Origin of the sequence: Streptomyces parvus (genome assembly GCF_032121415.1) — a bacterium.
Taxonomy (GTDB): Bacteria; Actinomycetota; Actinomycetes; order Streptomycetales; family Streptomycetaceae; genus Streptomyces; species Streptomyces globisporus_A.
Map to the genome: position 1 here is coordinate 4,547,740 of NZ_CP135079.1, position 56,750 is coordinate 4,604,489.

A 56,750-nucleotide genomic window follows, 5' to 3' on the forward strand; every position below is an offset into this window, starting at 1 on the left:
CGGTCCACCCGCACCGTGAACTCGCCCTCCGACACCCGCGCCCGCAGCGGCTCGCCGGGCGCCCCGGCCTCGTCGGGGGAGCGCACCACATGGCCGTCGGGCCGCTGGAGCACGGCGTACCCCCGCTCCAGGGTCGCGGCCGGCGACAGCGAGACGACCCGGGCGAGTGTGTGCGCCAGCTCGGAGTCGGCCCGGTCCAGCAGATGGCCCAGCACCCGGCGGCCGCGCCCGAGGAGCGCGTCCACCTCGGCCTCGCGCTCGTCCACCAGCCGCTGGGGCCGCTCCATCGCGGGGCGGCCCAGCGCGTGCGCGAGCCCCCGCTCCTCGCGGTCCAGCAGCCCCCGTACGGTGCGCAGCGCCCGGTCCCGCAACTGCTGTACGCGCTCCAGCTCCTCGCCCACGTCGGGGACGACCTTCTTGGCCGCGTCCGTGGGCGTGGAGGCGCGGAGATCGGCGACCAGGTCCAGCAGCGGGGAGTCCGGCTCATGGCCGATCGCGGAGACCACCGGCGTACGGCAGGCGGCCACGGCCCGGACCAACTGCTCGTCGGAGAACGGCAGCAGATCCTCGACGCTGCCGCCGCCCCGGGCCACCACGATCACATCGACCTCGTCCAGCGCGTCCAGTTCCTCGACCGCCTGCACCACCTGGGCGACCGCGTTCACCCCCTGCACGGCGGTGTTGCGGACCTCGAAGCGCACGGCGGGCCAGCGGCGGCGGGCGTTCTCCAGGACGTCCCGCTCGGCGGCGGAGGCCCGCCCGCAGACGAGCCCGATGAGCTGGGGGAGGAAGGGGAGCGTCTTCTTCCGGTCCAGCGCGAAGAGCCCTTCGGCCGCGAGCGACTTCTTCAGCTGCTCCAGCCGCACGAGCAGCTCCCCGATGCCGACCGGCCGTATGTCGGTGGCCCGCAGCGACAGCTGCCCCCGGGGCGCGTACCACTCGGGCTTGGCGAGGACGACGACCCGCGCGCCCTCCGTCACCACATCGGCGATCCGGTCGAAGACCTGCCGGAAACAGGTGACGCTCACCGAGATGTCGTGCGACGGATCGCGCAACGTCAGGAAGACGACCCCGGCCCCCGGCCGCCGCGACAGCTGGGTGATCTGCCCCTCCACCCAGATGGCGCCGAGCCGGTCGATCCACCCCCCGATGAGCCGGGACACCTCGCCGACGGGCAGCGGCGCTTCCGCGGACGTGTTGAGAGCCATACGGGCGAGCGTATCGGCACCCGCCGACAGGACACCGGCCCGGCGCGGAGACCAGGCCCGCGGGGGCCCGGCCCGGACGGCGCGTCGGGTCTCAGCGCTCAGCGGGGCCGGGCCCGCCGGGCCCCTCGGCCCCGCTCCGGCGCCCCGTCCCCTGCACCGCCAGCACCACGAGCCCCACCCCGAGCCAGCAGAGGCCCACCACCTGGGCGGAGGTCGTCGCCTCCACGATGACCGCGACCAGCACCCCCGCGCCGACCACCGGGACGAGGACGTGCCGCCACCACACAGGCGGCCCCGCCATCCGGCGTACGACGAACCAGCCGACCACCGACGCGTGCAGCAGCACGAACGCCGTCAGCGCGCCGATGTCGACCACCGAGACCAGATGGTCCAGGCCGTCGTCGCGCCGGGCCGCCCACACGGCGGCCACCAGCGTCACGATGCCCGCACCGAGGATCGCCGGCCGCGGCACGCCCGACTTCGGGTCGACCTTCGCGAGGAGGTGCGGCAGCCGCCGCTCCCGGGCCATCGCGAAGACGAGCCGGCCGGCGGCGGCCTGCCCCGCCAGTGCGGCGAACGCGGCCCCGACGGCCTTGCTGACCGCCACCAGATCGTGCAGCCAGGTCCCCACCGACGCGTCCACCGCGTCGTAGAACGCCGACCCCTGCGCAGCCGGGTCCGCCGCCAGCTCCGCCGAGCTCACCGGCTCCAGCAGCGCCGCCAGGTACGACTGGGCCACGAACAGGACACCGGCGAGCACCAGACAGAACAGCACCGCCCGCGCCACCTTCTGCGAGCCGCCCGTCACCTCCTCGGCGAACGAGGCGATGGCGTCGAAGCCCAGATACGACAGCACGGCGATCGACACGGCTCCCAGCACCGCCGCCATGGAGAACCCGGTGTCCCCGGTCAGCGGCGTCAACCAGCCGCGCTGCGCCCCGTCCCGTACGAGGACGACCACGGCCGAGACCACGAAGACCAGCAGCACCACGATCTCCATGGCCAGCACCGCGAAGCCGACGCGGGCGGCGGCGCGTACGCCCCACAGGTTGAGCAGGGTGGTCACGAGGACCGCGATCGCGGTCCACACCCACCGCGAGACCTCCGGAACCAGGGCGTTCATCGCGATCCCGGAGAAGAGGTAGGCGACGGCGGGGATCAGCAGGTAGTCGAGCATCGCCATCCACCCGGCGATGAACCCCGGCCCTTCCCCGAGCCCCTTGCGGGCATACGTGAAGACCGAACCGGCGAAGGGGGCGACCCGCACCATCTGGGCGTAACTGAAGGCGGTGAAGCCCATGACCACGGTGGCCACGATGTAGACGAGGGCGACCGCGCCGTCGGATTTCGCGTCCAGAGTGCCGAACACGCCGACGGGGGCCATCGGGGCGATGAAGAGGAGCCCGTAGACGACCAGGTCCCGGAACCCCAGAGTCCGCCGCAGCCGGCCGTCCTCCGCACGGCTGCCGGAACCACCCGCCGCACCGCTCCCCGCCCCACTCCCCGTACCACTTCCCGTACCGCTCTCCGCTCCGCTCCCCGACACCGAGGTCACCGCCCCTCCATCACCAGCAGCCATTTCTCGCACACGTACCGCGACCAGTGTCCCGATCGGGCCGTCCTCGCGCCTGTTCGCCACGGCCTTACGATGGGACGCATGACTGCAACGCCTGCCCGCCGTGTCCTGCTCGCCGCTCCCCGTGGCTACTGCGCGGGCGTGGACCGCGCCGTGATCGCCGTCGAGAAGGCCCTGGAGCAGTACGGGGCCCCGATCTACGTCCGCCACGAGATCGTGCACAACAAGTACGTCGTGCAGACCCTGGAGAAGAAGGGCGCGATCTTCGTGGACGTCACCGCGGAGGTGCCCGAGGGCTCCATCGTGATGTTCTCCGCGCACGGAGTCGCGCCCACCGTTCACGCGGAGGCCGCCGAGCGCAAGCTCGCCACCATCGACGCGACCTGCCCGCTGGTCACCAAGGTCCACAAGGAAGCCGTCCGGTACGCCAAGGAGGACTACGACATCCTCCTGATCGGCCACGAGGGCCACGAGGAGGTCATCGGCACCTCCGGCGAGGCCCCCGAGCACATCCAGCTGGTCGACGGCCCCGAGGACGTGGCGAACGTCGAGGTCCGCGACGAGTCGAAGGTCGTCTGGCTCTCCCAGACCACCCTGTCCGTCGACGAGACGATGGAGACGGTCGACGCCCTCAAGTCGAAGTTCCCGAACCTCCTCTCGCCGCCCAGCGACGACATCTGCTACGCCACGCAGAACCGCCAGATCGCGGTGAAGAAGCTCGCCGAGGACGCCGAGCTGGTCATCGTGGTCGGCTCCAAGAACTCCTCGAACTCCATCCGGATGGTCGAGGTCGCCCTGGACGCGGGAGCCCCCGCCGCCCATCTGGTCGACTTCGCGAGCGAGATCGACGAGGCGTGGCTGGAGGGCGTGACCACGGTCGGTCTGACCTCCGGGGCCTCGGTCCCCGACGTTCTCGTCGACGGCGTTCTGGAATGGCTGGCGGAGCGGGGTTACGCGGACGTGGAGACGGTGAAGACGGCCGACGAGTCGATCACCTTCTCCCTGCCCAAGGAGCTCCGCCGCGACCTGCGCGCCGAGGCCGCCGCCCTTTCCGCCGAGTAGCCGCGCAACGGGCCCGGCCTGCCCGTACCGTGGATTCCATGGAGATCTTCGGCGTGGACATCGGCGGATCCGGGATCAAGGGCGCTCCCGTGGACCTGGACCGCGGAGACCTGGCGCGCGAGCGCCACAAAGTGCTGACACCGCACCCGGCCACGCCCCAGGGCGTGGCCGACGGCGTGGCGGAGGTGGTCGGCCATTTCGACTGGTCGGGCCCGGTCGGCATCACCTTCCCCGGGGTCGTCACGGACGGCATCACCCGCACCGCGGCCAATGTCGACAAGGGCTGGATCGACACGGACGCCCGCACCCTGCTGGGCGAGCGGATCGGCCGGCCGGTCACCATCCTGAACGACGCGGACGCGGCCGGGGTGGCGGAGATGACCTTCGGCGCGGGCAAGGGCCGTAGGGGCACGGTCATCCTGCTGACGTTCGGTACGGGCATCGGCAGCGCGGTCTTCACCGACGGCAAGCTCGTCCCCAACACCGAGCTGGGCCACCTGGAACTGCACGGCCACGAGGCGGAGAAGCACGCCTCCACGAAGGCCAAGGAGGACGAGGACCTGAGCTGGCAGCACTGGGCGCACCGGGTCCAGAAGTATCTGCTGCACGTGGAGATGCTGTTCTCGCCGGAGCTGTTCATCATCGGCGGCGGCGTGAGCCGCAAGGCGGAGAAGTTCCTGCCCCTGATCGAGAAGGTCCGCGCCGAGCTGGTCCCGGCGCAGCTGCAGAACAACGCGGGCATCGTGGGGGCGGCCATGGCGGCGGCGGGCTCGGGGCCGGTCAAGGACTGAGCAGACCCGAAGAGCGGGGCCGCGAGGGCGGAGCAGGGCGGCAGGAGCAGGCCAGGCAGGGGGGCGGGCCCGAGAAGGCGGGCCCCCGGACCTCAGGGCCGCTGAGGGCGGCGCGCCGCGGCTGCTGTGCCGGCCCCGGCCCGTACGGGCTTCGCGTCCGAGGGCGAGGCGGAGGCGGCGGCCGCGGCCCGGGGCGTGCGCTCACCGGCGGGTCCGCGCCCCTGGGCCAGCACGTACCGCCGCCGGGCCCGCATCAGACGCACCTTGCGTACGGTGGTGATGAGGCCCGCGACGAGCGTTCCGCCGTACAGCCAGCCGGCGTGCACGGCGAGGGCGGTGACGAGGCCCATGACCTGCCCGCCGAAGCCCTCGGACCCCCCGGAGATCGGGAAGACCCCGACGGCGAAGGCGATCGGCACGCTGATCGGCGCGGTGACGAGGTCGGCGGGCCGGACCCAGAGGGCGGTGAGCGCGCTGACGGGCAGGAAGAGCAGCCCGTAGACGAGTTCCGAGCCGTCGAACAGCAGCCGGTCGACGCAGGCGAGCACGAACATGGTGAGCGAGGCGAACAGCCCGGCCCCGATCCCGGTGAGCCGGGGGTTGGGGAACCGCCGCAACGCGAGGACCACGGGCGGCACGCTCCGCACCCGTACCCGGTACACGGCGGAACCGCCCGGCGCGGGCGGGGCGGGCGCGGCCTGCGGGGGCTGCCGGCGCTGCGGGGGACGTGTCCTGTGCTGCTCCACCTCCACAACGTAGGTGGCGGGGGGCGGGGAATCAGGCGTTGGACACGCGCTTTGGCCGACCTTGGGGTTGCGTTCGATGCCGCACGGCCGAAAGCCGTCACTGTTCGGGCCCGTGGGGCAGGCCCGTAGACTGGAGAATCGGTCCACTCCGGCCCCGGGCCGACCCCGCCCGGAACGCCGAGCCGGACCGGACGCCTTGCTCCCTCCCCGCCTCACTCCAGGAAGTCGCCAACGTGTCGCTCACGATCGGAATCGTCGGTCTGCCGAATGTCGGCAAGTCGACCCTGTTCAACGCCCTGACCAAGAACGACGTGCTGGCGGCCAACTACCCGTTCGCCACGATCGAGCCGAACGTCGGCGTGGTCGGCGTCCCGGACCCGCGCCTGAACAAGCTCGCGGAGATCTTCAGCTCCCAGCGGCTCCTCCCGGCGACGGTGGACTTCGTCGACATCGCCGGCATCGTCCGAGGCGCTTCGGAGGGCGAGGGCCTGGGGAACAAGTTCCTGGCGAACATCCGCGAGTCCGACGCGATCTGCCAGGTCATCCGGGCCTTCAAGGACGAGAACGTCGTCCACGTCGACGGCAAGGTCTCGCCGAAGGACGACATCGAGACGATCAACACCGAGCTGATCCTCGCCGACCTCCAGTCCGTCGAGAAGGCCGTCCCGCGCCTGACGAAGGAGTCCCGCCTCCAGAAGGAGAAGGTCGCGGTCCTCGCCGCGGTCGAGGAGGCGAAGCAGATCCTGGAGACGGGCCAGACCCTGTTCGCCGCGGGCATCACGGCGGGCACGGAGAAGGGCAGGCTCCTCCACGAGCTGCACCTCCTCACCACCAAGCCGTTCCTGTACGTCTTCAACGTCGACGAGGACGAGCTGGTCGACGAGGACTTCAAGAACGAGCAGCGCGCCCTGGTCGCCCCCGCCGAGGCGATCTTCCTGAACGCCAAGATCGAGTCCGAGCTGATCGAGCTGGACGACGACGAGGCCCTCGAACTGCTCCAGTCCATGGGCCAGGAAGAGCCCGGCCTCGCCACCCTCGGCCGCGTCGGCTTCGAGACCCTCGGCCTCCAGACCTACCTCACGGCAGGCCCGAAGGAAGCCCGCGCCTGGACCATCAGGAAGGGCGCCACGGCCCCGGAGGCGGCCGGTGTCATCCACACCGACTTCCAGAAGGGCTTCATCAAGGCGGAGATCATCTCCTTCGACGACCTGGTGGAGACCGGCTCGGTGGCCGAGGCCCGCGCGCAGGGCAAGGCCCGCATGGAGGGCAAGGACTACGTCATGCAGGACGGGGACGTGGTGGAGTTCCGCTTCAACGTGTAGCGGCTGACGTGTCACCACGTCGCTGATCTGGCAAACATGCAGTTCAGGAGGGCTCGACTCTTCGGAGTCGGGCCCTTTGCTTTTTCCGGTGCTGGGATGGTGCCGAGTTGCCTGACCCCTCGTCACCTGCCGTCATCCCTTGTCATGCGTACCGTGCTGGGTTTGCGCTGGGGCGCGGATGCGCCGCCGGTGCCGGGTTCCACTCTGATGAGCCCTCCCGAGACTACGAGCCGATCGTCGCGGGGAGCGCAGTCTGCCGTGCCCGGGTTCGTTCTTGCCGGCTTCCACTGACTTGCGGAGTGGCCGGTCCGGCAACATGGCGTCGATTCGTTCGCCGAGGCCCAGGTCAGGGAGTTCGTACAGGGTCTCCCTCCAGGGTTGCTCGCCGATCGGAAAGCTGATCAACCAGTCCAGGTCGTGCTCCCGGCTCTGATCGAGGCACCCTCGACGCGCTCCAGCATTTTGATGCCATTTCTTACTCTCAATTGACATCGTTGTTGGAGCGTCGAGCTGTGAAGGAGACAACTGATGGCCAGGATTGTGATCGATCTGGACGAGGAGATCGTCGAGCAGGCGATGTGGGTGTATGGGGCGAGGGCGAAGGCCGCCGCAGTGCGGGCGGCCATGGAGGAGGGGGTGAGGCTGCGGCTGCGCCGGGAGCTGTTCGATGCCATTGACGATGGTGAGTTTGATGACGTGTTCGCGGAGATCCGGTCGCAGACGGGGCCGCGGAATCCGGACGGCTCGCTCAAGCGCGAGGACGGGGCTTCGGCGGCGTGAATGGGCGCTACCTCATCGACAAGTCCGCGCTGGCCCGCCGGGGCAAACCGGCAGTGCGGGCGCGGCTGGATGCACTGGACCGCGATGGACTCCTGGCTGTGTGCGCCCCGACCGAGTATGAGGTTCTGTACTCGGCGCGTGGACAGCCCGAGGCGCTGCGCCTGCGTACCCTGCTCCGTGGTTTCGACTACTTGCCCTGCAACGACGAGGAGTTCGAGCAGGCGCTCGCGATCCAGGCGCTGGCGCTGAACGCTGGCTTTCACCGGGCGCTGTCGTCGGCCGACGTCCTCATCGCGGCAACCGCAGAACGGCATGGGGCCACGGTCCTGCACTACGACGGCGACTTCGACATGATCGCCTCGGTGAGCGGGGTGCAAGCCGAGTGGGGAGTCCGGCACCGCCGACTGACCTCGGCGTCGGCGTGTGGGCCGAAGCGGGCCAGGGCGAAACAGTAGGCGCCGCCGGAGAAGCAGACCTCGCTGGCCAGGAGCAAGTCGCCGATGCGTTCGCGGAACGCTGCGCGTCGGCCTATGCCGATCAGCCAGGCGGCGGTGAAGCGTGAACGCCACTCGAAGCCGAGAAGGGCCTCCAGTTCGGCATCGCTGATCGTGGCTGCGTCGTCGATGAGGTGACGGGCAGAGCGTTCGGCACGGGGCCACCCGGGACGCAGGACGCGACCGCTTTTCAGTTCGCGGTAGCGCGGGCGGTCAGAGCCCTTCCTTGTCACGTAGCGCTCGATTACGTAGCCGTAGCCCGATTTCTTCGGGGTGCTGGAACGGCATGGGTCACCCCTCCGGGCGCACGTCGGCACGGTCGATCCAGGTGGGGGCGACGAAGATGTTGTCGCCAGCGGGGGCTTCGAAGGCTTCCAGGAGGGACCAGGTGCGGGACTCTTCGACCAGGTGCTCCCAGGGCGCGGTCCATTCGAGTTCCCAGTACAGGCCAGTGCCGGAGACGCTGTATGTGCGGCCGGCGTCCACTCGCCAGAACTGGGAGTAGAGGATCACCTGGGCGTGGTCGGCCAGGTCGTTGGTGCTGGGCGACCCACGTCGGCACGGTCGTGTGCTGGGGGTCGGACTCTCTTGACCGACCCCTTCCTCATGCCGACCGCAACGCACAGGAACGCGTGGGGCGAACGGCCGGGGGCGCGGATGGCACTGAACGATTACCGTGCCCTCCGTACGGCGGGCTCTGCCAGCGCCCGCTGACCGGCTGCCGTTCGAGGAGTTGTCCGCCTTGCCACAGATCACCGTCGACTACTCCGGCACGCTCGATGCGGCCTTCGACCGTCAGGCCTTCGCGCTCGCCCTGCACCCGGTGGTCGTCGCCACCGTCGACGCTCGGCCGGAAGACTGCAGGACACGTTTCCGGCGGGTTGTGGACTTCGTCGCCGGAGCCGAGACCGAAGGCCACGCCGTTCTGCACGTCGAGATCGGACTGCGCCACGGTCGCACCGACGCGGACAAGGCCCGCCTCTCGGCCGCCGTACTCGCTCTGGTCGCCGCCCAGGTCAAGCCGGTCGACGGCGTCACCCTGCATGCCTCCGCCGAGATCCCCACCCTGGACGGGTCCTACCGGCGGCGCTGACCCGCTCCCGCCTTCGCCTCCGGTACGGGCCCGGCCTCGGCGCTCCGCAGCGCGCCCCGTCCGCTGCCCGGTCTCCAACGGGTCGGGACCCCGTTCGCAGATCGGGCGCATCGGGCGGTTCCGGACGAGGCCCGTAGGGGTACTACCTCAGTAGGTCCCCTTGGGGAGGCTGATTCGATGCCGTGGTACGCATGGTTGCTCGCCGCCGCGGCGCTCGGCGCTGCGGAGTTCTTCACCCTGACGCTGGTCTTCGGGCTGCTGGCCGGGGCGGCCCTGGTCGCTGCCCTCGTGGCCGGTGTGGGCGTCGGCCTGTTCGGTCAGCTCGTGGCGCTCGGACTGGCGGCGGCGGCCGGTCTCGCCCTCGTCCGCCCCGTCGCGATGCGGCACATGGCGCAGGCGCCCCTGACCCATGAGGGCAGCGACGCGCTGATCGGCAAGCGCGCGGAGGTCGTGCAGGAGGTCACCGCGACCCATGGCCTGATCAAGCTCGCCGGTGAGGAGTGGACCGCCCGCGCCCTCGACGAAAGCCATGTGATCCCGGTGGGAGCGCTGGTGGACGTCATGGAGATCGAGGGCGCCACCGCCGTCGTCTATCCCCGCGAGCTCCTTCCGTGACCGGCCGAACGCGTAGCGCCGCCCCCTGGCGCCGCGCCCGTAGCGAGCAGCGATGGAGGAAGAAGCATGGATCCGGTGGTCATACCGATTCTCGTGGCGGCGCTCGTCGTGGTCTTCCTCGTGGCGGCCACCGTGCGGATCGTTCCGCAGGCGCGCCGCTACAACATCGAGCGGTTCGGCCGGTACCGCAGAACCCTCCAGCCCGGTCTGAACTTCGTCCTGCCGGTGGCGGACCGGGTCAACACCAAGCTCGACGTGCGTGAGCAGGTGTATTCGTCCGACCCCAAACCGGTGATCACCGAGGACAACCTCGTGGTCAACATCGACACCGTGCTCTACTACCAGATCACCGACCCGCGGGCCGCGGCCTACGAGGTCGCCGACTATCTGCACGCCATCGACCAGCTCACCGTGACCACCCTGCGGAACGTCATCGGCTCCATGGACCTGGAGGCGACGCTCACCTCGCGCGAGGAGATCAACGCCCGGCTCCGGGCCGTCCTCGACGACGCGACCGGGAAGTGGGGCATCCGGGTCAACCGGGTCGAGATCAAGGCCATCGATCCGCCGAACACCATCAAAGAGGCGATGGAGAAGCAGATGCGGGCCGAGCGTGACAAGCGCGCCGCCATCCTGCACGCCGAAGGTGAGCGGCAGGCCAAGATCCTCACCGCGGAGGGCACGAAGCAGAAGGACATCCTGGAGGCCCAGGGCACGCAGCAGGCCATGATCCTGCGGGCCGACGGCGAGTCGAAGGCCGTGGAGCTCGTCTTCCAGGCCGTCCACCGCAACAACGCCGACGCGAAGGTCCTGGCGTACAAGTACCTGGAGACGCTCCCCGATCTGGCGCAGAGCGACAACAACACCTTCTGGGTGATCCCGGGCGAGCTGACCGAGGCGATCCGCACCGTCACCACCGCGTTCGGCGACCAGTCGGCCGGGGCGGGGCTGTCGGCGTCCGCGGAGCGCGAGAGCGCGGCCGCCGATGTCGCCGACAGCGACAAGGACGGCGTCGGGGGGCCGGAGATCGAGCCGAACTCGACCCTCGCGCTGGACGCCGTCGCCGCCGCCGACGAGGCCGCGAAACAGGCCGCCGCCGCGGTGAGCGACGCGAAGGCCGAGGCGGAGGCCGCGGGCGAGACCCGGCCGGGGCGGGGGCAGGCCACCGGCGGCGGAAAGGCTGAGCCGTGAGCCGTGAGCCGTGAGCCGTGAGCCATGAGCCGTGAGCCGTGAGCCGATGAGCGGCTGGCGGTCGAGCGGCCGGGGCGGCTGAGTTGCTCAGCCGCTCGGCGTAAACGTCTTGGTACGGCCGCGCCCGTACGGCAGACTTGCCGCGCAACTCTTGTACGGCACAGGCGACTCGGGGGAATACGACGGTGAATCGCCGCCTGTCCATGGTGCTGGCCGCCTACGGGGTGTGGAGCCAGGCGACCGTCCTGTTCTTCCTCGACCCGATGAAGCGGCAGGTCTCCGAACTCGTGGAGCCCGAGGCGACCGTGGGTGAGGTCCAACTGCTGGGCCTCTCCCTCGAAGGCTTCGCGGTGCGCGACCTGCACCAGGTGCAGGGCTGGCTGCCGCAGGTCGTCTTCCTGCTGCTGAGCGGTCTGCTCACCTACGGCGTGCTCCGCAGAAGCGTCGGCATCAGGCCGAGGCTCAGGACCGTCCTCGCCCTGGGCGGCGCCGCGCTGCTCGCCGCGGGGGCGGCGACGCTGATCGGCCCCGCCCTGGACCCGGACGCCTCCACCGCGATGCCCGCCTACCGCGCCTGGGTGGTGCGGGCCCAGACGGGTGAAGTGCCGGGCGCGGCAGCCCAGTTCGCGCTGCTCACGCTGTGGCTGCCGGTCGTCCTCTGGATCCTGGTGTGGCGGTACCGGGACTGGCAGCCCGTGCGGACCCACCTCAGGACCGCGGAGGGCACCGAGAGCGACGAGGGCAGTGAGGGCTACGAGGACCGCGAGGGGCGTGAGAAGTCCGGTCCGTCGCGGTTCTCCGCCCGTGCCCGGCGCCAACTCCTCAGCGCCGGGCTGATCCCGGCCGTGCTGCTGGCCGTGGCGGGGGGCCCGGTCCTTCGTCACGTCCGGGTCAGGCACCTCTACCAGGGAGTCCCGGGGTCTCCGGACGCCTCGGTCACCTTCGATCCGGACCTGTGGGAGGACTACCGGCCGCCGGCCGCGGTCGAGGAGTGGAGCGGGGTCCTCTACCCGGCGCTGCGCCTGCGCCCGCTCAGGACCGAGCTGCTCGGGGGCTGGATCGCGACCCTGGTGGTCTGCGCCGTCTTCCTCCTGGTGCTGGCCGTGGCGCTCCGCTCCCTGGCGCGGCGTGCGGCGGAGGTGGGGCGGTGGCGCCCGGCTGCCCTCGCCGACCTGGCCGTGAAGGGCTGGTACGCCACGGTCCTGGCGGCCGTCGTCGCCGCGGTCGTGGACGGCCGGCTGATGCGATGGTTCGCCCCGCGCGGCGAAAGCGGGGCGAACGTCGAACACCTGGGGGTGGCCCTCGGCGACGCCGTCCGGTTCGGGGCGGCCTGGGGGTGGGCCACGGGGCTCGCGCTCCTGGCCGTGGTTCTGCTGATGACGCGGCGTGCGGCGGTCTCCGCGGCCCCCCGCGCCGACGAGTACGAGGACCAGCCGGTCCCTGAGCGCGAGGAGCGGTCGACCCATGGCGACTAACCGGCGGGGGACCCGCAGGACGGGCGCGCTCACCCGGGCGAGCGTACGGCGGGGGAGCGGGGCGCGCCCGCCGCGCCCCGAGGAGGAGGCCGAGGGGGCGACGGGCCGGCTGCGGTTCGTGCAGAGCCCGACCACCTGGCTGCTGGGCATCCTGCTGGCCGTGGTGACCGTGACGTTCCAGGACGTCCTGACCGCGTCGGTGAAGACGATCCTGCCGCTGGACCGGGTGCCGGACCGGCTCTCACCGCAGAACGCCATCGACGTGGTCGAGGTCAAGGACGTCAAGGACATCGGGTACTACGTGGTGCGCGAGGAGGAAGGGGCCGGGAGCGCCGCGGACCGGAAGATCCTCGAAGAGATCTCGTCGGGCGGCCCCTGGCGGGAGGGCCGGAAGGCCGTCGACGCCGGGAACGCGGAGTGGATGATCACCGTGCAGGGCAGGGCCGCCCAGCAGGTCCGTATCACCGACATCGTGCCCGTACTGGAGGGAGGAAGGTGTGCGAAGCCGCTCGGCGGCAGCCTGGCGCACTTCCCCTCCCAGGGGGTCATGGACGTCATCCCGCTGGAGCTGGAGGTGGACGCCCCGCGCCCGCGCCTCAAGATCTCCGGCAAGGACGCCAAGGACGCCAAGCCGTTCTTCACGGGACCCGAGGCCAAGCACATCACGTTGAACCAGAACGAGACCGAGGCGTTCATCGTCCAGGCGACGGCCTCGACGGGCTACTGCCGCTGGCGGTACCGGGTGCACTACGAAGTCGGCGGCAGCACCGCGGAGATGACGATCAGCGGCCCCGGGGGCGAGCCGTTCGAGCTGACCGCCCGCCTGACCGACGCCTCCGGCTACCGGAGGGTCTACTTCCCGTCCTTCGACTGCCGGTCCTCTGGCCCGCCTCCGCCGCGCAGGTGGTACGAGCAGACCGGTGCGGAGTACGCCCGCGACCGGCGCAGCGGCAAGGTGCCGCCCTGCCCCGAGAGCTGAGGCGGCCCGCTGCCGGGACCAGGCGGGGGCGGCCCCTTGCCCGCAAGAGGCGGGGCGGCCCCCTACCGGCCCTCCGCCGCCACCCGCAGCTCCGCCACCCCCGCCGGCTTCTCCGGGTCCTGCGAGCGGACCGTGACCCGGACCTTCCTGGCCGTGTCGCCCGCCAGGAAGGGACGCCAGAAGCGGCCGTCGAGGGAGGTCTCCAGCGTGTGGGAAGCGGGCGGTACGTCGCTCCAGCGCGGGGTCACCGCCGTGATCCGCAGCGGGCGCGGGCCCAGGTCCACCGTCAGGGAGCCCGTCGCGCCGTCGGGGGACCAGGACGTCGCCGGGCTCCCGTCCACCGCCGCCTCCGCGTACAGGCCCGGGGCCTGGGAGGTCGCCGTCACCGGGCGGCAGCGCGCAGCGTCGGCCGTCGGGACCAGGTCCGGGCGGCGGGTGGGCAGGGTCAGCGTGGCGGCGAGGCGGCGCGGCCCCTGCGCCGTGTGGACCGTGAACGGCGAGCCCGAGTTCAGCCGGACGGTGGTCGTCCGGGGCCCGATCTCGACCTCGTACGCCGCGTCCCGGAACCGCAGGCCCTTCAACGTGACGCCCTCGCGCAGCTGGGGCGGCAGCGTCGGGTCCAGCCGTACGCCGTCCTCGCGGAGCCGGAGTCCCGTCAGGCCGTGCGTGAACACTTGGAGGAAGCCGCCCTTGCCGGTCAGGAAGTCGTCGGCGGGGAAGCCGGACAGCGGGTCCTCCGAGCCCGCCTTGTCACCGCGCGCCTCGGAGAAGAGGTCGTACGGGCCGCGCAGATACGGCCGGACCGAGCGCTGGAGATACGTGTACGCCGAGCAGCCCGGCTCCCCGATCGCCGCCGCGTCGATCGCGTGCACCGAGTCGGTCATCGCCGGGCCGTCCGGGTCGGTACGGGCCGCGTAGTAGTCCAGGGTGGCCGCCGCCGCGCCCGGCTCCATCGGCCACTCCAGGGGGTAGGTCAGCAGGACCGTGTCCGCCTGCTTGATCGTGGAGCCGTTGTAGCCCGCGTACTGGAGGAAGACCTTCTTCTCCGCGTCGTACGGGATACGGAGACGGCCCGCGACCCGGTTCCAGCCGGCGGGCGGGTTCTGGCCGAGGAGGCGGGCCGCGCGGGTCGCGTTGCGCAGGGCGGTGGCGGCGACCGCGTTGGTGAACACCCCGTCGTCGACGCCGTTGCTGTATTCGTCGGGCCCCGCCACGTCGTTGACGGAGTAGCTGCCGTCCGGGTTCGCCGTGGCGCGCGACTGCCAGAAGTCGGCGATGCCCTTCAGGAGCGGCCAGCCGCGCGTTGCCAGCCAGTCGCGGTCGCCGGTGGCGAGGTAGTACTGCCAGACGGCCAGCGACACATCGCCCTGGAGGTGATTCTGGGTCAGGCAGTGCGGTGGGTCCACGCTGTGGCACTCGGAGTCCAGCCGGCCCCGGCTCGCGCTCGTCCAGGGGTAGAACAGGCCGTCGTGGCCCAGCTTCTCGGCGTTCGCCCGGGCCGCGCCACGGGTGCGGTAGCGGTACTCGACGACCGAACGCGCCAGCTCCGGGCGGGTGGCGAGAAGCCCCGGGAACATCCACGTCTCGGCGTCCCAGAACACCAGGCCCGCGTAGTTGTCGCTGGTCAGGCCGGCCGGGGCGATGCTGTCCGAGGAGCCGCGCCGGGTGCTCGCCAGCAGCCCGTACTGGGCGGAGCGCAGCCAGCCCTGCAGCTCACGGTCGCCCGGCACCAGGACGTCGGCGGACCAGGCCTCGCGCCAGGCGGCCTCGTTCGCCGCGAACACCCGGTCCCAGCCGCGCCGCGCCGCCCGGTGCGCCGCCTCGCGGGCGTCCTCGGCGGGGGTGGCGGAGGTGAGCGCGGTGTCGACGCCGACGTACTTCTCGAAGGTGTACGTCCGGCCCGCCCGGACCGGGGTCGCGCGGGGGGCAGCGCCGGGGCGCAGGGTCTCGACCACACCGGAGCCGCGCCGCATCGCCTGCGCGACCGCCCCCTCGACGTTCGTGCCGAGCGTGCGGAAGGTGCCGTTCTCGCGGAGCGTGATCCGGCGCGCGCCCCGTTGGTCGAGCCGGCCGGAGACGGTCGCGGCGCCGCTCCAGCGCGGGGTCATCCGCAGGCGTACGGCACCGGTGTGGACGTCGGAGCGGTCGGCCAGGACCTCGTAGGTGAGGTCGGTCGCACGGCCGTCCGCCGTCGTCCACCGCAGCGAGGTGCGCACGAGGCCGCAGGAGAGGAAGACGGTCTGGCGGTAGTGCGAGATCCGGCCCGCCGGGGTCTTCGGGCCGAGCGTCTCCTTGCCGACGCCCACGTCGACGCCGGTCCAGCTGGGCAGCGCGGCGACCGCCTCCCGCCCCTCGGCGACGGCCCGGTCCGCCGCGTACAGCCCGGAGACGAAGGCGCCGTCGTAGCGGGGGGTGTAGAGCGGCCAGCCGGTCTTCTCCCCGGTGGAGGCGTACCCGGCGCCGGTGGCCGGGACTCGGTGGCCGAGATAGCCGTTGCCGATGTACGGGTCGTAGCCGTCGGCCTCCCCGAAGCGGGTGGAGGAGGGCGCCCAGGCCGGATCGGAGGCGTTCCCGCAGGCGGGGGGAGGGCCGCCGGAGCCGGGCCCGGGGGGATCGGACGGACGGCCCCGGCCGGACGTCGGTACGGGGTCGGGCCCGGCGGCCACGGCGGCCGGCGGCAGCGGGGCGAGCAGGGCGGCGACGACCAGGGGAGCGAGGGCGAGGGCTGAGACGCGGGGGAGGCTCACGGTACGAAGGTAGGGAGGCGGCGGTGCGGGCGGCGTCCACGGCGCGCACAGCCCCCGCACGGGGCGCCCGCCTGCCCGCCGGATGGAGCAGATCCGGCCACCGGGGGAGCCGTCTACCCCGCCATCCCCGTCTTCAGTCCCGCCCCGCACAGCGGCACCACCACGCCGCCCCGTACCGCGTCGCCCCCCTCCCGTACCGCCGCCCAGCAGGCCACGCCCGTCGTCTCGACGTAGAAGCCGCGCGCCGCCAGGTCTCGTTGGGCCTCGCGGAGGTGGTCCTCGGGGACCGTCAGGAACGTGCCACCGGATTCTCGTACCGCCGCCAGGATCTGGCGGGCGCGTGGCGGGCGGGGGATGGCGATGCCCTCCGCGAGGGTGGGGGCGGGCGCCCCGGCCGCGTCGGGCGGGAGGAGGTCGTCCGCGCCCGCGTGGAAGGCGGCGGCCAGCGGGGAAACCGCCTCCGCCTGGACCGCGACCAGGCGGGGGCGCGTCCCGATCAGGCCCAGCGCGTGCAGTTCGGCCACCGCCAGCGCCGCGCCCAGCAGCAGGGTGCCGTTGCCGACCGGGACCGCCAGCGCATCCGGCAGCCGGCCGCCGAGGTCTTCCCAGAGCTCGTACACGTACGTCTTCGTCCCGTGCAGGAAATACGGGTTGAAGACGTGCGAGGCGTAGAAGACCCCCGGTTCGTCCGCCGCCGCGCCGGCCGCCAGCGCGGTCGCCTCCCGGCCGCCCGGGACGGTCACCAGGCGCGCGCCGTGGGCCCGGATCTGCTCGGTCTTCTTCGGCGACGTGCCCTCGGGGACGTACACCGTGCACGGCAGTCCGGCGCGCGCGCAGTACGCCGCGACCGACGTGCCCGCGTTGCCCGAGCTGTCCGCCACCACCCGGTCCGGGCCCAGCCGCCGGGCCAGCTCCGCGAGCATCACCGCGCCCCGGTCCTTGAAGGAGAGCGTCGGCATCAGATAGTCGAGCTTCGCCGAAACAGTGTCCGTGAGCGGCACGAGAGGGGTGCGCCCCTCGCCCAGGGAGATCGCCGAGGAGGCGAGCGGGAGGAAATCCTTGTAACGCCACAATGAATCGATCCGGCCGGAAAGAGCGTTCGCCCCGACGCCCCGCGCGGGGGCGAAGTCGAGATCCCAGGGCCCCCGGCAGACCGGACAGCACCAGGTCAGAGCGGTGATCGCGGATCGCGTCCCATCCACTGGACAGTAATAGATCGTCATGTCCGCCAGCATGTCAGGCATATGGCAGGTGAATGGCGGGCGTATGGAACACCCCAAGGCACCCTTGTGAGTTCGCCATGGATCGGTCAATCTTTCGCTGGCAGCAGGGCGTGCCGCTCACCGGACGACGCAGAACGCGGGGCGTTCCGACGGCTGATTTGTCATGCCCCTGTCGGGAGTCGGTCGTGCGGCTCCGGCACCACCCCCCACCAGAGCACCGCCTATGAGGAGGACCCCTCACATGTCAGTGACGCGTCAGACCCCCCAGGCCCGTCGAAGACTCGCCGCGGCGACCGTCATAGCCACCGCAGCCGCCGTCGCCCTCGCCACCGCCGCCCTGCCGGCGACCGCGGCCGAGCGCGCACCCGAAGGCGTGATCCTGAACGCGGACGCTCCGGGCACCATCAGCGACAGCTACATCGTGACGCTGAAGGACTCGGCCGCGAAGTCGGACTCCGCCAAGGGCAAGGCCCTCGCGAAGAAGTACGGCGCGAGCATCGAACGCACCTACCGCTCGGCCCTCAACGGCTACGCGGTCGAGGCCACCGCCGCGGAGGCGAAGAAGTTCGCCGCCGACCCGGCCGTCGCGTCCGTCTCCCAGAACCGCACCTTCACGGTCTCCGCCACCCAGACCAACCCGCCCTCCTGGGGACTGGACCGGATCGACCAGCGGAACCTCCCGCTGGACCAGCGCTACACCTACCCCGACAAGGCCGGCGAGGGCGTCACCGCCTACGTCATCGACACCGGGGTACGCATCAGCCACAGCGACTTCGGCGGCCGGGCCTTCAACGGCTACGACGCCATCGACAACGACAACGTCGCCCAGGACGGCCACGGCCACGGCACGCACGTGGCGGGCACCGTCGCGGGCACCGCCCACGGCGTGGCCAAGAAGGCGAAGATCGTCGGCGTCCGGGTGCTCAACAACCAGGGCTCCGGAACCACCGCGCAGGTCGTCGCGGGCATCGACTGGGTGACGGCCAACGCCGTCAAGCCCGCCGTCGCCAACATGAGCCTCGGCGGAGGCGCGGACGCGGTCCTCGACGCGGCCGTCCAGCGGTCCATCGCCGCCGGCATCACCTACGCCGTCGCCGCGGGCAACGAGTCGACCAACGCCAGCACCAAGTCCCCGGCGCGCGTCGCCGAGGCCATCACGGTCGGCTCGACGACCAGCACCGACGCCCGCTCCAGCTTCTCCAACTACGGCGCGGTCGTGGACATCTTCGCGCCCGGCTCCTCGATCACCTCGACGTGGAGCACCAGCGACTCCGCCACGAACACCATCTCCGGCACGTCGATGGCCAGCCCGCACGTCGCCGGCGCCGCCGCCGTCTTCCTCGCCGACAACCCGGGCTCGACCCCCGCCCAGGTCTCCGCCGGACTCGTCGCCGCCGCCACCACCGGGGTCGTCGGCAGCCCGGGCACCGGCTCGCCGAACCGCCTGCTGTACGTGGGCCCGGGCGGCACCACCCCGCCGCCCGGCAAGAAGTTCGAGAACACCACCGGCTACGCGATCAACGACAACGCCACCGTCGAGGCCCCGGTCACGGTCACCGGGATCACCGGCAACGCCCCGGCCGCGCTCCAGGTTCCGGTCAACATCTCCCACACCTACATCGGTGACCTGAAGATCGACCTGGTCGCGCCCGACGGCTCGGTCTACAACCTGAAGGCGTACGGCTCGGGCGGCAGCGCCGACAACGTGGTCACCACGTACACGGTCAACGCCTCCTCCGAGGTCGCCAACGGCACCTGGAAGCTCCGGGTCAGCGACAACGCGAACGCCGACACCGGCCGGATCAACAGCTGGGCGCTCCAGTTCTGATCCCGCCCCCGCGGTGAACCACCGAACAGCGTGAGACAGCGTGAGAAGGGCCGGGACGGTCGCGTCGTGCGACCGTCCCGGCCCCTTTCGGTCGTCCGGGCGGGCGGCCGTGCCCTCGGGGTCAGCGGCGGTTGAGCGCGCGGTCGACCGCGGTGACCAGCTCGGCGTCCTCCGTGTCGCCGTCCAGCGACCAGAACATCGCCCCGCCGAGCCCCTTGTCCCGGACGTACGAGGCCTTGGCGCGCAGCACCTGCGGGTCGTCGTACGTCCACAGCGTCGTGCCGTCGAACAGCCACGCATGGCCGTTCCTCACATCACGGTGGACCTTGTACGTCCCCGAAGCGGCCAGCTTCTTGAGGACCTTGTAGTCCTCGTAGCCCGCCGCCCAGGTGGCCGGAGCCGGACCCGTCGCCGGCTGCCCCAGGCCCGTACCGCCGCCGGTCACGCCGGTCCAGCCCTGGCCGTACGTCGGCATGCCCACCACGATCTTGTGCTTGGGCGCGCCGCGGCGCACCCAGTCCCGCACGGTCCGGTCGACGCTGAAGTCGTTCCGCGCGTACAGGGCCGACTGCTGGGCCGTCTTCTTCTCGCCCGAGACGTGGTAGTCGTAGCCCTGGATGTTGACGAAATCGAAGTCCTTCATGAGGCGCTTCACGTCGAAGCCCGCGTCGATGGCCTTCGGGTTGGCCGGGACGTACGCCGACAGGTCGTAGTGCTTGGGCTTGCGGTGCCCGTGCCCGCGCCCCTCGCCCTTGCCCGCCTTCTCCGCCGCCTTGGCCTCGCTCTTCGCGTGGGCGTCGAGCTGGGTGCGGAACTCGTGGATCAGGGCGGTGAAGTTCTTCTTGTCCTCCGGGCGGAAGACGGTGCCCTCGTTGGCCGGTGAGCCGGGCCACTCCCAGTCGACGTCGATGCCGTCGAAGAGTCCGGCCGCCGCGCCGTCGCCGCCGCGTGCGCCGTCCTGGGGGAGGTTGCCCTTGATGTACAGGTCGACGCAGGAGGCGACGAGCGCCTTGCGGGAGGCCGCGGTGCGGACCGCGTCGGAGAAGTGGGTGGACCAGCTCCAGCCGCCCAGCGAGATCATGACCTTGAGGCCGGGGTGCTTGGCCTTCAGCTCGCGCAGCTGGTTGAAGTTGCCCGCGAGCGGCTGGGCGTCGGTGTCGGCGACGCCGTCCACCGATCCCGCCGCGTCGAGCGGACGGACGTAGTCCGCCCAGGCGTCGGCCTGGCCGGGGATATTGCCGGTGAAGCACGTGCCCTCGGCGCTGACGTTGCCGAAGGCGTAGTTGATGTGGGTCAGTCTGGCCGCGGCCCCGCTGGTGTCCAGGTCCTTGACCTGGAAGTCGCGTCCGTAGACGCCCCATTGGGTGAAGTAGCCGATGTTCTTGTACGCGGGGCGGTGGTGGCCCTTGCCGCGGTCGCCGCCGTCGTTCCGGTCGTGGCCGGTACCGGCCGTGGCCGCGGGCGCGGCGCCTGCCAGCAGGGCCAGGGCGACGCCGGCGATGGTCATTCGGGACAGGTTTCTTCGACGCATGGGGCTCGTTCCTGTGCGGAAGGGGCGGGGGAGAGCCGTGCTGTGCACAGGGAAGGTATTGGTCTGGACCAAAAATGGTCAAGGGCCCCGGAGTCGCCCGACGCCGCGGACGCGTGGACCGGGAGGGCGAGGGGCAGGAATCCGGGGTCGGGGGCATGCGTGGACCGCCACAAGATCATCACATTGGGTGAAACTCTGGCCCATGCTTGCGGTATACAACCCACGGTTGTCAGGCTGTCGCAGACTGTCAACCTGTTGGGAGTGGCCTGTGACTTTCGGTGAGCAGCCCGCCTATCTGCGCGTGGCGAGCGATCTCAGGGAGAAGATCGTCAACGGCGCGCTGCCGCCCCATACCCGCCTGCCGTCGCAGGCCCGCATCCGCGAGGAGTACGGGGTCTCGGACACCGTCGCCCTGGAGGCGCGGAAGGTCCTGATGGCGGAGGGGCTGGTCGAGGGGCGCTCCGGCTCCGGCACCTATGTGCGCGAACGCCCGGTACCCCGCATGATCGCCCGCTCCGGCTACCGGCCGGACAAGGGGGCCAGTCCGTTCCGGCAGGAGCAGACGGCCGAGGGGGCGCGCGGGACCTGGGAGTCCAGCAGCGAGCAGGAGGGGGCGAGCCCCGAGGTCGCCGAGCGGCTGGGCATCGAGCCGGGCGACCGCGTGATGCGCACGCACTACGTCTTCCGGGAAGCGGGTGAGCCGATCATGCTCTCCACCTCCTGGGAGCCGCTCGCCATCACGGGCCGCACGCCCGTGATGCTGCCGGAGGAGGGCCCGTTGGGCGGCTGCGGGGTGGTCGACCGGATGGCCGCGATCGACGTCGTCGTGGACAACGTCGCCGAGGAGGTCGGTGCGCGCCCGGGGCTGGCGGAGGAGCTCCTGGCGCTCGGCGGTGTGCCCGGCCATGTGGTCATCGTCATCGGGCGTACGTACTACGCGTCCGGCCGGGCCGTGGAGACGGCCGACGTGGTCGTTCCGGCGGACCGGTACCGGGTCGCCTACCACCTGCCGGTGCGATGAGACGAGGTGACGCCGCGTCGGGCCCGGCGCCGGGACGGGAATCGGGCCGGGCGAGGGGTGCCGGGCGGGGCTGACGGGCCATGAGGAGGCCGTGAGCCGGGCGTGGGACGGGTCACGAGGGGGTGCATTCTGTGGATGCGCCCCCTTCGTGATGGCCGGATGTGTATCTCTTTGTGTAAAGCCGCCTGCACTGAGTGAAGGTCAGGCGTACGCTCGGGCATATGCGTACTGCGGTTTCCTGGGGAGCCTTAGAGACGAGCACGCCGGTGGGAAGAGGGGCGATATGCGGGGGAGCGACACGATGAGCGAGAGCGGCGCCGTGCTCCCCTGGCAGGTGATACGGCAGGACGACGGCGGCAACCGCTACCGCGTGGGCCGGTATGCCACGCAGGCCGAGGCCCAGAAGGTCGCCGACGGCCTCGACGACCGCCATCACCACCAGGTCTACCGGGTGGAGCGCGTGGGCCAGGGAACCGGTCCCTGACGGACGGACGGCCCCGAGGGGCCCCGGGCAGGCCGTTGTGGCCGTCCTCGGGGCCCTCGGTCTTTCCGGGGGTCCTCGGCGCCCGCGTACGCCCCCGTCTCGCATCGCCCGCATTCCGTGCGTCGCCGCCCCGGGCGGTAGGGTCCGGCCCGACCGGGGTGCGTCAGCCTCCGGCGGAACGGCGCCGGGAGCGGGGCGGAGTGATGACGGAGTGGTGACCAGGTGACGTCGGTGCTGATCGACACGGTGGCGTGGGTGCGGATCGAGGGCGGCAGAATCCTGTGCGCCCGGCCCCGGGGCAAGGACGTCTTCTACATCCCGGGCGGCAAGCGCGAGGGCACGGAGACCGATCTGCAGACCCTCCTGCGGGAGATCGAGGAAGAGCTGACGGTCGGCCTGATCCGGGAGACCGTCGTCCATGCCGGGACGTACGAGGCCCCAGTCGACGACCGGCCCGGCGCCGCCGTCGTACGGATGAGCTGCTATTACGGCGACTACCGCGGCACGCTCGCGGCGAGCAGCGAGATCGAGGAGATGGCGTGGTTCTCCTTCGCCGACCGGGCCCTCGTGCCGCCCGTGGACCAGTTGCTCTTCGACGACCTCAGGGCGACGGGCGCGTTGCGCTGACCGCTGACCGCTCGGCTGCGGTGGGCATGCGGCCGTCTGCACCAAACACCCGGTTGCGCGGTAGCGAGTAATCGATGGTGGGTATGGGCTGTTTAGTCCCCATTTGTACAGGGGGTGCGCCCGCGGTCGTCCCTGGGAAGTGATCGGCGTGATCGATACCGAAGGCGACTGCGCCGAGTGGACCTTCGCGGCCGAGCCCGGCTCGGTGCGCAGCGCCCGGCACGCCGTCCGGGGTGCGCTGGGTTCCTGGGGGCTCGACGCGGCGGTGGGCGACCTGGCGGTCCTCCTCGTCAGCGAGCTGGTGACCAACTCCCTCCGGTACGCCTCCGGCCCCATCGGCGTACGCCTGGCCCGTACGCACCCCGACGGGGACCCTCCCTCCGCCGACCACTCGCCCGCCACCCCGGGACTGCTGGTGGAAGTCTCCGATCCGCTTCCGGATCCACCCACCGAACGCAGTGCGGGACCCGATGACGAAGGCGGCCGCGGACTCCAGCTCGTGGCCTGTTCCGCACGTCGCTGGGGGACCCGCCGCGGAAAGAGCGGCAAGACCGTGTGGTTCGAGCTGGCTCTCCCTGGTTAGGAGAGTGGAGGGAAGCACAGCGATCATCAGAGGTCGGGCAGAACCTGGCTGAAAGGGACTGAGACCTTGCTGTGATCGTGAACGCCGTGTCGGTCGGGGCCGTAGTGCTGAATACTGCGGGCAGGACCGGTCCGGTGCGTGAGCTGGAGGGGACGGTCGCGTGAGCGAAATACCTGGGACGACGGGCGACGCCGTCGGGACGGCCGGTGACGTCGTGTGGCAGAACAGCCCGCCCGGCTCGATCTACGACTACATCAAGGTGGCCTCCTTCTCGATCGGCCCCGACGGTCTGATCGAGCAGTGGAGCAGCCGGGCCGCCGCGCTGTTCGGCATGACCTCGACCGAGGCGATAGGCCGCGACCCGGTGGAGGCCTTCATGCCCGCCGAGCTGCGCTCGGACGGCCATCGGCGGGTCGGCGAGATCCTCGACGGCAAGGAGTGGACGGGCCTCGTCCCGTTCCGGATGCCGGGCGAGGGCGGGGCGCACGGCGTCGCCGAGGTCTATGTCATGCCGAGTCTGACGGGCCAGGGCGAGCGCGCCGCGCTCTGCATCGTCGTCGATGTCCGGGCCCTGCGGCGCATCGAGACCGACCTCGCCGCGTCCCAAGCCATATTCGGCCAATCTCCCTTCGGCTTCGTGCTGTTCGGTACGGACTTCGCGGTCGTCCGGGCCAACCAGCGCTTCGCCACGGTCTTCGGCGGTGCGGCCGAGGACCACCGGGGCCGCACGGTGGAGGACTATCTGCCGCAGGCCGAGGCCGACCGGCTGTCCGCCACCCTGAAGCGGGTCCTGGAGACCGGGGAGTCGGTCACCGACCTCCAGCTCGTCGGCACCGCCCCCGGCACCACCGAGCGCCGCCACTGGTCCATGAACCTCTACCGGGTGCACAGCGGGGCCGGCCGCCCCGTCGGTATCGCCGGCCTCGCCACCGACGTCACCCGCCGGCACATCGCCGCCCGCGAGGCCGCCAGCGCCCGCCGCAACCTCGCCCTGCTCAACGAGGCCAGCGCCCGCATCGGCAATTCCCTCGACCTGGAGACCACCGCCCGCGAGCTTCTCGACGTGGCCGTGCCCGGCTTCTGCGACCTCGCCGCCGTCGACCTCTACCAGGGCCTCCTCACCGGCGAGGAGGCAGCGCCCGGCAGTTGGGCGCCCGCCCACCGCGAGTCCGCCGGAGGCTCGGCGGAGCTGCGCCGGGTGGCCCACGCCAGCGCGGTCGCCGACGCCCTGCCCACCGCCGTGGCGGGCAGCGGACCCCCGGGCCCCGACGATCTGCCGCCCGCCCTCGGCTCCGTCCACCGCTTCCCGTTCGGCTCGCCCCGCGCCGTCGCGCTGCGCTCCGGCCGGGTCGAGGACGTCCCCGGCGACGAGATGGGCTTCGTACAGTCGACGCTCGCCGTGCCGATGGTCGCCCACGACACCGTCGTCGGCCTCGTCCAGTTCTCCCGGACCAAGGGGAGCGAGCCGTTCGGCGAACGCGACCGGGCCCTGGCCACCGAGCTGGCCGCCCGCGCCGCCGTCTGCATCGACAACGCCCGCCTCTACCGCCGCGAGCACGAACGCGCCCTGATCCTCCAGCGCAGCCTGCTGCCGCCCGGCGACCCCGAGGCCGCCGGACTCGACATCGCCTGCCGCTATCTGCCCGGCAACACCGCCACCGAGGTCGGCGGCGACTGGTTCGACGTGATCGAGCTGCCCGGCCACCGCACCGCCCTCGTCGTCGGCGACGTCATGGGGCGCGGCCTGCGCGCCGCCGTCGCCATGGGCGAACTGCGCACCGCCGTACGGACCCTGGCCCTCCTCGACCTGGAACCGGCCGAGGTGCTCTCCGCACTCGACGAGGTCGCCCGGGGCCTCGGCTCCCCGGGCGGCGGCGAGCGCAGCGAGGGGCTCGGCGGCAGCGGGGGAGCGCAGTGGCCCTCCCGCGCCGCGCAGAAGTCGCGCGAGGCGGACCTCTCCGAGGTGTATCTCGCGACCTGCGTGTACGCGGTCTACGACCCGGTCACCCGGCGATGCACGTTCGCCAACGCCGGGCACATGCCCCCGGCCGTCGTCGAGCCCGGCCGGCCCGCCCGTCTCATCGACGTACCGCCGGGCATGCCGCTGGGCGTCGGCGGCGAGCCGTTCGAGGAGGTGGAGGTCGAGCTCGCCGAGAACGCCCTGCTCACCCTCTACACCGACGGCCTGGTCGAGTCCCGGGACCAGCCGCTGGACGAGGGGCTGGCGGCGTTGCGGGCCGTCCTCACCGGCCCGCAGATGGAGCTGGAGGACGCCTGCGACTTCGTCCTCTCCACCCTCGACACCCAGCACGGCGAGGACGACATCGCCCTGCTGATGGCCCGCATCCAGGGGCTGCCCGCGGAGGCGGTGGGGGACTGGACGCTGCCGCGCGAACCCCGCTCGGTCGGCCGGGCCCGCGAGCTGGCCCGCAGCCAACTGCTCTCCTGGGACCTCGACGGCCTGGTCGACACCACCGAACTCCTCGTCAGCGAGCTGGTCACCAACGCCCTGCGCTACGGCGAGGGCGAGATCCGGCTCCGGCTGCTGCGCGACCGCACCCTGGTCTGCGAGGTCTGGGACGCCGGTCTCGTCCAGCCGCGCCGCCGCCGCGCCCGCGACACCGACGAGGGCGGCCGCGGGCTCCAGCTGGTCGGCCTGCTCAGCGCGGCCTGGGGCTCGCGCCGGACCCCGCGCGGCAAGACCGTCTGGTTCGAACTGGCCCTGCCGGACGGGGAGCCGGCCGCCGAACTCTCCGTGGAGCAGTTGCTGAGCATGTACTGACCCCGAGGCGGGAGCTGTTACGCGCCCGTCTTCAGGGCCGCCAGCCGGGCTTCGATCTCCGCGCTGTCGCCCAGGCCGTCCAGTTGCTCGAACTGGGCGTCCAGCGAGGAGGCGGCCAGCTCCTGCTTGCCCAGGGCCTTCGCCTCCTCGCGCCGCACCTTGTCCTCGAAGCGGCTCAGCTCGCTCGTCGGGTCGAGGACGTCGATGTTCTTCACGGCGTCCATCATCTGGTTCTGCGCCTGGGCGGACTTCGAACGCGCCACCAGCTCGTCGCGCTTGGCCTGGAGTTCGGAGAGCTTGGCCTTCATCTGGCCGAGCCCCGTCTTCAGCTTGTCCACGACCTCCGTCTGCGAGGCGATGGTGGGCTCCGCCCCCCTCGCCTCCTGCTCGGACCGGAGCTGACGGCCCAGCGCCACCTTCGCCAGGTTGTCGAACGTGTCCGCCTCCGCCACCGACCCGGCCCCGCGCAGCTCGTCGGCCTTCCGGCTGGCCGCCAGAGCCTTGCCGCCCCACTCGGCCGCCGCCTGCACGTCCTCCTGGTGGTCCTGCTCCATCAGGCGGAGATTGCCGATGGTGGCGGCAACCGCCTGCTCGGCCTCCGCGATGTTGTTGGTGTAGTCCCGGATCAGCTGGTCCAGCATCTTCTGCGGGTCCTCGGCCTGGTCGAGGAGGGCGTTGATGTTGGCCTTCGCGAGCTGGGTGACGCGGCCGAGGACGGTCTGCTTGGTCATGGGAGGGCTCCTTGGAAGTCGTGATCGCTGGTACGGGTGAGGAGTGGGGAGCGGTTGTTCAGAAGCGGCCGCCACCGCCCCGGCGCCCCCGTGTTCCGCCACCGCCGAAACTGCCCGGCCCGCCGCCGAAGCCCCCGGACCGGCCGCCGCCGAACCCTCCGCCGAAGCCGCCGCCCATGCCCCCGCCCCGGCCGCCTCCACCCCCGAACAGCCCGCCGAGGATGATGCCGCCGAGCACCGCCCCGCCCATGCCGCCGCCCCCGCCCCGCGTCCCGCCGGGGCCCTGCACCGAGCCGAAGCCGCGGACGTCCTGCTCGGCCAGGGCCGTCGCCTGCCCGGCCAGCGCGTCCGCCTGCCGCGCCTCGGCCAGCGCCCCCTGCGCGTCCGCGGCCGACAGCTCCCGGGCCCGCTCCCACCGCCGCTGCGCCTCGGCCAGCCGGGTACGGGCCTGGCTGCCGACCGCACCCCGGTTGGTCGTGATGAAGTCGGCCGCCGCCCCGATCGCGGACCGGGCGGTGAGCATCGCCTGATCGAGGAGGGACCGGGCCTTCGCCTCGCCGCGCTCCTGGTCCCGGGCCCCCGCCAGCGCCTCGTCCAGGGCCGCGTCCGCCTCCTCCACCCGGCGCAGCGCGTCGATCGGGTCGTACGGTCCCGCCGCCATCGCGCCCCGCACATCGGCGAGTACGGTCTCGGCGCGGGCGATCCGGCCGCGCAGATCGGCGGTCGACACCCCCTCGGCGGTCCCTTCGAGCAGCCCGCCCGCGTCCGCGAGGTCGGTCCCCGTCTCGGTCAGCGCGGCGGGCAGCTTCCGCGCGGCCTCGCCCAGCTCCGCCGCCCGCCGGTCCACCGAGTCCAGCAGCGTGCCGGCCTGGCCCACCGCGCCCTCGGCCGCCCGGATGTACACCGCGGCCCGGGAGTTCTCGCCGCCCTCGACCGCCGTACGGCCCTCCTCCACGGCCGAGCCCGCGAAGACGAGCCGGTCCTTCGCCTGCTCGACGTCGGCCGCCACGGGGGCGGCGGTGCCCTCCCCGTACCGCTCGCGCAGCCCGGCGACGCCCGATTCGGCCGCCGCGACCCGCCCGGCGAGGCCGCGGTGGGTCGCGTCCACGGTGGCCAGGGCCTGCGGAGCGGTACGCTCCAGGGCGCGCAGGCGGTCGAAGTCCTCGGAGACGGTGTCGAGCCCCTCGTTCGCCGCCGTGCACCTCCGCAGGATCTCCTCCAGCATCCGGCGGCGGGTCGCGTCGTCCTCGGGGAAGGCGTCGTCGAGCTGCTGGCGCAACCGGAACGACTGCGTCAGCTCGTCCTTGGCCCGCGCGACCGCCTCCGTGAACGGCTTCGCCGCCTCCTCGCCGAACTGGGCGGTGGCGAACCCGAGTTCCTCCTCGCTCGTGCGCACCGCGTCGTCGGTGTCCACCAGCACCTGCTTGGCCTGCGCGTCCAGCTCCGGCAGCGGCGTCAAAGGCTCCGGCGCACCGTCCGCCCCCGCGCCCCGGCCCCAGCCGGTGGCCGCCGGAGTGGTGCGCGTCGTCGCGCGCCGTCTGCGCCGGGCGTACGCGTAGACGCCGACCGCGCCCACGCCCGCGACGACGGCCACCGGAAGGACGAAGTCGCGCGCGCCCGTGGGGCCGGAGCCGTCGGATCCGGGGTCGGCGGGTCCCGGGGTGATTTCGGGGGCGGTCACCGGGCGTCCGGCCAGGACGGAGGTGTAGCCGTCGGCCGCGCCGACCGCCGCCCCCGCCCAGTCGTTCTCCCGCAGCGCGGGCTCGATCGCGGTACCCGCCACGTCCCGCAACTGGGCGTCGGTGAGCCGGGAGTCCGTGTCGACGGAGTAGGCGTACTGCCGGCCGTGGGTGGCGACGGAGAGCAGCACGTCGTCCTGGCCCAGGCCGTTGCGGTCGGCGGTCTCGTCGCTCCAGGCCGGTCCGGACCGGCCGGAGAAATCGCGTACGTACACCACGAAGAGCTGGATGCGCTGCTCGTCGTACAACCGGTCGAGGGCGTCCTCCACCTGGCCCGTCCGGTCGCCCAGGGCCCCGACCCGGTCGGTGATCTGCCCGTCCCGGGACAGCTCGACGGGGTCCTCGGCGCGCGCGGGCACGGCGGCGGGGAGCACCAGCCAGCACACGGCGAGCAGTGCTGAGGCCAGGGCGGCGAGCGGCGCGGCGGACAGGGCGGCGAGCGGGCCGGTCATCCGTGGCAGTCGAAGAGACGTCACGTTTGCGAGGCTATGTCCGCCTTTTCACCCCCGCGACCCGGCGTTCCACCGCACCGCGTCCGCCGTCCGCCCGAGCGGATGTGCCGGTCCGGCTCCGCTGTTCGCATGAAAGGGCGCGGGAAAGGGGTCCGCCCGCGCGTGTACGGAGAGACGGAGGCCGCAGCCCGTCGTCAGATGGGGCGGACGTGGCGCGATCCGGGCCCCGGCGTCGGAGACGGACGGCGCGGGCGCCGGTCAGGGGCCCGGCCCCGAGAGAGGCCCGAAGTCCGGAGGTGGCGAGTGACTGGCCTTCAGCTGTCGGTCGTCGTGCCGTGTTTCGACGAGGCCGAGGTCATCGAGTCCTTCCACGCCGCCCTGCTCGGCGTCCTGGGCCCCCTCGGGGACAGCTTCGAGATCTGCTACGTCGACGACGGCAGCCGGGACCGCACCCGCCCGCTGCTCAACGCCCTCGCCGCCCGTGACCCGCGCGTCCACTACACCGCCTTCAGCCGCAACTTCGGCAAGGAGGCCGCCATGCTCGCGGGCCTGCGCATGTCACGCGGGGCGGCCGTGGTCATCATGGACGCCGACCTCCAGCACCCGCCCGAGCTGATCCCCCGCATGCTGGAACTGCACCGGCACGGCTACGACCAGGTCATCCCGCGCCGCGACCGCACGGGCGAGGGCATGATCCGCAGCACCCTCAGCCACACCTACTACGCGCTCGTGCGCCGCTGCATGGACGTCGAGCTGATCGACGGCTCGGGGGACTTCCGGCTGCTGTCGAGGCGGGCGGTGGAGAGCGTCCTGTCCCTCCCCGAGAGCAACCGCTTCTCCAAGGGGATCTTCTCCTGGATCGGTTTCGACACGGTCACCTTCCGCTACCGCAACAGCGAGCGGGTGGCGGGCCGGTCGAAGTGGGGCAGCAGGCGGCTGCTGAACTACGGCATCGACGGGCTGCTCTCCTTCAACAACCGACCGCTGCGCCTGGCGATCTACACCGGTTTCTGGGTCTTCGTCTCGGCGCTGGCCTACGCCCTGTGGACCGTCGTGCGCGTGGTCCTGCACGGCGTGGACACCCCCGGTTACGCCACCCTGCTCACCGCCGTCGTGGCCCTCAGCGGCATCCAGCTGGTGACGCTCGGGGTCATCGGGGAGTACGTCGGCCGGATCTACCACGAGGCGAAACACCGCCCGCCGTACGTCGTACGGGAGACCGACGCCACCTGCCGGGCGGCGCCGGCGGACCGCCCGGCGCCGCGCGCCCAGCTCACCAGGGACAGGCAGCCGCCCGGCGGCGCGCAACTCGGCAGGGGCGCGCAACTCGGCGGAGGCCCGGCGCTCACCGAAGGCCAGGGCCGGGCCGAGAACCCCGCCACCGACGCGGCCGCCAACTCCGCCGCCCCGCGCCCCGCCGCTTCCCCGAGGCTGTCCCGCACCGTCCGCCAGTTCGGCAGCTTCGTCCTCATCGGCTGTGTGAACACCGCCGTCTACCTCGGCGTCTACGCCTCTCTGAACCGCTGGATCCCCTACCTGACCGCCCACGTCATCGGCTATGCGGTCAGCATCGTGTGCTCGTTCCTGCTCAACTCCTACGTCACCTGCCGGACGCGGCCGACCTGGCACGCGTTCGTCCGCTATCCCCTCTCCAGCCTGGTCAACCTGGTGGCGTCCGGGGCGCTGCTCTACGGAGCGGTCAGCGGCCTCGGGATGGACAAGAACCTCGCCGCGCTGGCGGCCGGAGTGATCGTCACGCCGATCTCCTTCCTGCTGGCGCGGTGGGCGATCACCTCGGGCCAGGCCAAGGCCGCCCGCACCGTGGCGGAGGCAGCGGGAGTCCCCGCCGAACCGCCGGCCGGCCGCCCCGCGCCCGCCACTCTGCCCACCCGCTCGCCCCAGGACCGGTGAAGGACGCGATGTCCGACGACGTTCCCGTAACCGCGGCCCCGACCGGCGGCGCGCAGAACGCGACCGTGACGAGCCGGGCAGGGCGGGAGCGGTCCGGGCCCAAGGCGGACCGCCCCTGGACGGCGCTCTGGGTGAGCGCCCTCGCGCTCCCGCCGCTCGCCCTGCTCGCCGCCGCGTCCTGGTTCGGGCGGTGGGTGAGACCCGGCGCGGACGACTGGTGCTTCCTGCCGCGCGTACGGGACGACGGCATCAGCGGCCTCGTCGGGAAGTTCTACTTCGACGACAACGGGCGGGTCGCCAACGCGCTCCTGGTCGGCGCGTACGCGAAGTTCCAGGTCGCGGGACACCAGTGGTACCCCCTGGTCAGCGGGGTCCTGGTGCTCGCGGTCCTGTGGGCGGTGGCCGTCCTGGCGCTGCGCCGGGCCGGGCTGCGCACCCCGCGCGGGACGCCGCTCCTGCTCGCCGCCATGACCACCGCGCTGTTCCTGTTCGTCACGCCGAACACGTACAAGACGTTCTACTGGCCCGCCGCGTCCGTCTCGCACACGCTGCCGCCCGTCCTGGCCTGCGCCGCGCTGATTCCGCTGCTGCTCGCCCGGACCCGGCGGGGGCGGGCCCTCGCGATCGCCGTCGCGGTGCTGATGGCGGCCTTCCTCGCCACGCTGTCCGAGGAGACGGCGATCGTCGTGGTGATGGTGCTGCTGGCCGCGCTCCTCCTGTCCGGCCGGGCCGTCCCCGCCGCCGACCGGGGGTTCGTCCGCCTGTGGTGCGCCGGAGGCATCGCCGGGACGGCGGCCGGGGCCCTCGTCCTCATCACCTCACCCGGCTCCATGACCCGCAGGGAGCGCTTCGGGGCGGAGACCACGTCCCTGCTCGCCCTCGACTCCCTCGCCGCTTCGCTGCGCGCGTTCGCCGAGATCACCGTCACCGTGGTCACGACCTGGCAGTACGTGGGCGCGGTCGCGGCGGGCGTCCTGCTGGGGCTGCTGTGCCGGCGGGCGGACGGCACGCCGCCCCGCCCGCCCGCGCACCGGCCGCTGCTCGCCGCCGCCGGGCTGGTCACGCTGCTGGTCTCCGGCTACCTGTGCACGGTCATCGCCTACCCGGTGTTCCAGGACCGGGTGAGCGACCCGAGCGCCAACCGGCTGTGGAACGACTACCTCCTGCTGTACGTGGTCCTGCTCGTCGGCGCGGGTGCCCTGCTCGGCCTGGCCGCCCGCCGCCACATCCGCCGCACCGCCCCGGCGAAGGCGGTGTGCGCCGCGCTCTGCGTCCTGGTCTGCGTCGGCCCGGCCATCGCCCTGACCGGCTTGGACACCGCGATGCGGGCCCGGGCCGAGAAGTGGGACGCCCAGGACCGCCGCCTGCGGGAGGGGGCGGCGGCCGGGGAGCGGGTCCTGCCGTACGAGCGCCTGGTGATCAGCCAGATGCTGGAGCCGTTCAGCCAGGGAGGCCGCCAGTACTGGCCCGGCGGCTGCGTCGCCGACCTGTACCACCTCGACCGGGTCACGGACGGGGCCAGGGGGTGGTGAGGAGCGCGGGGTCTCAGAGGGTGACGACGATCTTTCCCCGCACGTGCCCGCGCTCGGAGTGGGCGTGGGCCTCCGCGATCCGGTCGAGGGGGTAGGACGCCTCGATCCGCGGGGTGTAGCCACCCCGCCGGCCCAGTTCCCCGGCCGCCGCCAGAAGGGCGGAGTCGTTGCGGGCATTGGCCACGTGCGTTCCCAGGCGGGACCCGCCGGCGTGGTCGGCGACGGTGGACACCCGGGCCGGATCGCCCACGAGCGCGACGAGGTCGGCCAGGGAGCCGGAGGCCGCGGCGTCCAGCACGAAGTCGACGCCTTCCGGGGTGAGGGCGGCGACCCGGTCCGCCAGCCCGGTGCCGTAGGTCGTGGCCACGGCTCCGAGAGCCCTCAGGAACGCGTGGTTGCGCTCCCCGGCGGTGCCGATGACCGTGGCGCCCTGCGCGACGGCAATCGCCACGGCGGCGCTCCCCACGCCGCCGGCCGCGCCCTCCACGAGCAGCGTGCGCCCCTTGAGCGGGCCGAACACCTCAAGGCCGGCCAACGCCGTCACGGACGCCAGACCGGCTCCGGCGGCCTCCTCGTCGCTCCACGCGTCCGGCGCCGGTGCCCAGGCGGAGAGCACGACCAGCTCCGCCGTCGCACCGGTGACACCGCCGAGACCGAAGACCCGGTCCCCGACCCGTACATCCCGCACCTCGTCACCGATCTCGTCCACCACGCCGACGGCGTCGCGTCCGGGGATCGCGGGCAGCTCCACGGGGAGGAAGTCCCGCACCGCGCCGCTGCGCACCTTCCAGTCGACGGGGTTGACGCCGGCCGCCGACGCCCGGACGCGGATCTCGGCGGGGCCGGGGCGAGGCTCCGGCACCTCCTCGATCACCAGGGTCTCGACACCGCCGTACTCGTGATACCGGGCTGCGCGCATGATGTCCTGCCTAACCTGCTCGGTGGGCTCGGTGAGCCTCGACCCGGCTACGCTAAAACCTGACGTCAATGTCAGATGCAAGTCGGGCGGCTGCCCGGGAACGGAGGACCGGTGCGGATCGGAGAGGTCGCGGAGCGGGCCGGGGTCAGTGTCCGGTCCCTGCGGTACTACGAACAGCAGGGGCTGCTGCACTCCGACCGCAGCGCCGGGGGTCAGCGTCAGTACCCCGACGCCGCGGTCGGCCGGGTCAGGCTGATCCAGCAGCTCTTCGCCGCGGGCCTGCCGAGCAGGTCCGTCCGGCAGGTGCTGCCGTGCGTGGATTCCGGCACGGCGGACCCGGGGCTCCTGGAGCACTTGGAGGCCGAGCGGGCCAGGATCACCCACCGGATCACCGACCTGGTCGCCGCGCGCGACCGGCTCGACGACGTGATCGCCAACACGCGGAACCCTCCCGCCCACTGCCGCCACGGCCGGTGACCGGGGTCAGCCGAAGTCGTCGGGGACGACCCGCGCCTTCTCCGCGACGCGGGCGAGAACCCGGCCGGGAGCGCCGCCTCCGTGACACGGTCGAACCCCGCCGTGTCGGCAACGACTGCCCCGCGCGGGGAGTTCAGGCGGCGGGGTGGTGGACGCGCGGGATTCCCAGGTCCGGCAGGTCGAGGTGGAAGCCGCGTCCGCGACCGCTCATGGTGCCGTCGTAGGAGAGGTCGGCCGGCTCGACGCCCAGTTGCCGCAGCTCCTCGACGAGCATGCGGGCCGCGGTGGCTGCGTGCGCGGGGTCGCCCATGGCGTCGGGGAACCGGCGCTGCCAGACGGAGCGGGAGAACTCCCAGCCGTTCCGCGCCATGCGGGCGGGGTCGGCCGCGTCCGCCCGGTGCAGATGGCCGGTGGCTTCGACGACGAGGCTCAGGTCCTGGCTCCAGCACTGGACGAAGTGCTCCGGGTCGCGGGCGGCTCCCAGGTGCAGGATGAACCTGCCGGGGAAGAACGGGGTGTCGTGGTCGAGGGACCGGAGGGTTTCGGACAGGCGCTTCTCGACCTGTTCCCAGGTGGTGCCGGACAGGTCCGGTGAGCCGGGGGCCGGGGCGGGCGGCAGCTCGGCCGGCGCGGCGGCGCGCCAGCGACCACGGGAGTAGCCCCTTCCGGCCGATTCGCTGTCCGTCGCGGACGGCAGGAGTTCGAGACTCACCTCGCCCCCGTCGTGCGAGTGCACGAGGATGCTGGTGCCGGGGCGCCGCCACAGCATCCACGGCCCCGAGTCGCCTCCCCACAGCGTGGGCGGGCCCAGCTCCTCCTCCATGACCCACCAGGCGGCACGGACGAAGCCCGCGGCCGTGGCCAGGTCCTCGGGGGGCAGGTCGACGACGCGGACGTTCAGCTTGCGCACCTGCTCGGGCTCCGAGGCGTCGGCGATCAGGGTGCCGTATCCGGCCGAGGGCCCCTTCCGGGGGGAGAATCTGCGCCAGACCTGGCCCGCGACCTCCTTCGGGTCCCGAAGTTCCCAGCCCAGCGCGGACGTCGCGCCCTCGAACTCGGACAGGCTCCAGGAGCCGAGGCGCAGCGGGGCGATCTCCCTCACGAACGTACGGAATATGTCGTCGTCGAGCCAGTTGCCGCGAGGGATCATGTTCTCCATGCGCCGGACAGTAGCGGTCCGGTACGACACGGGCCGATGCCGACGTCACCGCTCCCGGGCGGCGAGGCTCGTCCCGGTTCAGTGCTCGCCGTGATCGTCGAACCACGCGAGTCCGTCGCGCCACCGCCGGACGCGCTCCCGCCCCGACTGCTCCCACCACGGGTCGCCCCGTTCGCCGAGCGCGACCTTCGCTCGCTGAACTCGTTCGCGCGCCCGGCGCAGCATCGCGTCGTCCCCCGCGCGTGCCGCCTCCCGTACCGCCCGCCGCGCCGCCATCAGGTGGGAGCGCAGGGCAGCGGCGGCGTCCTCGGGGACGGCCGGGTCGGTCGCCCGCCAGCGCCGCCCCTTGATGATCACGTATCGCCCGTCGTCCGTACGGTCCGGGCCGCCGCTCTCCGGTGGCATGCCCTCATGATGCGCCCCACCGCCCTCGGCAGGCCGCTTCGGCCGGGCGGAGTCGCGAGCGCGGTGGGAGGGTCGAGGTGTTCGCATCCGCCGGACGGGTACGTGAATCCCCGCCCGGCTGTCCTGCGGCCGTTTCCGTCCCGCCGGACCTCGTCCGGGAGCTCTCCACGGAAGGAAGTCATGAGTACGTACCGAGTCGTCAACCCCGCCACCGGTGAGACGGAACAGGAGTACCCCACCGCCACCGACGGCGAGCTGCGCGACGCGCTCGCCCTGGCCGACGACGCGCAGCGCGCCTGGGCCGCCCGCCCGGCGGCGGAGCGGGCCGAAGTGCTGCGGCGGGTCGCGGACCTCTACGAGGAGCGCAAGGACCAGCTCGCCGCCATCATCACCCGCGAGATGGGCAAGCCGGTCAAGCAGGCCCTCGGGGAGCTCCGCACCGTCGTGTCCATCTACCGCTACTACGCCGATCGGGGCGAGGGCTTCCTGGAGTCGGAGGAGCTGGACGTCGCCTCCGGCGGCCGGGCCGTCGTCCGGAAGGAGGCGGTCGGCACCCTGTTGGGGATCATGCCGTGGAACTTCCCGTACTACCAGGTGGCCCGGTTCGCCGCGCCGAACCTGATGCTGGGCAACGCGGTCCTGCTCAAGCACGCCCCGCAGTGCCCGGAGTCGGCGCTGGCGATGGAGCGGCTGTTCCTGGACGCGGGCCTGCCGAAGGGGGCGTACGTCAACATCTTCGCCACCAACGAGCAGATCGAGACGCTGATCGGTGACGACCGGATCCACGGCGTCTCGCTGACGGGCTCGGAGCGGGCGGGCGCGGCCGTCGCGGAGATCGCGGGCCGCAACCTGAAGAAGGTCGTGCTGGAGCTGGGCGGCTCCGACCCGTATCTGATCCTCGGCGCGTCGAACATGGAGAAGGTGGTGAAGAACGCGCTGATCGGCCGGATGGGCAACGCGGGCCAGGCCTGCAACGCCGCCAAGCGCATCATCGCCCTGGACGAGCACTACGACGGCTTCTCGACCGCCTTCACCGAGGCGGTCCGGTCCATCACCGTCGGCGACCCCACCGACCCCGGCACCTTCATGGGGCCCCTCTCGTCGGAGAAGGCGCTCGAAACCCTGGACGAGCAGGTCCAGGACGCGATCTCCAAGGGGGCCACGGTGCTGGCCGGCGGCAAGCGCATCGACCGCCCCGGCGCCTGGTACGAGCCCACCGTGCTCGCGGGCATCACCCCCGACATGCGGGCCTACAAGGAAGAGCTGTTCGGACCGGTGGCCCTGCTGTTCAAGGTGGGCTCCGAGGAGGAGGCCGTCGACTTCGCCAACAACTCGCCCTACGGTCTCAGCGCCTCGGTCCAGACCGACGACGACGCCCAGGCCGAGCGGGTGGCCCAGCGCCTTCAGACCGGCATGGTGTTCGTCGGCGCCCCGTCCGGCACCGCGCCGGAGCTGCCGTTCGGCGGGGTCAAGCGATCGGGTTTCGGCCGGGAGCTGGGCCGGTTCGGCATGGAGGAGTTCGCCAACCACAAGCTGGTCCGGCTGGTGCGCTGACGTCCGGTCCGGCGTTCTGCGCCGCCTCGCCCCGCGCGTACGGCTGGTGCCTCCGGTACGAGCACGGGTGCCTCCGGTCCGCCGACCGGAGGCACCCGCACGTCAGGAGAGCGCCGCGGCGTCAGATGCCGCAGCTGGGCGCGGACCAGAAGCGGCCGCTGCCCCCGGCGACGTGGGTGTGGTCGTTGTGGCCCGGGTAGCCCGGGCCGAGGATCTCGGTGAAGCCGTGGTTGCGGGCCGCCTGGGCGAGGGCGCAGAAGCCCTGGGAGCCCGCGCCGAGGTCCGCCGCGTGGCCGTACATGTGGCGGCTGTTGGCGGCGCCGCCGACGGCGCTGTTGCAGGACACGCTGCGGAAACCGCCGTTGACGGTGATGGGCCGGTCCCCCATGGCGTGCCGCATGGCCTGGAGCTTCCACATGGTGACCAGGGCGTTGGCGCGGGCGGTGGCGGCGCTGACCTTGCCCCCGGACCAGTCGGAGTTGCAGCGGTTCAGCTCGGCGTAGGTGAAGTTGACCGGGGTGCAGTCGTCGTCCTGAAGCTGGTAGATCTTGCTGAAGGTCGCGGGGCCCGCGATGCCGTCGGCGGCGAGCCCGTACGCGGCCTGGAAGCGCGTGACGGCCGCCTTCGTGGCCGGGCCGAAGGCTCCGTCGATGGCGATCTGGTTGCCGGTGCCGGGGTAGCCCGCGACCCGGATCTGGAGCTGGCGTACCGCTTCACCGCTGGAGCCTTCCCGGAGGGTTCCGCTCCAGGTGTAACAGGCGTCGGCCGTACCGACGTCGCCGGCCGACGCGGCACCGGGGGCCGGGGCGGCGGACGGGCTCGCCGAGGCGGTGGTGCCGCCGAACGCCAGGGCCGCGCCGGCGAGGGCGGAGAGGAAAAGTCCGATGGGGCGTGATCGCATGGGGGTGACACCTCATTGTCGTCAACGGTCCGCAGGGGGCTTCCGAGCCTCGGGCCCGGGGCGATGGGTGTCAAGGTCATGTCAACATGCTGCCAAGGGGGCGGACCCGTGCGGTGGGCCGTGCCCGGGTCGGGCGTCGGGCCCGCTGAAGGCCGGGGCGGGCAGGCGTGCTGGGCTGCCTAGGGGGCCACGTACAGTCCCCGCCCTTCGCGGGGTCACCGATTCAGGTCTGCGGCATCCGTCGTCGGGTCGCCCACTGCCCGTTGCATCAGCAGGGTGTCGATCCATCGGCCGTGCTTGTGGCCGACGGCGGCCAGCCGGCCCGCGTCGGTGAAGCCGAGACGGCGGTGCAGCGCGGCGGAGGTGTCGGTGCCCGCGTCGGCGATGACGGCGATCATCTGGCGCACGTGCGTCCCGGCGCAGGCGGTCAGCAGGGCTTTCAGCAGCGCCCCGCCGAGACCTCGGCCCGTCCGGCCGGGGGCGAGGTAGATCGAGTTCTCCACGGTGTTCCGATAGGCGGGCTTGGGGCGCCAAGGGGCCGCGTACGCGTAGCCGACGACCTCACCGGCCACTTCGGCGACCAGGAAGGGCAGGTTCTGGGCTGCGAGATCGTCGAGGCGCCGACGCCAGGCGGCCACCGGTGGAGGGTTCTCCTCGAAGGTGACCACGGTGTGGTGGACGTAGTGCGTGTAGATCTCGGCCACGGCGCCCAGGTCGGCAGGGGCCGCCGGGCGGATCACCGGCTCCATGGCTGTCACATCGGGAGTGTAGGCCGTGCTGGGCTGGTCAGGGGATGTGGTGCGCGTCCGCGGCATCCCGGCCGTCACCCTCCCGCCCGCTGTCGGCGGCGTTGCCGCGGCGGGCCGCGGGCCCGACCCGGACAGCGGAACGCCCCACCGCGCGGGGCACGGTGGGGCGTAGCCGGAGCTGTGGCAGCGGCGGCGGGTCAGGCGGTGGTGTCGAAGCCGCCTGCCTTGAGTCCCGCCACGAAGGAGGTGAACGCGTCAGCGGTGAGGGCCAGGGCCGGGCCGCCCGGGTTCTTCGAGTCGCGTACGGGCACGATGCCGGTGGCGGACGCGGTACGCGGGGCCCACTCGACGCACGAACCGCTGTTGCTGTAGGAGGACTTGACCCACTTCGGGGTCGTGGATTCGGTCGTCACGGGGTGCCCTTTCGATGCTGGTGGATCATGTCCACGGTATCTGTCTGCGACAGAGAAACGGCCTGCAACTGATGGTAGGCCCTCACCATCGGGATGACAGAGCTGAGTTCACGGTCCAGATGGCCCTGCGTCTCGGACTCGACGTAGGAGACCACGGACCGGTCCTGGAGCGTCAGCAGATTCACCAGTCGATCGAAGGGCCGCTGCTCGCCGACGCCGAACGGGGCGATCTGGAGCATGGTGTGGGACTGCGCGGCGAAGTCGACCAGATACCGCAACTGGGCGGCCATCACGGCAGGACTGCCGATCAGGCGGCGGATACAGCTCTCGTCCAGCACCGCGATCAGCATCGGCGGGACGGTGCGTAACAGCGCGCCCTGGCGCTCCATGAGTAACGAGACGCGCTGATCGGCCTGTTCGGGGGCCATGACGCCCCGGTCGACCGCCCCGCGCGCCAGCGCCTCCGCGTACTCCCGGGTCTGCAGCAGTCCCGGGATGACGCCGACCTCGAACAGCCGGATCTCCGCCGCCCGGCCCTCCAGCGCCACGTACTCCGGGAAGCCCTGCAACAGCACCCCGTGCTTGATCTTGCGCCACTCGCGCTCGAACGAGTCAGCGGTTCCCGTGAAATTCATCGCCACATCAACGGCGATCGAGAACTTGCGAGTTGGGGACTTGTGACACAGTTCCACACCGGAGACGTGCCGTCCCGTGTAGCCGATGCGCCCGCCGAGGTCGTCCTGTTTCCAGCCCCGAGCCTCTCGCTCCCTACGCAGACGTGCTCCGTAGGCCGCCTCCGGGCCCCCGTCCGGGTTCACTTCCTTGCGGTTGACCAACGTATCCCCCAGTTCCGAAACGTTGAAGACGTATCCACGCTAGGCCACTCTGAGTCGCCCCGGTAGTCGTACGACTACGGAGAGGAGCGATCGGTGTACGGCGAGAACGTCAGCACGAATACGGAGCCACCCCCACGCGTCCCAGCCCCCGGGACCCTCCTCGCGGACACCAGTCGTGGTGACCGCGTGGGGGAGTTCCAGGGCGTCGCCGGGCCGTACTGGTCCCTCCGGCCGGTCGGCGGAGGACGCGAGTGGGAGGCCGAACCGCGTCACGTGCGGCCGGCGTTGCTCATGGAGCAGCTTCGGGCCCGTACCGCGCGGCTCAACGCCCGCAGCCGGGGAGAAGTGCTGTGAGGGCGGCCGGGCCGGGCGCGGGCCGCGTGAGGAGCGCGGACTACGTCGCGGCCGTCACGGCGAAAGCCGGCGGCCAGGCACTCCGGCTCGGCGGGGCCGCCCTGCCGAACCGCCGGCTCGTCCTTCGCTGGCTCCGGCGGCAGGCACTGCGGCTGGCGGACGGGCACGGGTGGAATCTGCCCTCGCCCGCCCCGTGGCCCGGGGCCGGGGACGTCCGGCCGGTCACCTTCCACGGCTCCGACGCCCCCGAGGCGCTCCGGACGTGGGCGGGCGACGACAGCAGCCAGGACCACGCCCTGAGCACCCTGGAATCCGGGCTCCCCGCCCTGCTCACCGTGGTCGACCCCTTCGTGGGGCTGCGCGTCACCCTCGGCGCGTGGCCCGTGGATCTGTGGGGGTGGGCGGCGCAGGCCTCGGCGGACCACCCGCACCCGCCCCGTGCGGAAGGAGCCTGACCTCGTGCTGCAATGCACCGCCGTGACCCAGGTCCCCTACACCGAAACGCTTCTGGCGCTCGCCACCATGGAGGGCGGTCCCGCGCATCCGCCCGATGCCGTGGAGCCGGAGGACTTCGTCCTGTGCGAGCTGGGCGACCACGGCGAAACGGCCGAACACGCCGCGCACCTGTGGACGGCGGACACCCCGGACGACCAGGACCTGTGGCTCCTCTGGTCCGGGACCGGCGCCCACCGCGTCCACCGGCTCGACACGTTGCGCCTGTGCCCCGCAGTGCTCCGCGAGTTCGCGACCCGCACGGTGACCACGTGCGCGTACTTCGACCACCACCCCGGGCCGCACGCGTTCTCCGTGACCGACCCGCTCGGCGACCTCATCGCCGCGCACGTCCACCGCGAGGTCCGGCGACTCGTCTCCGAGGACGACGCCCCCGGCACACCCGACACCTCCGGCGCCCCGGGCCGACCCGAAACCCCCGACGTACCCGACACCGACACGCCCTGACGGCGACCGGAGGATTCCCGCCCCCATGAACCAGTGCACCGCCGTGACCCTGCTGCCGCCCCCGGAATTCGTGCTCCGCCTCGCCGCTCCCGGCGGCAGCCGCCCGGAAGCCGGACACCTCCTCTGCGAGCTGGCCGCCGGCCACGGCGGCGACCACGCGATGGCGTTGTGGGACGACGACGCGAACCGCACCGCCGTCTGGGGCCCGCTGGAGGGGCGCGCGGGCGACCCTGGCCGAGCTGGACTGGTGCGGCGCGACCCACCCTCGGGGCGAGGACGCGTGCGGGTTGTACGCCGGCCACCCCTCGGCCCACGACTGGGACATCGCCGATCCGACGCTCGCGGCGGTGGACGCCGTGCTCGCGGGGGAGTACCCCCACCTCACGCCACGCGACGGCGTGTGATTCCCCGTCGCGGCGGCGCCGCGTCGGAATGATGGCACGCATGTCAGAACACCCCGAAAGCGATATGAGCGGCACGAGCGGCAGGCCCGGTGGATCCGGACCGCCGCGGCGTCGGCTCGTCCCGATGACCGGCCGTGACCCCGAGGAGGAGGGGCGGGCCTCCTCACCGCTGGAGCTGCTGTTCGACCTGACCTTCGTCGTCGCGGTGGGAACGGCGTCGTCGCAGTTCGCCGAGATGCTGGCCGAGGGACACATGGCGCACGCGGTCACCGCGTTCGTCATGGCGATGTTCGCGATCAGCGTCGCCTGGATCAGCTTCAGCTGGTTCGCCTCGGCCTTCGCCACCGACGACTGGCTCTACCGGGTCCTGACGATGGTCCAGATGGTCGGGGTGGTCGTCTTCTCGCTCGGCCTCCCGGCGATGTTCCACTCGGTCGACGAGGGCGGCCACCTCGAACTGCGCGCCATGGTCGCGGGGTACGTCGTGATGCGGATCGCGATGGTGTTCCAGTGGGCCCGTGCCGCTCGGGAGGCCCCCGAATTCCGGGGCGTGTGCCTGGCCAACATCCGCTGGACGGTGATCGCCCAGGTCGGGTGGGTCGTCCTGGCCTTCGTCGGCCTGCCGGTCTACGTCGTGTTCGCCGCGTTCGTCGTTCTCGGCGCGCTGGAACTGGCCCTGCCGGTCTTCGCCCAGGGCGCGGCGGGCGGAACACCCTGGCACCCTCACCACATGGCCGAGCGGTACAGCCTGTTCGCGATCATCGTGCTCGGGGAGAGCGTGGTCGGCACGGTCGCCTCATCCGGCGAACTGCTCGGCGGGGCCGACGGCACGGCCTGGACCGGGAACGCGATCGCCGTCGTGGTCGCGGGGGTCGGCCTGACCTTCGGCATGTGGTGGGTCTACTTCACGACCCCCTTCGGTGAGCTCCTGGAGCGCCGCCGCAACCGCGGCTACCTCTTCGGCTACGGCCACATCCCCCTCTTCATCGGCGTCGCCGGAGCCGGGGCCGGTCTGCACGTGGCGGGGCTCTACCTGGAACACCACGCGGAGATCTCCGAGACGACCGCCGTCCTCGCCCTGGCCCTCCCGGTCGTCCTCTACCTCGTGGTCGTCTACCTGCTGCACACGCTGCTGCTCTCGGCGGCGGACCACTTCCACCTGCTCCTGATCGGCCTGACCCTGGCGGTCCTGCTGGCAGCCTGCCTGCTGGCCGTGACGGGCGCGCCCTTGGCTGTGTGCCTGATCGTGGTGATGCTCGCGCCCTTCGTGACCGTGATCGGTTACGAGACGGTCGGGCGCGAGCACCAGCGGCGCATGCTGGAGGAGGGAGCGGTGCGGTAGGCGGGACCGGTCCCCTCCGAGTGCCGTCGGCCTCAGATCGAGAACCGCTCCCGCTCCAGCAGCGGCCGCACCCGGCTCCGGAAGCCCCCCGTGCGGAACGGGCGTTGCAGCAGGCCCGGACGCAGCTCCTGGGCCAGTGCTGCGACGATCATGCCCTGGTCGAGCGCGAGCATGAAGTCGCTGACCCGGCCCGTGGACACGTTCACCGAGTCGCGGAAGCCGAGGCCGTCCTCGTACGCGCCGAAGTCGCGCTCCAGGCAACGGAGGTTGGCCACCGCTTCCCGGTGGGCGTACGGCAGGGCCAGGAAGGAGGCGTGCGGGGTGACGACTCCGTTGGTGAACGCCGAGGGGGGCGGGAGCGGTTCGCCGTCCGTGGTGTGGGTGCGGTCCGTGTTGGAGGCGTAGCCGTCCACCTGCATGCCCAGCGCGTCGACCCCGTACTCCTGGTAGCCGTCCTCGGGGACGTTGGCGGGGGAGAAGCCCCAGTAGCCGTACCGGGCCTCCCGCAGGCCGTGGTCGATCTGACCGCGTACGTAACGCTGGTGGGTCACGCCCCAGGCGCGCGGCGACCACTCCGGCTCCGGCACGAAGAGCGGCACCATCAGCGCCTCGAACATGGAGCCGCCCCAGGTGGGGACCACCTTCCGGCCGCGGTGGGTGTAGTGGCCGTTCCATACGCGTACGCCGTCGACCGTGACGTGGCCGCCGCCGGGCCTCTGCTCCTGCTCGTGCTCCGGCAGCATCGTGCGCAGCAGGTGCCAGTAGTGGTCGCCGGGGAGCGAGCCGTCGGCTATACCCAGGTAACTCGCCATGCGCGGCTCGGTGTTGAGCGCGCCGTAGTGGTGCGGGGTCGGCTCGTCCGTGTCCGTCCAGACCCCGCCCCGGAGCTGGCCGGGGCCGGCCACCGGGTCGGCCGGGTCGTACGGCGTGTAGAAGTACGACCAGTCCGCCGCGGCCAGGACGCGGTCGATGCGCGGGCGCAGCGTCGGGGCCGCATCGGCGGCGATCCGCAGGCCCGTCACCAGCCACGCGTTGTCCACCGAGGAGAGGAACGGGCGTACCGGGTCGCCCGTTCCGGGCCATTGGGTGAGTACCGAACCGTCGTGTGCGTCATACCAGTTGAGCCAGAAGCCGTGGTGGCGTTCCAGATTCTCCACCGCCGTGACCGCACGGGTCAGGGCGCGGACCATCGTGCTCTCGCGGATCATCCCGAGGCCCGCGGCGGCCACCGTCGACCACAGGCCGCAGCCGATGTTGGTCGGTGAGGTCTGGCGGGACTGGACGGGGGCTCCCGCGCCCCTGAGGTCGATCTTGTCGGTGACCAGGCCGAAGTCGGTCGTCATGGCCTCGATGGAGCGGTACGTGTCGCGGAACCAGGTCCGAAGGAGACGCGGGTCGGCGGGGGAGGCTGCTGCTGGTGCGGGGGCTGTCACCGCTCCGAGTGACAGGGCCGCGGCCCCGGTCCCCGCGGCGGTGAGAAACGTGCGACGGTCCATCGGTCCAACTCCTGGTGGCAGAAGGGGGAGAGGGGAACAGTGCTCGTGCGGGCGGCGCGGGAGCCGGCGGTCGTCAGGTTCCGCCGGCTCCCGGGCCGGAGGGAGCCGTCAGGCGGCTCCCCGTCGATGGGCGCCCCCCGGGTGTCGGGAGACGCCGGAATCACGCTGCCGTGCGCGGGAGTTCACGCGTGCGGCCCAGGGAGCCCAGCCATTTCGCCGAGTCGCGCGGGGTGCGCTCGAAGGTCTCCCAGTCGATCGCGATCAGGCCGAACGTGGCCTTGTACGTACCCCACTCGTAGTTGTCCAGCGCGCTCCACGCCAGGTATCCCCGGATGTCGAGGCCGTCCTCCAGCGCCGAGGCCACCTCGTTGAGCGCGCCCGTGTAGTAGTCGACGCGGCGGCTGTCGTCGGCGGTCGCGATGCCGTTCTCCGTGACGATCAGCGGTACGTCCCCGACCACCTCGGCCGTGTGGCGCAGCGCCTCGCCGACCGCGCCCGGGTAGTACTCCCACGTGGTCAGCGTCCGCTCGACGTCGTCGGCCGCCGGGATCGGTCCGTCGGGGCCGATCCGCGTACGGGTGTAGGACTGCACACCGATCCAGTCGTCGCCGCGCGCCGCCTCGATGAAGACGTCCTCGCGCGGGTGGCGGTAGGCGGCGGTGACGTCCTCCGCGCCGGGCAGGGCCTGGTAGACCTGGTTGGCGATGGTCCAGCCGACCTGGATGCCCGCGTCCAGGGCACGGACCTCCTTCACCGCCGCGTGGTGGGCGGCGATGACGGCCTCGGTCGTCTCGTCGTCGGGGGTGGGCAGGCCGGCGGGCGGGAAGCTGTTGTCGCCGCGCTTGGCCTGGCCCGCCATCACGGCGATCATGTTCGGCTCGTTGATCGTGCAGACGTGCAGGACGCCCTCGGAGATCACCGGGGCGCAGGCCGCCACGTACCGGGCGAACAGCTCCACCGCCCCCTCGGCCGTCCAGCCGCCGCGCGCCTCGAACCACTGCGGCACGGTGAAGTGGTGCAGCGTCACCATCGGGCGCAGGCCGCGCTCGATCGCGCCCTCCACCATCCGCCGGTAGTGCGCGAGCTGGGCGCGCGAGAAGTGGCCCTCGACCGGCTCGATGCGGGCCCACTCGATGGAGAACCGGTAGTCGGTGAAGCCGAGCGAGGCGAGCAGGTCCATGTCCTCGGGCCAGCGGTGGTAGCTGTCGCAGGCGTCCAGGCTCGGCTCCGCGATGTGGGTGCCGGCGGCGTGCTCCTTGACCCACCAGTCGCAGTCGGTGTTGTTGCCCTCGATCTGGTGGGCGGCCGTGGACGCGCCCCAGAGGAAGCCCTCGGGGAACGGGACGGACGTCGTGGGCCGGGCCGGGTTCGGGGCAGGGGTGTTCGTCATCGCGACATGTCTTTCTGGTGGTGGTGTGGGGTGTGGCCGCGCCGGGGTGTTGCGGGGTGGGGCGCGGTCCCGGTTACGTGGAGTGCCTCGGCGGGAGCGCTACTTCATCCCCGCCGTGGCGATGCCCTGGGTGAAGTGCCGTTGCAGCGCGATGAAGACGACCAGCACCGGCAGCACGATCAGGAAGGCCCCGGCCATCAGCATCCCGTTGGAGCCGCCCGCCTTGTTGGGGTCGGTGGCGAAGGTCGCCAGGGCCACGGGAAGCGTGTACTTGTCGGGGTCGTTGGTCGCGATCAGCGGCCAGACGAAGTTGTTCCAGGAGCCCAGGAACGTGAAGATCGACAGCGTCGCGAGGGCGGGCTTCACCAGCGGCATCACGATCCGCCAGAAGATGTACCACTCGCTCGCGCCGTCCATCCGGGCCGCCTCCAGCAGCTCGTCCGGGATCGACTGCATGAACTGGCGCATCAGGAAGACGCCGAAGGCCCCGGCGGCGAACGGCAGCACGAGGCCGGCGTAACTGTCGATCAGTTGCAACTTGCTCATCAGCACGAACAGCGGCAGCAGCATCAGGTTGCCGGGCACCATCAGCGCACCGAGCACCAGGCCGAAGACCTTGTTGCGGCCGACGAAGTTCAGCTTCGCCAGGGCGTAGCCGAGCATCGAGCAGAAGACCAGGTTCGAGACGGTCACCAAGGCCGCCACGATCACCGAGTTCATGAAGTACAGCGGCAGGTCCAGCTTGTCGAGCAGCTGCCGGAAGTTGGTCAGCGTCCACTCGGTGGGGATCCACACCGGCGGGCTGGCCGACAGCTCGCTCTGGGTCTTGAAGGCGGAGATCCCCATCCAGAGGAAGGGCGCCGACATGGCCAGCAGGCCGAGCGAGAGCAGGACGTAGACCAGGGGGCGGGTGATGCTCCGCCTGCCGAGAGGCCCCTTGCCCAGGCCCTTGACCGGGACGTTGCTGGTGGCGCTCATTTCGTGTTGTCCTTCAGCAGTCGGAGCTGGAGCACCGTGATGCCCATGATCACCACGAACAGGACGTATGCCATGGCGCTCGCGTAGCCCATGTGGAAGAAGTTGAACCCTTCGCGGTACATGTTCAGCGAGACCGTGAGGGTCGAGTCGGACGGGCCGCCCTGGGTCATCACGAACGGCTCCTCGAACACGTTGAGGTAGCCGATCGTCGTGATCACCGTCGCGTAGAGGACCGTCGGGCGCAGCAGCGGGATCGTGATGGACCGGAACTCGTGCCAGACGCTCGCACCGTCCAGCTTCGCCGCCTCCCGCACCTCGGTGGGGATCGCCTGGAGGCCCGCGATGAACAGCACCATCACGGTGCCGACGTTCCGCCAGACGGCCATGACGATCAGCGACGGCATCGCCAGCGTCTCGGAACCGAGGAAGTCCGGTGCCGTCCAGCCCACTTCGGAGAAGAGGCCGGCGATCAGCCCGTCGCTCGGGTCGAGCACGAACCGCCAGACGACCGCCACCGCGACGATGGTGGTGACCACCGGGGCGTAGAAGCCGACCCGGAAGAAGGTCCGCGCGCGGTCGATGCCGTTGTTCAGCAGGACGGCGACGACCAGCCCGATCCCGACCGTCAGCGGTACGCCGACGACCACGAAGTACCCCGTGTTGAGGAGGGACTTGAGGAACTTCTCGTCGCCGAACAGCTCGACGTAGTTCTCGAATCCGATGAACTCCGCCTCCCAAGGGCGCGTCACGTTGCGCAGCCCGAAGTCGGTGAAGCTCATCGCCAGTGTGGCGAGGATCGGGAACGCCATGAAGACGGCGAACAGGACGAGGAACGGCGTGGAGAACAGCCAGCCCGCCGCGTTCTGCACGCCCGGCGTCCGCTTGCGGCGGCTGCCGCCCGCGGGGGCGGGGGGCGGTGCGCCCCCCGCCTTCGCGGGCCGCGCGGCCTTCTCGGTCGTGGTGGTCGAGGTGCTCATGGCTACTGCTTCACGAGGCCTTCGATCTCGGACTGCGCCGTCTTCAGCGCGTCCTCGGCGGAAGCCTTGCCCTGCGTCACCTTGGCGATGGCCTGGTCCACCTTGTCGGTGATCTCGGTCCAGTTGGCCAGGGAGGGCGAGGACTTGGCGGTGTCCATCTGCTGCTTGAAGGTCTGCAGGTCGGCGTCGTCGGCGAGGACGCCGGACTCCCACGCGGAGGTGTTGGCGGGCAGGTCCTTCGTCCGCTCGTACCAGTCGGACTGGCCCTTCGTGTCGGTCAGGTACTGGATGAACTCGGTGGCCGCCGCCTTGTGCTCGCTGTCCTTGGAGACGACGAGCGAGGAGCCGCCGGCCATGGAGGTGGAGGAGGCGTCCGCCGGAACGGGCGCGATGGCCCACTTGCCCTTGATCTGCGGCTGGCCCTCGTCGAGCAGCGTCACGTGCCAGGGGCCGCCGAAGAACATCGGGACCCGGCCGTTGCCGAAGTCCTTCACCACGTCGTAGCCGGGCTGGACGGACTTGTTGGAGAGGCCCTTGTCGAAGTAACTGCCGTACTCCTTGAGCGCCTTGACCGCCTCAGGGCTGTCGATGACCGCCTCGCCCTTGTCGTTGACGATCTCACCGCCCGCCGAGTACAGGAAGGAGTAGAAGTTCTGCACGGTGTCCAGGCCGCTGGGCTGGATGGACAGCCCCCACTTCGTACCGGCCTTCTTCTGGTACGCGGTGGCCAGGTCCTGGAGCTCCTTCCAGTTCGCCGGGGCCTTGCTCACGCCCGCCTTCTCGGCCAGGTCCGTGCGGTAGTACAGGACGCGGGTGTCGACGTACCACGGCACGCCGTACGCGGTGCCGTCCACCTCGCCCTGCTCCCAGCCCGCCGGGAAGAAGTCCTTCTTGTCGAAGACCTTGGTGTCCACCGGCTCCAGCACGCCCAGTTCGGCGAACTCGCCCAGGTAGCTGCCGCCCATCTGGGCCACGTCGGGCAGGGTGCCCGCCGCCGCTGCCGAGACGAGCTTCTGGTGGGCGACGTCCCAGCCGATCGGGGTCACCTTCACGGTGATGTTCGGGTTGGCCTTCTCGTAGACCTCGGCCACGTCCGCGAGCTTCTCGCCCTCGGCCCCCATGGCCCACACGGTGAGCGTCTGCTTCTCGTCCGCCGCGACGTCGCCGCCGGAGGAGCCGCAGGCGGAGAGGGTCACGGCGAGGGCGAGCGCTATGCCGGCGGGAGCGGTTCTGGCGATGCGGGACATGGGAGGGCTCCTCCTTGAGCATTCCGGATGCTGCGCGGTGCGCTATGTATGCGCTGTCTGTAAGCGCATACATCACTCTGCGCCAGACGTTCGGGAATCCGCAAGAGGGTGGTGGGTCACACTCGTGCAACGCGCTCGACATCTCGGCGTCTTGTCGTTGAACCGTAAACGCGGCGTTTGGGAAACAACAGGCGATGTGACCGATTCGTCGCCCCGGAGTGCGGACGTCCCGGCGGTGAGTCGCCGTCTACCCTCGCCGCATGGCCTCATCCGTCGCGCTCTCCCACGACTTCCCGTTCGACCCGGCCTACGGGTACGACGCGCCGGACGCGCTGCTGGAGATCCCCGCCCCGCCCGCCCCCGACGACTTCGACGCGTTCTGGCGCGACCGGTACGCGCGAGCCCGTGCGGTGGACCCCGGGCCGGTCCTCGGCCCGGTGGAGGAGGAGCGCGACGGCGTCCGCGTCCACGGGGTCGCCTTCACCTCCGTGGGCGGCGTCCGGCTCGGCGGCTGGCTCGCGCTGCCCGCCGAGGGCCCGGTGCGGTACGGATTCGTCGTCGGGCACGGCTACGGCGGCCGCCAGGACCCCGGCCGGGACCTGCCGGCGCCCCTGCCGGGGGCCGCCGTGATCCTGCCGTGCGTACGGGGCATGGGGGAGCGGGGGCGGGTGGACGGCATCCCGGACGCGGCCGACGCGCACGTCCTGCACGGCATCGGCTCCCGCGCGTCGTACGTCATCGGGGACTGCGCGGCCGACCTGTGGTGCGCCGCCTCCGCGCTCGCGGCGCTGGTGCCCGAACTGGCGGCGGCCGGGCGGCCGGGCGGGCCCCGCCTCGGCTACCTCGGCGAGAGCTTCGGCGGCGGGCTGGGGGCCCTCGCGCTGCCCTGGGACGACCGCTTCGGCGCGGTCCAGCTCACCGTCCCGACCTTCGGCAACCACCCGCTGCGCCTGACCCTGCCCTGCGCGGGCAGCGGCGAGGCGGTCCGGGCGCACCACCGCGCACACCCCGGGGTCACGGAGGTCCTGCGCTACTTCGACGCGGCGACGGCGGCGACCCGGCTGGCGCTGCCCACGCTGGTCGCGGCCGCGCTGTTCGACCCGTCGGTGCCGCCGCCGGGGCAGTTCGCCGTACACAACGCGCTGGCCGGGGAGCGTGAGCTCCAGGTGCTGACGGCGGGGCACTTCGCGTACCGGGGGATGGTGGCCGAGGCGGCGGAGCTGGACGCGCGGCGGACCCGGTTCTTCGGGGAGCGGTTGGCGGCCGTGGGCTGAGGCCCGGCCGTACCGGGCCCCGGCTCAGGCGCCCGGTTCGCGAGGCTCGCTCCGGGGGCCGTGCCAGTCCAGGCACAGGACGGTGGCGTCGTCCTTGGGCGGACGGCCGCCGTAGGCGTCGGCGACCGCGGTGACCATCGTGCGGACGACCTCGCGCGGGTGCTCGGCGGCGGTCCGGAGCAGGAGTCCGGGCAGGTCGACCGCCGCCGCTTCGCGCTCCTGCACGCCGTCGGTGAACAGCACGAGACGGTCGCCCGGGCGCAGGTCCAGGTTCTGGATCTCGTACGGACCCTGCGGAGGAAAGCCGAAGGGCATGTCGACCCGCGGGGCGATCACCTCGACCGAGCCGTCGCGCAGCCGGAGCGGCCCGGGGTGGCCGGCGTTGACGAGCTGGGCACCGCTGCCGTCCAGGGCGATGCGGAGCAGCTGGCCGGTGGCGAAGGTGCTGCCTCCGTGGTCGAGGAGGGCCTGATGCATCTGGCGCGCCTGCTCGGCGAGATCCGCTCCGGCACGGCGGGCGCCGCGCGAGGCGTTCACGACGAGGGTGGCGATGAGCGAGGCGTTGACGTCGTGGCCCATGGCGTCGGTGACGGACAGGTGGAGGTCGCTGCCGTCGAGGCTGTAGTCGAAGGTGTCCCCGGCGATGTCGGCGGCCGGGACCAGTGCCCCGGCCAGCGCGAACTCCGCCGCGTCGCAGGAAGGGGCGGAGGGAAGCAGCTGGCGCTGGATCTCCGCCGCCAGGCTGACCGGCGTGGTGCGGTTGCCCCAGTGGTAGAGGTCGGTGAAGCGGCGGTCCGTGACGATGATGTACGCCAGCGCGTGCGCGGCGTCCTCGATGTGGGCCAGTACGTCCTCGGTGACGCCGTCGAGGAAGAGTTCCAGCACGCCGATGGCGTCACCGCGGTTGGTCACGGGGGCGAGGACGCGCTGGCCCTGCCCCTGCTGCTCCACCTGCACCAGCTTCTGGGAACGCAGCACCTTGTCGTAGATGCCGCTGCCCGCCAGGGGAACCCTCTCGGTCCGGCCCCCGCGGGAGGTGCCCGACATGTCGTTGACCCGCAGCAGGCGATTGCCGACCAGGTCCACGAAAAGGAATGAAACGTATCGCGCGCCGAACCGGGTGCGCAGGTCGCGCGCCACGACATCGAGGGAATGCACCGGTGCGGCGTCCCTCGCGGCCGTCAGCACTGCGGCCAGTCCCGTTCTCTCGCTCACCACAGCCTCCTCGGGTAGGCAGTGCTTGTGCCCTCCCAGCCCCGACTCAGCGCCCTCTGTGAAAAACGCGGCTTACACATCCTGACAAATACGCCCAAAGCGCCCGATGGGGTAGCCGCTTGTGGGGCGCGGACACCCCGCGCGCGCCCCACAGGAGCGCGCCCCGGGCCCTCCCTCAGCCGCAGCCGCAGCTCGCCCGGCGGGTCACCGAGACCGGCAGCTCCAGCGAGACCGGGGCGCGGCCCGGGTCGGCCAGGCGCTGGACCAGGAGCTCCACCGCCTCCTCGCCCAGCTGCCGGATCGGCTGCCGGACGGTCGTCAGGGGCGGGCGGACCAGGCGGCTCAGCGGGATCCCGTCGAACCCGGTCACCGCGACGTCCTCGGGCACCCGCACCCCGCGCCGCTCCAGCGCCTGGAGGGCCCCGACCGCCATCTGGTCGTTGGCGAACAGCATCGCCTCCGGCCGCTCCAGGCCCGTGCCCTCCGAACGGTCCAGCAGGGCGTCCGCCGCCAGCGCGCCCTCGGCCTGCGTCATCATCCCGGCGCGCACCTCCGGCCGGGAGGGCACCGGAAGGCCCGCGTCCCGGCACGCCTCCTGGAAGCCCCGGAACCGGGCCTCGGCGTCCGGCGCCTGCTCCTCGCCCCCGATGAAGGCCAGCCGGCGCAGCCCGTGGTCCTCGATCAGATGGCGGGTCAGCTCGCGCTCGCCCTCGGTGTTGGCCACCACGATGTGGTCCAGGTGGTCGATCTCCCGGGGTCCGGCGAGCATCACCACGGGCAGTCGGCGCGATATCACTTCCAGGTCCGCGGTCGGCACGGTCCGCGCCAGCACGGCGAAGCCGTCGACCCGCCCGGCGACCTTCGCCACCAGGCTCTCCGGCCCGCCGTCCAGCGAGGCCGCGATCAGCAGGGCGTAGCCGTGCCGCCGGGAGGCCCGTTCCATGCCCCGGATGATCTGGTCGGAGTAGAGCATGACGGCCTGGTCGTCGTCCGCGTCGCTCGCCGCCGCCGCGGACTCGGCGTCCGGGTCCGCGTAGTCCGGGAAGCACAGCCCGAGCACGCCCGTCGTCCGGCTGGCCAGGCCCCGGGCGCTGCCGCTCGGTACGTACCCCAGCTCGCGGGCCGCCTCCATGACCTTCTCGCGGGTCTGGGCGCGTACGGAATCGGGGTTCCGGTAGACCCGGGAGACCGTGGCAATGGAGACGCCCGACCGCTCGGCGACGTCGTACACCGTGGGGGCGCTCACTGGACCCACCGTCCGTCCGCTTCTTCTTCCGCAGCCCCGCGTCCGGCGGTGCGGGTGCTGGTACCGGCCCGGCGGTCCGCGTGCCGGGCGAGGCGATCACGAGGCTCGTGAAAGCGCATTCACCCTAGGTCCTGGGCCGCGCGAGGAGCAAGGTCGCCCGGGTCGTGCGGGCTGCCCCTCCGGTGACGTGCCGACTGCCCCTCGGGTGACGTGCGTGCCGCGTGAGGGGGCCGTCGGCCGTGTCGGGCGGAACGTTCCTCCGGGCGGGTGAGCTTGCGGCTCCCGGCCGTCGTGTCGGCGCCCCCTCGCGCGAGGGGGCGCTTTCAGTAAGCGGAAGGAATCAGTGTGATCAACTGCAAATGCCACCACATACGCACTATCCGGTCCATTCCGGTACGGGGTGGTCCGGGCCGGCCCCGGAGGTATCAGCCATGTCCCACGTCGGCGTCCCGCGCGGGACGGTTCGAAAGCGCCGATCGCTCGCGCTCCTCACGACGGGGGTGCTCACGATCCCCGTGCTGGCGGGGTGCAGCTCCGGCGGTGAGGAGACCTCCCGGGGCGTGCCCCAGGACATCGCGCCCGCCGCCCGCGAGGCGGTCGCCGACGGCTCGACGGCGAACTGGGCGGTCGACGCGCTGCCCGCCACCTTCAACGCCTTCCAGGCGGACGCGGACAGCGCCACCACCCGGATCACCGGAGCACTGCTCCCGACCCTCTTCCCGATGGACAGGACCGGGCAGCCGAAGCTCAACCCGGACTACCTGGAGTCCGCGAAGGTCATCGAGCGCGAGCCCCGTCAGGTCGTGCTCTACAAGCTCAACCAGCAGGCGGTGTGGAGCGACGGCCGGGAGATCGGGGCCCCCGACTTCGTCGCCCAGTGGCGGGCGCTCCGGGGCAAGGACTCCGCGTTCTGGACCGCCCGCAACTCCGGCTACGAGCGCATCGAGAAGATCGAGCGGGGCGCGGACGACCTCCAGGTGCGGGTCACGTTCTCCAAGCCGTACGCCGACTGGCGCTCGCTGTTCTCGCCGCTCTACCCGAAGGAGATCACCGGCTCGCCGGACGCCTTCAACGACGGCGCGCGCACCACCCTGAAGAACACCGCCGGGCCCTTCGTCCTGCGCGGCGTGAGCAAGTCCAAGGGCACCGTCACGCTGGCCCGCAACCCGCGCTGGTGGGGCGACAAGGCCAAACTGGACACCCTCGTCTTCCGGGCGGTCGCCGCGAAGGACCGTACCCAGGCCCTCGCCGACGGCACGGTGGACATCGCCGACATCGACGCCGCCACCGCCGACCGCATCACGCTCGCCCGCCGCGACCGGGGCGGCAACGGCCGGCCCCTCAACCACGGTCCGGGCTCCGAGACCACGCCGGCCCAGGCCCTGCGCTCCTGGGCCCAGGCGCACGGCTCCGACGAGGATGCGGCGGAGATCGCGCAGGCCGCCCGGGAGAAGAACCGCAAGGCCGTCGTCGCGTACGCCACGGAACAGAAGGCCCTGCGCGACTTCGCCGTCCGCAAGTCCCTGGAGCCCGCCTACACCCAGCTCGCGCTGAACGGCGAGTCCGGCCCGCTCGCCGACGACCGGGTCCGCCGTGCCGTCGCCCGCGCCCTGGACCGCGAGGAACTGGCCCAGACCGTGCTGGGGCCGCTGGGCCTTCCGGCGAAGCCGCTCGGCAGCCACCTCGCCCTCGCGGGGCAGCCCGGCTACAAGGACGGCAGCGGGGCGCTCGGCGAGCAGAACACCAAGGAGGCCCAGGCCCTGCTGGCGGACGCCGGCTGGACCCGGGGCGGCGCGGCCGAGCCGCCCAAGGACACCAAGGCGGGCAGCGAGGCGGAGAAGAAGGGCGGCAAGGACGACGAGGCCGATGCGGAGAAGAAGACCGCCGGGGACGCCGAGGAGGACAAGGACGCCAAGAGCGAGAAGGACGGGAAGAAGGCGCAGGAGGACCGCACCGAGGACTCCGCCGCCGAGCGCGAGAAGGCCGACCGGGGCTCCGAGGACAGCGCCGCCTCCCGCGACGAGGGCCTCTACATCGTCGGCGACGACAACAAGCCCGGCGCCCCCGCTCCGGCCACCGTGGGCAGCGCCTCCGCCGTCCACGTCCTGGCCCCCGCCCGGACCGCCGCCGCCCAGGGCACCGTTCTGCTCCGCCAGGCGGGTGTCCACGGTGAGGACGGCGCCGTCGCCGCCACGGACAAGCAGCCCGGGGGAGCCGCCGGGGCGTACGCCCCCGTCGGCACCGCCGCCCCGGCGCCCGCCGCGGCCAAGGGGCAGCTCGGCAAGGACGGCAAGACGCTGACCCTGCGGTTCGTGCTCCCCTCCGGACCCGGCTCCCAGTCGCTGCGCAGCGTCGGCGACAAGATCGCCGCGATGCTGGAGAAGATCGGCGTCGGCACGGAGATCACCAAGGTCCCCGACGAGAGCTACTTCAAGGACCACATCGCCTCCGGCGCGTACGACCTGGCGCTCTACTCGTGGCCGGCCACCGCCTACCCCGCCACCGACGGACGCCCGATCTACGCCAAGCCGGAGCCCGCCACCGACGGATCGCTCCTCGTGGAGCAGAACTACACCCGGGTCGGCACCGACCACATCGACCAGCTCTTCGACAAGGCCGCCGCCGAGCTGGACGAGAAGGCCGCCCGGGAGCTGATGAAGCAGGCGGACGCCCGGATCTGGGCCGCCGCCGGATCGATTCCGCTCTTCCAGCGCCCGCAGCTGGTCGCGGTCGACAAGAAGCTCGCGAACGTCGGCGCCTTCGGCTTCGCCGCCCCCCGGTACCAGGACATCGGGTTCAAGAACCGGCAAGCAGCAGGTTCCCCCGCAGACCGCAAGAAGTAGCCGCTAAATACCACACCCTCTCGCCGCCAAGCTCAGATGCACCTCAAAACCCTTGCCCGCCGGTTCGCCCGGCGGGCAGTGTGGTTTCTGCCCTGACCCGGGCCGTTCGTCGCTTCACCTCTCCTCACCCCCCACATAGCTCCACCGCGGTCCCACCGCAGCTCCGCCCGCATTCCGGCCATCCACTGGCCCGGCGCGGAGCCAGGTCCTTGACACCGGCTGAATATCGCCCGAATCACACGGGAAGACCGCCTCCGCGGATCGGTCCGGGAAGCCCGGCGTGCCCGAGGCCCGTACGATGGGACGAGCCGTGGCGTGCCGCCCGGCGGGCGTACGAGGACTCGAAGACCGACTGAGACGCCTGATCCCACGATCCGAGAGAAGCGCAAGCCACCCATGCCCACGCGCCACGACATCCGTAACGTAGCCATCGTCGCCCACGTCGACCACGGCAAGACCACGCTGGTCGACGCCATGCTCAAGCAGGCCGGCTCCTTCGCCGCCCACGCTGCCGAGTCGCTCGACGACCGCATGATGGACTCGAACGACCTGGAGCGTGAGAAGGGCATCACGATCCTCGCCAAGAACACGGCGGTGAAGTATCACCCCAAGGACGGCGGGGACCCGATCACGATCAACATCATCGACACCCCCGGTCACGCCGACTTCGGTGGCGAGGTCGAGCGTGGTCTGTCGATGGTGGACGCCGTCGTGCTGCTCGTCGACGCCTCCGAGGGCCCGCTGCCCCAGACCCGCTTCGTGCTGCGCAAGGCGCTGGCCGCGCGGATGCCGGTCATCCTCTGCATCAACAAGACGGACCGCCCCGACTCCCGGATCGCCGAGGTCGTCGACGAGACGTACGACCTGTTCCTGGACCTGGACGCGGACGAGGACCAGATCGAGTTCCCGATCGTCTACGCCTGCGCCCGTGACGGCGTCGCCTCGCTGACCAAGCCCGAGGACGGCACCGTCCCGCAGGACAGCGAGAACCTGGAGCCGTTCTTCAACACGATCCTCTCGCACGTCCCCGCCCCGGAGTTCGACGAGGACGCGCCGCTCCAGGCCCACGTCACCAACCTGGACGCCGA

At 72.0% G+C, this 56,750-nt stretch carries 50 protein-coding genes and 2 pseudogenes (2 of these 52 only partly in view); 28 read left to right on the top strand and 24 right to left on the bottom strand.

From position 1 onward, the window contains the following. Positions 1–1,208 carry the 5' portion of an exodeoxyribonuclease VII large subunit gene (gene xseA / locus RNL97_RS21650; protein ID WP_030576421.1) on the bottom strand. It extends 10 nt beyond the left edge of the window, so the window shows 1,208 of its 1,218 coding nt (coding positions 1–1,208); it begins with the start codon at positions 1,206–1,208; its stop codon lies off the left edge, out of view. 91 nt (positions 1,209–1,299) lie between these two features. Further along, on the bottom strand, positions 1,300–2,592 hold the full coding sequence (locus tag RNL97_RS21655; RefSeq protein WP_234313335.1) for an APC family permease: 1,293 nt from the start codon (positions 2,590–2,592) through the stop codon (positions 1,300–1,302). Positions 2,593–2,856: 264 nt separating this feature from the next. On the opposite strand from RNL97_RS21655, the gene RNL97_RS21660 reads away from it, so the two are divergent. Both RNL97_RS21660 and ppgK read left to right on the top strand, forming a co-directional pair. Continuing rightward, positions 2,857–3,846, top strand: a complete 990-nt coding sequence (locus RNL97_RS21660) for a 4-hydroxy-3-methylbut-2-enyl diphosphate reductase (RefSeq protein ID WP_199814144.1) — start codon at positions 2,857–2,859, stop codon at positions 3,844–3,846. Between the two features lie 38 nt (positions 3,847–3,884). Beyond that, the gene (ppgK, locus tag RNL97_RS21665) at positions 3,885–4,637 is read left to right on the top strand and encodes a polyphosphate--glucose phosphotransferase (protein ID WP_030576430.1); all 753 of its coding nucleotides are present in this window, start codon (positions 3,885–3,887) and stop codon (positions 4,635–4,637) included. 92 nt (positions 4,638–4,729) lie between these two features. Here ppgK and RNL97_RS21670 read toward each other — a convergent pair whose 3' ends face one another. Further along, on the bottom strand, positions 4,730–5,299 hold the full coding sequence (locus RNL97_RS21670; RefSeq protein ID WP_030576432.1) for a DUF6542 domain-containing protein: 570 nt from the start codon (positions 5,297–5,299) through the stop codon (positions 4,730–4,732). A gap of 317 nt (positions 5,300–5,616) precedes the next feature. Between RNL97_RS21670 and ychF the strand changes: the two genes are divergently transcribed. The 3 genes from ychF to RNL97_RS21685 all read left to right on the top strand — a co-directional run bounded on the left by ychF (position 5,617) and on the right by RNL97_RS21685 (position 7,940). Next, a complete protein-coding gene (gene ychF, locus RNL97_RS21675) occupies positions 5,617–6,705 on the top strand; it encodes a redox-regulated ATPase YchF (RefSeq protein WP_030576435.1) in 1,089 nt (362 codons plus the stop codon). A 528-nt stretch (positions 6,706–7,233) separates the two neighbouring features. Then, positions 7,234–7,485 (top strand): type II toxin-antitoxin system VapB family antitoxin, encoded by a 252-nt coding sequence (locus RNL97_RS21680; RefSeq protein ID WP_313751087.1) that lies wholly within the window; start codon positions 7,234–7,236, stop codon positions 7,483–7,485. After that, positions 7,482–7,940 (top strand): PIN domain nuclease, encoded by a 459-nt coding sequence (locus RNL97_RS21685; protein WP_243314988.1) that lies wholly within the window; start codon positions 7,482–7,484, stop codon positions 7,938–7,940. Before RNL97_RS21680 ends, RNL97_RS21685 begins: the two co-directional genes overlap by 4 nt. An 11-nt stretch (positions 7,941–7,951) precedes the next feature. Here the strand turns inward: RNL97_RS21685 and RNL97_RS21690 are convergent. Next, positions 7,952–8,296 (bottom strand): annotated as a pseudogene (locus RNL97_RS21690) (DUF6000 family protein); the annotation flags it as partial. Further along, the gene (locus tag RNL97_RS21695) at positions 8,271–8,492 is read right to left on the bottom strand and encodes a hypothetical protein (RefSeq protein ID WP_030576445.1); all 222 of its coding nucleotides are present in this window, start codon (positions 8,490–8,492) and stop codon (positions 8,271–8,273) included. The pseudogene RNL97_RS21690 and the gene RNL97_RS21695, both read right to left, overlap by 26 nt. A gap of 229 nt (positions 8,493–8,721) precedes the next feature. On the opposite strand from RNL97_RS21695, the gene RNL97_RS21700 reads away from it, so the two are divergent. The 5 genes from RNL97_RS21700 (at position 8,722) to RNL97_RS21720 (ending at position 13,332) form a co-directional block, all read left to right on the top strand. After that, positions 8,722–9,072 (top strand): 5-carboxymethyl-2-hydroxymuconate Delta-isomerase, encoded by a 351-nt coding sequence (locus tag RNL97_RS21700; protein WP_030576448.1) that lies wholly within the window; start codon positions 8,722–8,724, stop codon positions 9,070–9,072. Positions 9,073–9,249: 177 nt separating this feature from the next. Beyond that, the gene (locus RNL97_RS21705; protein WP_030576452.1) at positions 9,250–9,687 is read left to right on the top strand and encodes an NfeD family protein; all 438 of its coding nucleotides are present in this window, start codon (positions 9,250–9,252) and stop codon (positions 9,685–9,687) included. 66 nt (positions 9,688–9,753) lie between these two features. Next, the gene (locus tag RNL97_RS21710; RefSeq protein WP_030576455.1) at positions 9,754–10,878 is read left to right on the top strand and encodes an SPFH domain-containing protein; all 1,125 of its coding nucleotides are present in this window, start codon (positions 9,754–9,756) and stop codon (positions 10,876–10,878) included. Positions 10,879–11,063: 185 nt separating this feature from the next. Beyond that, positions 11,064–12,353, top strand: a complete 1,290-nt coding sequence (locus RNL97_RS21715) for a hypothetical protein (protein WP_313751088.1) — start codon at positions 11,064–11,066, stop codon at positions 12,351–12,353. Next, positions 12,343–13,332, top strand: coding sequence for a hypothetical protein (locus tag RNL97_RS21720; protein ID WP_313751089.1), 990 nt, complete (start codon positions 12,343–12,345; stop codon positions 13,330–13,332). The genes RNL97_RS21715 and RNL97_RS21720 overlap by 11 nt, the downstream gene beginning before the upstream one ends. 62 nt (positions 13,333–13,394) lie before the next feature. Here RNL97_RS21720 and RNL97_RS21725 read toward each other — a convergent pair whose 3' ends face one another. Continuing rightward, positions 13,395–16,079, bottom strand: coding sequence for a glycosyl hydrolase family 65 domain-containing protein (locus RNL97_RS21725; protein ID WP_243314994.1), 2,685 nt, complete (start codon positions 16,077–16,079; stop codon positions 13,395–13,397). Between the two features lie 113 nt (positions 16,080–16,192). Next, entirely contained in the window at positions 16,193–17,314 is a 1,122-nt protein-coding gene (locus RNL97_RS21730; RefSeq protein ID WP_313751655.1) for a threonine synthase, read from the bottom strand. 229 nt (positions 17,315–17,543) lie between these two features. Here RNL97_RS21730 and RNL97_RS21735 point away from each other — a divergent pair, with 229 nt between their 5' ends. After that, entirely contained in the window at positions 17,544–19,130 is a 1,587-nt protein-coding gene (locus RNL97_RS21735; protein WP_030576471.1) for a S8 family peptidase, read from the top strand. 121 nt (positions 19,131–19,251) lie between these two features. Here RNL97_RS21735 and RNL97_RS21740 read toward each other — a convergent pair whose 3' ends face one another. Then, positions 19,252–20,661, bottom strand: coding sequence for a glycoside hydrolase family 18 protein (locus RNL97_RS21740; RefSeq protein WP_313751090.1), 1,410 nt, complete (start codon positions 20,659–20,661; stop codon positions 19,252–19,254). 268 nt (positions 20,662–20,929) lie between these two features. Here RNL97_RS21740 and RNL97_RS21745 point away from each other — a divergent pair, with 268 nt between their 5' ends. The 5 genes from RNL97_RS21745 (at position 20,930) to RNL97_RS21765 (ending at position 26,158) form a co-directional block, all read left to right on the top strand. Next, positions 20,930–21,682, top strand: coding sequence for a GntR family transcriptional regulator (locus RNL97_RS21745; RefSeq protein WP_030576477.1), 753 nt, complete (start codon positions 20,930–20,932; stop codon positions 21,680–21,682). 283 nt (positions 21,683–21,965) lie between these two features. Further along, positions 21,966–22,166, top strand: a complete 201-nt coding sequence (locus tag RNL97_RS21750) for a hypothetical protein (RefSeq protein ID WP_030576480.1) — start codon at positions 21,966–21,968, stop codon at positions 22,164–22,166. Between the two features lie 222 nt (positions 22,167–22,388). Beyond that, a complete protein-coding gene (locus RNL97_RS21755) occupies positions 22,389–22,793 on the top strand; it encodes an NUDIX hydrolase (RefSeq protein ID WP_243314996.1) in 405 nt (134 codons plus the stop codon). A gap of 139 nt (positions 22,794–22,932) precedes the next feature. Next, a complete protein-coding gene (locus tag RNL97_RS21760) occupies positions 22,933–23,376 on the top strand; it encodes an ATP-binding protein (RefSeq protein WP_243314997.1) in 444 nt (147 codons plus the stop codon). 214 nt (positions 23,377–23,590) lie between these two features. Continuing rightward, complete coding sequence (locus RNL97_RS21765; protein WP_030576489.1) at positions 23,591–26,158, top strand: SpoIIE family protein phosphatase; 2,568 nt, start codon at positions 23,591–23,593, stop codon at positions 26,156–26,158. A 17-nt stretch (positions 26,159–26,175) separates the two neighbouring features. On the opposite strand, the gene RNL97_RS21770 is transcribed toward RNL97_RS21765, so the two are convergent. Then, positions 26,176–26,889 carry a PspA/IM30 family protein gene (locus tag RNL97_RS21770; RefSeq protein WP_030576492.1) on the bottom strand — a complete coding sequence of 238 codons (714 nt, stop codon included), beginning with the start codon at positions 26,887–26,889 and terminating at the stop codon, positions 26,176–26,178. Positions 26,890–26,947: 58 nt separating this feature from the next. Continuing rightward, positions 26,948–29,080, bottom strand: a complete 2,133-nt coding sequence (locus RNL97_RS21775) for a TPM domain-containing protein (protein ID WP_243316402.1) — start codon at positions 29,078–29,080, stop codon at positions 26,948–26,950. A gap of 303 nt (positions 29,081–29,383) precedes the next feature. Here RNL97_RS21775 and RNL97_RS21780 point away from each other — a divergent pair, with 303 nt between their 5' ends. Together RNL97_RS21780 and RNL97_RS21785 are read left to right on the top strand one after the other, a co-directional pair. Continuing rightward, positions 29,384–30,991 carry a glycosyltransferase gene (locus RNL97_RS21780; RefSeq protein WP_243314999.1) on the top strand — a complete coding sequence of 536 codons (1,608 nt, stop codon included), beginning with the start codon at positions 29,384–29,386 and terminating at the stop codon, positions 30,989–30,991. 8 nt (positions 30,992–30,999) lie between these two features. After that, positions 31,000–32,523 carry a DUF6056 family protein gene (locus tag RNL97_RS21785; RefSeq protein WP_313751091.1) on the top strand — a complete coding sequence of 508 codons (1,524 nt, stop codon included), beginning with the start codon at positions 31,000–31,002 and terminating at the stop codon, positions 32,521–32,523. Between the two features lie 13 nt (positions 32,524–32,536). Here RNL97_RS21785 and RNL97_RS21790 read toward each other — a convergent pair whose 3' ends face one another. Next, positions 32,537–33,442: an NADP-dependent oxidoreductase gene (locus RNL97_RS21790; RefSeq protein WP_030576502.1), complete on the bottom strand. Its 906-nt coding sequence runs from the start codon at positions 33,440–33,442 to the stop codon at positions 32,537–32,539. Positions 33,443–33,553: 111 nt separating this feature from the next. Here RNL97_RS21790 and RNL97_RS21795 point away from each other — a divergent pair, with 111 nt between their 5' ends. Further along, the gene (locus tag RNL97_RS21795; protein ID WP_030576504.1) at positions 33,554–33,919 is read left to right on the top strand and encodes a MerR family transcriptional regulator; all 366 of its coding nucleotides are present in this window, start codon (positions 33,554–33,556) and stop codon (positions 33,917–33,919) included. A gap of 133 nt (positions 33,920–34,052) precedes the next feature. Here RNL97_RS21795 and RNL97_RS21800 read toward each other — a convergent pair whose 3' ends face one another. Together RNL97_RS21800 and RNL97_RS21805 are read right to left on the bottom strand one after the other, a co-directional pair. Then, positions 34,053–35,078, bottom strand: coding sequence for a TY-Chap domain-containing protein (locus tag RNL97_RS21800; protein WP_313751092.1), 1,026 nt, complete (start codon positions 35,076–35,078; stop codon positions 34,053–34,055). Between the two features lie 78 nt (positions 35,079–35,156). Then, complete coding sequence (locus tag RNL97_RS21805) at positions 35,157–35,483, bottom strand: hypothetical protein (protein WP_030576510.1); 327 nt, start codon at positions 35,481–35,483, stop codon at positions 35,157–35,159. A 180-nt stretch (positions 35,484–35,663) separates the two neighbouring features. On the opposite strand from RNL97_RS21805, the gene RNL97_RS21810 reads away from it, so the two are divergent. Then, on the top strand, positions 35,664–37,037 hold the full coding sequence (locus RNL97_RS21810) for an NAD-dependent succinate-semialdehyde dehydrogenase (protein ID WP_030576513.1): 1,374 nt from the start codon (positions 35,664–35,666) through the stop codon (positions 37,035–37,037). A 121-nt stretch (positions 37,038–37,158) separates the two neighbouring features. Here RNL97_RS21810 and RNL97_RS21815 read toward each other — a convergent pair whose 3' ends face one another. The 4 genes from RNL97_RS21815 to RNL97_RS21830 all read right to left on the bottom strand — a co-directional run bounded on the left by RNL97_RS21815 (position 37,159) and on the right by RNL97_RS21830 (position 39,936). Beyond that, on the bottom strand, positions 37,159–37,938 hold the full coding sequence (locus RNL97_RS21815; RefSeq protein WP_030576516.1) for a D-Ala-D-Ala carboxypeptidase family metallohydrolase: 780 nt from the start codon (positions 37,936–37,938) through the stop codon (positions 37,159–37,161). 215 nt (positions 37,939–38,153) lie between these two features. Continuing rightward, entirely contained in the window at positions 38,154–38,687 is a 534-nt protein-coding gene (locus RNL97_RS21820) for a GNAT family N-acetyltransferase (RefSeq protein ID WP_106978378.1), read from the bottom strand. 197 nt (positions 38,688–38,884) lie between these two features. Next, complete coding sequence (locus RNL97_RS21825; RefSeq protein ID WP_030576520.1) at positions 38,885–39,100, bottom strand: DUF397 domain-containing protein; 216 nt, start codon at positions 39,098–39,100, stop codon at positions 38,885–38,887. Beyond that, positions 39,097–39,936 carry a DUF5753 domain-containing protein gene (locus RNL97_RS21830; protein WP_313751093.1) on the bottom strand — a complete coding sequence of 280 codons (840 nt, stop codon included), beginning with the start codon at positions 39,934–39,936 and terminating at the stop codon, positions 39,097–39,099. The genes RNL97_RS21825 and RNL97_RS21830 overlap by 4 nt, the downstream gene beginning before the upstream one ends. A 93-nt stretch (positions 39,937–40,029) precedes the next feature. Between RNL97_RS21830 and RNL97_RS21835 the strand changes: the two genes are divergently transcribed. From RNL97_RS21835 to RNL97_RS21855, 5 genes and pseudogenes are all read left to right on the top strand, one after another. After that, entirely contained in the window at positions 40,030–40,290 is a 261-nt protein-coding gene (locus RNL97_RS21835; protein WP_030576524.1) for a hypothetical protein, read from the top strand. 26 nt (positions 40,291–40,316) lie between these two features. Then, the gene (locus tag RNL97_RS21840) at positions 40,317–40,745 is read left to right on the top strand and encodes a hypothetical protein (protein ID WP_243315007.1); all 429 of its coding nucleotides are present in this window, start codon (positions 40,317–40,319) and stop codon (positions 40,743–40,745) included. 4 nt (positions 40,746–40,749) lie between these two features. Then, positions 40,750–41,250 carry a hypothetical protein gene (locus RNL97_RS21845; RefSeq protein ID WP_050499927.1) on the top strand — a complete coding sequence of 167 codons (501 nt, stop codon included), beginning with the start codon at positions 40,750–40,752 and terminating at the stop codon, positions 41,248–41,250. A 25-nt stretch (positions 41,251–41,275) separates the two neighbouring features. Next, positions 41,276–41,654, top strand: a pseudogene (locus RNL97_RS21850) (hypothetical protein). 64 nt (positions 41,655–41,718) lie between these two features. Further along, positions 41,719–42,996: a low temperature requirement protein A gene (locus tag RNL97_RS21855; RefSeq protein ID WP_030576534.1), complete on the top strand. Its 1,278-nt coding sequence runs from the start codon at positions 41,719–41,721 to the stop codon at positions 42,994–42,996. Positions 42,997–43,028: 32 nt separating this feature from the next. On the opposite strand, the gene RNL97_RS21860 is transcribed toward RNL97_RS21855, so the two are convergent. From RNL97_RS21860 to RNL97_RS21880, 5 genes are all read right to left on the bottom strand, one after another. Further along, positions 43,029–44,492, bottom strand: a complete 1,464-nt coding sequence (locus RNL97_RS21860; protein ID WP_030576537.1) for a glucoamylase family protein — start codon at positions 44,490–44,492, stop codon at positions 43,029–43,031. A 160-nt stretch (positions 44,493–44,652) separates the two neighbouring features. Beyond that, positions 44,653–45,882: a glycoside hydrolase family 1 protein gene (locus RNL97_RS21865; protein WP_243315009.1), complete on the bottom strand. Its 1,230-nt coding sequence runs from the start codon at positions 45,880–45,882 to the stop codon at positions 44,653–44,655. Positions 45,883–45,981: 99 nt separating this feature from the next. Then, positions 45,982–46,860, bottom strand: a complete 879-nt coding sequence (locus RNL97_RS21870) for a carbohydrate ABC transporter permease (RefSeq protein ID WP_243315011.1) — start codon at positions 46,858–46,860, stop codon at positions 45,982–45,984. Then, on the bottom strand, positions 46,857–47,837 hold the full coding sequence (locus tag RNL97_RS21875; RefSeq protein ID WP_030576546.1) for a carbohydrate ABC transporter permease: 981 nt from the start codon (positions 47,835–47,837) through the stop codon (positions 46,857–46,859). The genes RNL97_RS21870 and RNL97_RS21875 overlap by 4 nt, the downstream gene beginning before the upstream one ends. A 2-nt stretch (positions 47,838–47,839) precedes the next feature. After that, positions 47,840–49,084: a sugar ABC transporter substrate-binding protein gene (locus RNL97_RS21880; protein ID WP_030576549.1), complete on the bottom strand. Its 1,245-nt coding sequence runs from the start codon at positions 49,082–49,084 to the stop codon at positions 47,840–47,842. 260 nt (positions 49,085–49,344) lie between these two features. Between RNL97_RS21880 and RNL97_RS21885 the strand changes: the two genes are divergently transcribed. After that, the gene (locus RNL97_RS21885; RefSeq protein WP_030576552.1) at positions 49,345–50,358 is read left to right on the top strand and encodes an acetylxylan esterase; all 1,014 of its coding nucleotides are present in this window, start codon (positions 49,345–49,347) and stop codon (positions 50,356–50,358) included. Between the two features lie 24 nt (positions 50,359–50,382). Here the strand turns inward: RNL97_RS21885 and RNL97_RS21890 are convergent, their stop codons facing one another. Then, a complete protein-coding gene (locus RNL97_RS21890; RefSeq protein ID WP_243315012.1) occupies positions 50,383–51,576 on the bottom strand; it encodes a PP2C family protein-serine/threonine phosphatase in 1,194 nt (397 codons plus the stop codon). Positions 51,577–51,748: 172 nt separating this feature from the next. Then, complete coding sequence (locus RNL97_RS21895; RefSeq protein ID WP_243315015.1) at positions 51,749–52,819, bottom strand: LacI family DNA-binding transcriptional regulator; 1,071 nt, start codon at positions 52,817–52,819, stop codon at positions 51,749–51,751. A 431-nt stretch (positions 52,820–53,250) separates the two neighbouring features. On the opposite strand from RNL97_RS21895, the gene RNL97_RS21900 reads away from it, so the two are divergent. Next, positions 53,251–55,662, top strand: a complete 2,412-nt coding sequence (locus RNL97_RS21900) for an ABC transporter substrate-binding protein (protein WP_030576561.1) — start codon at positions 53,251–53,253, stop codon at positions 55,660–55,662. A 396-nt stretch (positions 55,663–56,058) separates the two neighbouring features. Further along, positions 56,059–56,750, top strand: partial view of a translational GTPase TypA gene (gene typA / locus RNL97_RS21905; protein WP_030576564.1) — the 5' end (the start) only. It continues 1,183 nt past the right edge of the window; the window shows 692 of its 1,875 coding nt (coding positions 1–692); the start codon lies at positions 56,059–56,061; its stop codon lies beyond the right edge, outside the window.

What these genes read in the sequence shown, in the direction of transcription:
- RNL97_RS21655 (WP_234313335.1), bottom strand. Translation starts at nt 2,592, where the DNA reads ATGGCCCCCGTCGGCGTGTTCGGCACTCTGGACGCGAAATCCGACGGC.
- RNL97_RS21660 (WP_199814144.1), top strand. Translation starts at nt 2,857, where the DNA reads ATGGGACGCATGACTGCAACGCCTGCCCGCCGTGTCCTGCTCGCCGCT.
- ppgK (WP_030576430.1), top strand. Translation starts at nt 3,885, where the DNA reads ATGGAGATCTTCGGCGTGGACATCGGCGGATCCGGGATCAAGGGCGCT.
- RNL97_RS21680 (WP_313751087.1), top strand. Translation starts at nt 7,234, where the DNA reads ATGGCCAGGATTGTGATCGATCTGGACGAGGAGATCGTCGAGCAGGCG.
- RNL97_RS21705 (WP_030576452.1), top strand. Translation starts at nt 9,250, where the DNA reads ATGCCGTGGTACGCATGGTTGCTCGCCGCCGCGGCGCTCGGCGCTGCG.
- RNL97_RS21710 (WP_030576455.1), top strand. Translation starts at nt 9,754, where the DNA reads ATGGATCCGGTGGTCATACCGATTCTCGTGGCGGCGCTCGTCGTGGTC.
- RNL97_RS21720 (WP_313751089.1), top strand. Translation starts at nt 12,343, where the DNA reads ATGGCGACTAACCGGCGGGGGACCCGCAGGACGGGCGCGCTCACCCGG.
- RNL97_RS21730 (WP_313751655.1), bottom strand. Translation starts at nt 17,314, where the DNA reads ATGCTGGCGGACATGACGATCTATTACTGTCCAGTGGATGGGACGCGA.
- RNL97_RS21735 (WP_030576471.1), top strand. Translation starts at nt 17,544, where the DNA reads ATGTCAGTGACGCGTCAGACCCCCCAGGCCCGTCGAAGACTCGCCGCG.
- RNL97_RS21740 (WP_313751090.1), bottom strand. Translation starts at nt 20,661, where the DNA reads ATGCGTCGAAGAAACCTGTCCCGAATGACCATCGCCGGCGTCGCCCTG.
- RNL97_RS21750 (WP_030576480.1), top strand. Translation starts at nt 21,966, where the DNA reads ATGCGGGGGAGCGACACGATGAGCGAGAGCGGCGCCGTGCTCCCCTGG.
- RNL97_RS21770 (WP_030576492.1), bottom strand. Translation starts at nt 26,889, where the DNA reads ATGACCAAGCAGACCGTCCTCGGCCGCGTCACCCAGCTCGCGAAGGCC.
- RNL97_RS21775 (WP_243316402.1), bottom strand. Translation starts at nt 29,080, where the DNA reads ATGACCGGCCCGCTCGCCGCCCTGTCCGCCGCGCCGCTCGCCGCCCTG.
- RNL97_RS21785 (WP_313751091.1), top strand. Translation starts at nt 31,000, where the DNA reads ATGTCCGACGACGTTCCCGTAACCGCGGCCCCGACCGGCGGCGCGCAG.
- RNL97_RS21790 (WP_030576502.1), bottom strand. Translation starts at nt 33,442, where the DNA reads ATGCGCGCAGCCCGGTATCACGAGTACGGCGGTGTCGAGACCCTGGTG.
- RNL97_RS21800 (WP_313751092.1), bottom strand. Translation starts at nt 35,078, where the DNA reads ATGGAGAACATGATCCCTCGCGGCAACTGGCTCGACGACGACATATTC.
- RNL97_RS21805 (WP_030576510.1), bottom strand. Translation starts at nt 35,483, where the DNA reads ATGCCACCGGAGAGCGGCGGCCCGGACCGTACGGACGACGGGCGATAC.
- RNL97_RS21810 (WP_030576513.1), top strand. Translation starts at nt 35,664, where the DNA reads ATGAGTACGTACCGAGTCGTCAACCCCGCCACCGGTGAGACGGAACAG.
- RNL97_RS21815 (WP_030576516.1), bottom strand. Translation starts at nt 37,938, where the DNA reads ATGCGATCACGCCCCATCGGACTTTTCCTCTCCGCCCTCGCCGGCGCG.
- RNL97_RS21820 (WP_106978378.1), bottom strand. Translation starts at nt 38,687, where the DNA reads ATGGAGCCGGTGATCCGCCCGGCGGCCCCTGCCGACCTGGGCGCCGTG.
- RNL97_RS21855 (WP_030576534.1), top strand. Translation starts at nt 41,719, where the DNA reads ATGAGCGGCACGAGCGGCAGGCCCGGTGGATCCGGACCGCCGCGGCGT.
- RNL97_RS21860 (WP_030576537.1), bottom strand. Translation starts at nt 44,492, where the DNA reads ATGGACCGTCGCACGTTTCTCACCGCCGCGGGGACCGGGGCCGCGGCC.
- RNL97_RS21865 (WP_243315009.1), bottom strand. Translation starts at nt 45,882, where the DNA reads ATGACGAACACCCCTGCCCCGAACCCGGCCCGGCCCACGACGTCCGTC.
- RNL97_RS21870 (WP_243315011.1), bottom strand. Translation starts at nt 46,860, where the DNA reads ATGAGCGCCACCAGCAACGTCCCGGTCAAGGGCCTGGGCAAGGGGCCT.
- RNL97_RS21875 (WP_030576546.1), bottom strand. Translation starts at nt 47,837, where the DNA reads ATGAGCACCTCGACCACCACGACCGAGAAGGCCGCGCGGCCCGCGAAG.
- RNL97_RS21880 (WP_030576549.1), bottom strand. Translation starts at nt 49,084, where the DNA reads ATGTCCCGCATCGCCAGAACCGCTCCCGCCGGCATAGCGCTCGCCCTC.
- RNL97_RS21885 (WP_030576552.1), top strand. Translation starts at nt 49,345, where the DNA reads ATGGCCTCATCCGTCGCGCTCTCCCACGACTTCCCGTTCGACCCGGCC.
- RNL97_RS21900 (WP_030576561.1), top strand. Translation starts at nt 53,251, where the DNA reads ATGTCCCACGTCGGCGTCCCGCGCGGGACGGTTCGAAAGCGCCGATCG.